The sequence below is a fragment of the Paenibacillus sp. FSL H7-0940 genome, assembly GCF_037979415.1.
Taxonomy (GTDB): domain Bacteria; phylum Bacillota; class Bacilli; order Paenibacillales; family Paenibacillaceae; genus Paenibacillus; species Paenibacillus amylolyticus.
Genome location: NZ_CP150280.1, coordinates 4959460 through 5017130, shown reverse-complemented (window position 1 = coordinate 5017130; position 57671 = coordinate 4959460). Strand labels below are relative to the sequence as shown.

Sequence of the window (57671 nt, the reverse complement as noted above, 5' to 3'; positions counted from 1 at the left end):
GCAGTAGGGAATCTTCCGCAATGGGCGAAAGCCTGACGGAGCAATGCCGCGTGAGTGATGAAGGTTTTCGGATCGTAAAGCTCTGTTGCCAGGGAAGAACGCTTGGGAGAGTAACTGCTCTCAAGGTGACGGTACCTGAGAAGAAAGCCCCGGCTAACTACGTGCCAGCAGCCGCGGTAATACGTAGGGGGCAAGCGTTGTCCGGAATTATTGGGCGTAAAGCGCGCGCAGGCGGTCATTTAAGTCTGGTGTTTAATCCCGGGGCTCAACCCCGGATCGCACTGGAAACTGGGTGACTTGAGTGCAGAAGAGGAGAGTGGAATTCCACGTGTAGCGGTGAAATGCGTAGATATGTGGAGGAACACCAGTGGCGAAGGCGACTCTCTGGGCTGTAACTGACGCTGAGGCGCGAAAGCGTGGGGAGCAAACAGGATTAGATACCCTGGTAGTCCACGCCGTAAACGATGAGTGCTAGGTGTTAGGGGTTTCGATACCCTTGGTGCCGAAGTTAACACATTAAGCACTCCGCCTGGGGAGTACGGTCGCAAGACTGAAACTCAAAGGAATTGACGGGGACCCGCACAAGCAGTGGAGTATGTGGTTTAATTCGAAGCAACGCGAAGAACCTTACCAGGTCTTGACATCCCTCTGATCGATGCAGAGATGTATCTTTCCTTCGGGACAGAGGAGACAGGTGGTGCATGGTTGTCGTCAGGCTCGTGTCGTGAGATGTTGGGTTAAGTCCCGCAACGAGCGCAACCCTTATATTTAGTTGCCAGCACTTCGGGTGGGCACTCTAGATAGACTGCCGGTGACAAACCGGAGGAAGGTGGGGATGACGTCAAATCATCATGCCCCTTATGACCTGGGCTACACACGTACTACAATGGCCGGTACAACGGGCTGCGAAATCGCGAGATGGAGCCAATCCCAACAAAGCCGGTCTCAGTTCGGATTGCAGGCTGCAACTCGCCTGCATGAAGTCGGAATTGCTAGTAATCGCGGATCAGCATGCCGCGGTGAATACGTTCCCGGGTCTTGTACACACCGCCCGTCACACCACGAGAGTTTATAACACCCGAAGTCGGTGGGGTAACCGCAAGGAGCCAGCCGCCGAAGGTGGGATAGATGATTGGGGTGAAGTCGTAACAAGGTAGCCGTATCGGAAGGTGCGGCTGGATCACCTCCTTTCTATGGAGAATCGTTTCCTGCAACGGAAACATTCAAATAAGCAGGTTCTTAGAACCTGCGACAGCGATTCATTTCGGTCCATCACTTCGGTGTGGATGAAATGAAAAGCACAAACTACTCACTCGTTGTTCGGTTTTGAGAGCCTCAAACTCTCAAGCAGCTTGCTTTTGCATGGAGCTTGTTCTTTGAAAACTAGATATCGAAACGAAACAAACGCGAATTAGAACATTCCTTTTTAGCTGAACTTGTGTTAAACAAGTTTCAATAAAAACGGTAGTCAAATTGCTTTTGTGAGGGTATCGGGTGAGAGCGACTTTTGGCTTTGCGCAAGCAAAACAAGGGAAGCGAGCGACCGAAACCGGAACAAAATGGTTAAGCTACTAAGAGCACACGGAGGATGCCTAGGCGCTAGGAGCCGATGAAGGACGTGGCGAACAACGAAACTGCCTCGGGGAGCCTGTAAGCAAGCTTTGATCCGGGGGTGTCCGAATGGGGAAACCCAGCTGGGGTAATTTCCAGTTACTCATAACTGAATACATAGGTTATGCAGAGGCATACCAGGGGAACTGAAACATCTAAGTACCCTGAGGAAGAGAAAACAATAGTGATTCCGTCAGTAGCGGCGAGCGAACGCGGAGAAGCCCAAACCAAAGAGCTTGCTCTTTGGGGTTGTGGGACGTCTCACATGGAGTTACAAAGGAACCGGTTAAGCGAAGAGGTCTGGAAAGGCCCGCCAAAGAAGGTAAAAGCCCTGTAGTTGAAAGTTGGTTCCCTCCGAGACGGATCCCGAGTAGTGCGGGGCACGTGAAACCCCGTATGAATCCGGCAGGACCATCTGCCAAGGCTAAATACTTCCTAGCGACCGATAGTGAAGCAGTACCGTGAGGGAAAGGTGAAAAGCACCCCGGAAGGGGAGTGAAATAGAACCTGAAACCGTGTGCTTACAAAAAGTCAGAGCCCGTTTTAGGGGTGATGGCGTGCCTTTTGTAGAATGAACCGGCGAGTTACGTTCCCGTGCAAGGTTAAGGTGAAGAGCCGGAGCCGCAGCGAAAGCGAGTCTGAATAGGGCGACTTAGTACGTGGACGTAGACCCGAAACCGGGTGATCTACCCCTGTCCAGGGTGAAGGTGCGGTAACACGCACTGGAGGCCCGAACCCACGCATGTTGAAAAATGCGGGGATGAGGTGGGGGTAGCGGAGAAATTCCAATCGAACTCGGAGATAGCTGGTTCTCCCCGAAATAGCTTTAGGGCTAGCCTCGGAAAACAGAGTCGTGGAGGTAGAGCACTGATTGGGTGCGGGGCCCGCAAGGGTTACCAAGCTCAGTCAAACTCCGAATGCCATAGACTTACTTCCGGGAGTCAGACAGTGAGTGCTAAGATCCATTGTCAAAAGGGAAACAGCCCAGACCATCAGCTAAGGTCCCCAAGTGTGTGTTAAGTGGGAAAGGATGTGGAGTTGCACAGACAACCAGGATGTTGGCTTAGAAGCAGCCACCATTGAAAGAGTGCGTAATAGCTCACTGGTCGAGTGACTCTGCGCCGAAAATGTAACGGGGCTAAACACACCACCGAAGCTATGGCTTGATGCTTTGCATCAGGGGTAGGGGAGCGTTGTATAAGGGTTGAAGGTGTACCGTAAGGAGCGCTGGACATTATACAAGTGAGAATGCCGGTATGAGTAACGAAAAGATCAGTGAGAATCTGATCCGCCGAAAGCCTAAGGGTTCCTGAGGAAGGCTCGTCCGCTCAGGGTAAGTCGGGACCTAAGGCGAGGCCGAAAGGCGTAGTCGAAGGACAACAGGTCGAAATTCCTGTACCACCGTAAGCCGTTATGAGCAATGGGGGGACGCAGTAGGGTAGTGACGCGGACTGATGGATGTCCGTCTAAGCAGTGAGGCTGATGTGTAGGCAAATCCGCACATTGTAAGGCTGAGCCTGTGATGGGGAGCGAAAATTATAGTAGCGAAGGTCATGATCTCACACTGCCAAGAAAAGCCTCTAGCCAGGTGATGGTGCCCGTACCGCAAACCGACACAGGTAGGCGAGAAGAGTATTCTAAGGCGCGCGGAAGAACTCTCGTTAAGGAACTCGGCAAAATGACCCCGTAACTTCGGGAGAAGGGGTGCCCCGGTAGTGTGAATAGCACGAGGGGGCCGCAGTGAAAAGGCCCAAGCGACTGTTTAGCAAAAACACAGGTCTGTGCGAAGCCGTAAGGCGAAGTATACGGGCTGACGCCTGCCCGGTGCTGGAAGGTTAAGGGGAGTGGTTAGGGAGCAATCCCGAAGCTGTGAACCGAAGCCCCAGTAAACGGCGGCCGTAACTATAACGGTCCTAAGGTAGCGAAATTCCTTGTCAGGTAAATTCTGACCCGCACGAATGGCGTAACGACTTGGGCGCTGTCTCAACGAGAGATCCGGTGAAATTTTAATACCTGTGAAGATGCAGGTTACCCGCGACAAGACGGAAAGACCCCATGGAGCTTTACTGCAGCTTGATATTGAATTTGGGTACGATCTGTACAGGATAGGTGGGAGCCTTTGAAGCGTGAGCGCCAGCTTGCGTGGAGGCAACGTTGGGATACCACCCTGATCGTATCTAGGTTCTAACCTGGTACCGTAATCCGGTGCGGGGACAGTGTCAGGTGGGCAGTTTGACTGGGGCGGTCGCCTCCTAAAGAGTAACGGAGGCGCCCAAAGGTTCCCTCAGAATGGTTGGAAATCATTCGAAGAGTGCAAAGGCATAAGGGAGCTTGACTGCGAGACCTACAAGTCGAGCAGGGACGAAAGTCGGGCTTAGTGATCCGGTGGTACCGCATGGAAGGGCCATCGCTCAACGGATAAAAGCTACCCTGGGGATAACAGGCTTATCTCCCCCAAGAGTCCACATCGACGGGGAGGTTTGGCACCTCGATGTCGGCTCATCGCATCCTGGGGCTGAAGTAGGTCCCAAGGGTTGGGCTGTTCGCCCATTAAAGCGGTACGCGAGCCTGGGTTCAGAACGTCGTGAGACAGTTCGGTCCCTATCTGTCGTGGGCGTAGGAAATTTGAGAGGAGCCTGTCCTTAGTACGAGAGGACCGGGATGGACGTACCGCTGGTGTACCAGTTGTTCCGCCAGGAGCACCGCTGGGTAGCTATGTACGGACGGGATAAACGCTGAAAGCATCTAAGCGTGAAGCCCCCTCAAGATGAGATTTCCCAGTATGTAAGACCCCTTGAAGACGACGAGGTAGATAGGCTGGGGGTGGAAGTGCAGCAATGCATGGAGCTGACCAGTACTAATCGGTCGAGGGCTTATCCAATAGCAAGTTGTCATTCGCATGTTTCGTTTCGAATCTAGTTTTCAGAGAATGATCTCTGAAATGTAAGCTAAGCGTTGCGTTTGGTGGCGATGGCGGAGGGGTTCCACACGTACCCATCCCGAACACGACCGTTAAGCCCTCTAGCGCCGATGGTACTTGGACCGCAGGGTCCTGGGAGAGTAGGACGCCGCCAAGCAATCTAAAGACACACTTGATGATATCGAGGCCACTGAAAAAGTCCAACATCTATAAACAGATATCCCTCCTCATTTTTTTGAGGAGGGATATCTGTTTTCCTGTATAATTAAATGATTAATTTCAGGTGGTGTCTCGGATGATTTCAAACCAACAATCTCTTAACCTTAGTGCATTTATGGACATATACGATATCGTCGTACCTAAAGATAATATGCTTCGTCAAATCAATGATCTCGTAGATTTTTCATTTGTTCAGGTAGAATTGCAGCATAGATACTGCCTCGACAATGGTCGCAATGCAGTGCCTCCCATTCGAATGTTCAAATACCTATTGTTGAAATCCATTTTCGATGTATCCGATGCGGATGTTGTGGAACGTTCTAAATATGACATGTCCTTTAAGTACTTTTTAGATATGGCGCCTGAAGATGAAGTCATTAATCCTAGTTCACTAACGAAGTTTCGCAAGCTTCGCTTGAAAGATGTGAACCTCCTCGACATACTAATTCAAAAGACCATGAAGATCGCGTTGGAGAAAGAAATTATCAAAAGCAGCGCAATTATTGTGGATGCCACCCATACGAAAGCGCGATTTAATCAGCTATCACCCAAAGAAATATTAATGCAAAAGTCTAAGTTGTTGAGAAAATCCGTTTACAAGATCGATGAAAAAATGAAGGATAAATTCCCACCGAAAACAACGACGAACGAATTATCTGATGAACTGGACTATTGCCAAAAAGTTGTAGATGCAGTAGAAAAAGAAGAATCCCTCCGTGAATACCCAAAGGTGAAAGAAAAGCTGAACTACTTAAAAGAAATCATAGCTGATCACCATGAGCACTTTCAACTCAGCAATGATCCAGATGCACGAATAGGTCACAAAACGGCAGACTCCTCGTTCTTCGGTTACAAAACACATTTTGCTATGAATGGAGAACGAATTATTACAGCTGCGGTAATTACGACTGGTGAGAAAAGTGATGGAAAACAACTCCAAACTCTCATTGAAAAAAGTCGTGACACAGGTATGAAGATCGATACCGTCATTGGAGATACTGCCTATTCTGAAAAAGATAATATTCAATATGCCAATCACAACAAACTACAATTAATATCAAAATTAAACCCTAATATCACACAAGGAACTCGTAAAAAAGAAGATGAATTTGAGTTTAATAAAGATGCATGTATGTACGTTTGTAAAGCTGGACATATGGCGATTCAAAGAGCGCGCACAGGTAAGAAAGGTATGAATAATAACCAAAAGAATACCTACATGTTTGACATTGAAAAATGCAAAGTATGCCCAATGAAAGACGGGTGCTATAAAGAAGTAGCGAAAAGTAAAACCTATTCTGTAACCATCAAATCGACCGAACATAAGGAACATGAGGCATTTCAAAGTAGCGATAGTTTCAAAGAAAAATCGAAAGAACGTTATAAAATTGAAGAGAAAAATAGCGAACTCAAGCACAGACACGGGTATGATGTTGCATCGTCCTCGGGTCTTGTTGGCATGCAAATGCAAGGTGCCATGGCCATATTTACTGTTAATCTCAAGCGAATCATTACACTCATGGAAGACTCAAAGTAAAAGGATAGAGAAAAAGGCTATATTCCGTTCCAATGTGAACGAAATATAGCCTTTTTGATTTAAAATGAATCTTAACAAATTAAAATCGTAAGTTTTTCAGTGGCCTCGATGATATCGAGTGTGTCTTTTTGTTTTACTATTTTACACTGGCAAACAACTAACTTACAGATGAGACGAAATTAAGATTCTTCACTTATATGAAGACTTCCAATATTATTGATCAGACTATTAATGCTGATATACATACTTCCCTCTGTTCGACTTCTGATTCTTAGCTCCTTCAGCAACCTTTCAGTTGAATTTAACGTACGTTTCAGTGGGATAGGGTATAGTGAAGCTAAGTAAAGAGGGGGGAAATCATAATGAATATATCTTCTACAGCCAGCTCCACTACATCATACATATCGACATCTTCGAGTTCGGACAATTCAAGCAGCTTGGAGAAACAAAAGACGAAGCTTGAGGCTCAGCTGGAGAAAGTGCAATCCAGCAAGGACGATGAACAGACTAAGGAGACAACGACCAAACAGCTTCAACAGCAGATCAAACAGATTGAGAACCAGATTGCACAGCAAAGCTCTCAAGGAGCCGGTACAACTGCTACGAAGGAGGCTCCACCTGCCCAACCACCATCCAATGGAATGGGAGTAGCTACCCCTAAGGAGATTGCGAACGCAACAACAGATAGTAATGGCCGATTTGATATACGTATCTAATTTATAACTAAATTTAGGATAAAACAAAAGCCCTGACCGATCTATATTGATCGTGCAGGGCTTTGTATATTAGTTTTTTAGATTATTTATGAGGTCTACCTACAGTTTATCTACGTTCCATTGATCTTCTATCTGTTGCTGTTATTATCTGTTAACATTACTCAGGACGCAACGCGTTTATTCGATCCGTAAGGGATCGTTTTCTATAATACAGGGCTATGGTTGCGAGAACCAGCATTTCGGACAGCGGTACGGCAAGCCACACACCCGTGACACCAAAGAATGAAGGCAGGACTGCAATCAACGCAATCATGATGATCATTTCACGCGCAGCTGTAATCCAGATGGCCATTTTGGCATTACCCACAGATTGGAAATAGGTGCTCATGACAAAGTTAACACCCATAAACACATAGGCAAATGTAAATATACGTAATCCGTAAACGGCATTATCCGTTACGCCACTACTGAAGTTTCCAAAGATTTGCACGAAATAAGGTGCACCGATCTGAACAACAACCAGTAACAACAGACCGCATGCGAGAGCTGTTTTAGTGGCTAAACGTATCGTTTGTTGTACCCGTTTAATCTGATTGGCACCGTGATAATAGCTGATCAGAGGTTGGGCAGCGGATGCCAGACCCAGGAAAGCCAACAATACAACACCATGAATATAGTTCAACACGGTAAAGGATGCTACACCATCCGTGCCCGCAATGCGGTCCATCGAGATGTTATGGGAGACAGAGAAGACCGACATGCCAAGTTCAGCCAGAAAGCTGGGGAAACCAATGAGTAGAAGGGAAGCCAGCAGTTTGTTGTTCCATTTGAACCGGGTGAACGTGAGATTATTTGTTTTTTTGAAAAAGTGAGTGAACAGGACAAGTAGGGCAAGAGACGCCGATACAATTGTACCGAGGGCCACACCGCGTACACCCCATTCGAGTACATACAATGTTATATAATTGATGATGATATTGGCTACAGCAAACGTAATCTGAGCGTACATGGACGTGTTGGGGTTCCCATCGTTTCGTACAAAGATAGAGAGTGCATTCTCAATGGTGAAAACAAACCCGAACAATAACATGATATTCATATAGTCTGAAGCAAACGGGAAGGTCTCGGCGTTCGCACCGAGGGAGTATACCAGTTTGTCTTTGAATGTAAATGCAACATATCCAATGGCTACCGTAACTAACATAATGAGCATAATGGATTTGGTGAAAATTTGTTTGGCTGAAGTGATATCTTTTCTACCCATAGCGTTGGAGTACAACGTTGCCCCGCCCATACCAATCCACAGCGACATGGCAACAAAGAGCGTGTAGACAGGTGAGGCAATGCCGATCCCGGCCATTGCGGTAGAACCCAGTTTGTGTCCAACCATAATGCCGTCGATAATAAAATTAAAAGCAACTACCAGCATCCCTAATACAGAAGGCACGAGGTAACTTATAAAAGCTTTACCTACAGATTGCCCTTCCAATGGATGCGTCCAATTCGTATTCATAATGACCTCCGTTAGTAAACTGAATGTTCATTCTGTATTTAATAATACTGAACGTTCGTTCTGTATGATAACACGCCATGAATTCTCTTGGCAACTTTTGCGTTTAAATATCGTTAATGTGATAGAGTAGGTGGATATTTATAAGGCGGGAGGAATCTCTTGATGAAACAAAATAAATACGATGAAGCTGAGTTTTTCGACAACTATAGTAAGATGGCTCGTTCCGTTCAAGGGCTTGATGCAGCCGGGGAGTGGCATGAGTTGCAGACTCTTTTGCCTGAGTTGAAGGACAAGCATGTGCTGGATCTGGGATGTGGTTTTGGTTGGCACTGCCGGTACGCGCGCGAGCAAAAAGCGAGTTCAGTTATTGGGGTAGATTTGTCTGAAAATATGCTCCAGCGTGCTCGTGAAATGACGGACGACCCACAGATCCAGTACAAACAGCTGGCGATTGAAGATATTGATTTTGCAGCTGGACAATTTGATGTTGTCATTAGTTCACTTGCCTTGCATTATATTGAACGGTTAGACACTGTGTACGCTAAGATCAGTGACTGTCTTGTCACTGGGGGCGTGTTTGTACTATCCTCCGAACATCCTATCTTCACCGCTCGCGCTGCGCAGGATTGGCATTACGGACCTGAAGGTGAGATCTTGCACTGGCCCGTGGATGATTACCACGATGAAGGGAAGCGTGTGGCGAACTTTCTGAATCAGGATGTGGATAAATATCATCGCACACTGGCAACACATCTCAATGAACTGATTAAGGCGGGGTTTGCTATTCAAAAGGTAGCTGAATCCAAACCATCACCGGAGATGATTGAACAGGTCCCAGGCATGAGAGACGAGAATCGAAGACCGATGTTTCTGATGATTGCTGCGGTGAAAGTATAACGATGAAAATGATACGTTAGACTAGAGGGCAGAAAGAAACTGTGGAAGTGGGGCGTTCGCTTAAAAGCTTTCTGATAGAGATTTCTAACTAAGCAAACTTGAAGGAATCAGCGTGTTCAGCGATGTTGAACATGCTGTTTTTTTATTTTGCTACAATAATAAGAAATAATGTCCAAACCAGGGAACTAAATCACATTAGACTCAGTCATATTAAGTGAGGTGAACAACAGTTGGATGATCAATTACTGGCACAGGCTCAGACCATAGACAATTACACACTTAGCAGCATAATGGATGACTACGGAAATGACGTGTGGAATTACGCTTATTTTCTGACCAAAAGTGCCGAACAGGCAGATGAATTGTCACAGGAGGTATTTATTCGGGCGTACTCGGGGATCGCTCATTATCGTGGAGATTGCTCATTGAAAACCTGGCTGTTGACGATTACTAGAAACACCACTTTTACATATCGAAAATCCAGATTTTTTCGCAGCAGTCTGTGGGGAGAGACGTTACCCATTGAGACGGAGCGTGGGGGTTCGAGCCAAAGAGTCATGATTGCAGAGCAGCCTGCACATCCTTCGGCCGAGATGGAAGTGATGCGTAAGGAGCATATCCATGAAATCTGGGATATTGTTCTGGCGTTGCCAAAGAAGTTTCGGGAGATTCTTTTGCTGAATCTGAAGTATGAGCTTACGACGAGTGAGATTGCTGAGATGTTGAAAATCAGCTTAGGCACAGTAAAATCCAGACTATCCCGAGGTAAGGATAAGGTACGGAAACAATGGGAGGAGCGAAGCAAATGAGACACAAGGATGAGCAATGGGAGAAAGAAATCCGGAAAGGACCGTTTGCTTCGTCTCCTTTTACAGAGGATCACAAGCGAAAGGTGCTTCAACAGGTGGAGTGGATGAAGAAGTCGGAAGAGGGAAGCAAGGGAGATAGATCAGAGGAGAGTTCCAGGTCATCCAGGCCGTTTAGACCGCAAGTAGGCAACGTGTCACACAAGCGTCGCCCTAGAAGAGGGCCTCTTGTTGCCGGCACGGGTGCGTTGGTTATTGCTGCTGGATTGTTCCTATGGATCTGGGATGATGGACAGCTGGTGAAACCCGTGATCGAGCAGGTCTATCCGACAGCAGCGTTACAGTTATCCGATGGTTTGAACACAAATCTGCTAACCGACAAAATGAAAAGAAATGTTGCGACTACGATGCGAGATGATCTGGGTAAACAGCTGAAGATTACGAAAGTGGAAGATTTGCCTGTGTCCGGCAGAATATATGTAGAGGCTGGAAATGAAAGCGAGAAGGAGTATGCGCAGATATGGCTCGATGCGACAACAGGAAATCTGCGTGAATTAGGAATGAGACGTGAGATGCAGCCAAGCGAGTTGGAGCACCGTTATCTGCGTCAAGTTCCATCGCTTTTGCAAAGTATAGGCAGCACTCCAACGCTTAAACCTGCATCAGTCCAACGTTTTGTGAGTATGAAGCAAGGGGAGTCGGAGCCAATATCGCATACGACATTAGCGTTAGAGAATGAGACTGGCGATGGTTATGGGGAGATTGTATGGCAGCAGGACAAGGCTGTCTCGATCACAGGTGACCTTAGACCTGATCAAGTATCCCAGGCAGCGCTGACGGATGCCAGAAACGCGATTGAGGCTCTGTCTGGTAAAGCCAATCTTGATCTGGTAAGAGCAAGCCGAAGCAAAGATGATGAACTCGGTAAAGATACAGTCTTTTTTTCCTTTAAAGATAACTACTTTGTACAGATGACCGAAGGAAAAGCGGGCATGGGTTATACGGTTGGGGATGCTAATCACTATGAGCAAGACTTTGCAGACTGGGAAGAAATAGAGGCTTATTATCAGGAACTATATAACATACAGGAGTCTCTTCTTAGAGGAGAAGTAGAACCTATAATTAAAAAAATATTTAAAATGGATCTTCAAGCGTATAAACTTCACCGTAATCCTGACCATCCAGGCATGGTCACATTTGAACTGGAGTCGAGCAAGGATGTTTTTCAGGTTGAATATGGGGAAGATGGACGGATCAAGATGATCACCAGAGGCGAGTTATAGAGCTTGATCTTATATGTTACAATTTACTTCATAGATGGAATGAGTATAAGGAGATAACGATGAAATATTTGGTGAGTTCATGTCTGGCAGGGGTAGCTTGCCGTTACAATGGAACAGCGAGTCTGGATGAGAAGATTCAGCAGCTGGTGGAGCAGGAGCAGGCTAAGATGGTATGTCCGGAGCTGCTTGGCGGATTTTCCACTCCACGGGAACCGGCTGAAATTATCGGTGGCACGGGCAAGGACGTACTGGCAGGCACAGCAAAAGTGATCGAGAAAAGTGGCAAGGACGTCACAGAGCTGTATATCAAGGGAGCCTATCAGACACTCGAATGGGCGCGAGAATTGAATGTATCGTGTGTGGTACTGAAGGAGTTTAGTCCGTCCTGTGGTACACAGATGATCTATGATGGGAATTTTGCCAATCACAAGGTAACTGGAGAAGGTGTCACCTCAGCATTGTTGAGACAAGAAGGATATACCGTCATTTCTGAAAATGAATGGATGCAGCAACTATAGGTCGCACAGATTATCGTTTCATATTCACAGAAAAGCCGCTGGATTATATCCTGGCGGCTTTTTTGTTGTCTCCCATTACTTTTCTCATCAAATGAATAAAGTCGATTTTCCTGAAATGCTAACAAACAATATGGATACATACGATATAGATATAAGATATATAAGGCTATCTACTATTTAAAGTGGGGGAATAATCATGTCAATTCAGTCTAAGCCAAAAAATAAGAAAGGAAATAAACTCAAAAATATGAAATTAACAACAACGATGGTCATCATGACTGTAATTAGTCTAATCGGCTTGTTTACTGTTTTTCTGATTGGGATTTTCGGAATGAACGAAGCAAAAACGGGACAAGGCATCCTCTATAATGACCGCTTCCAGCATCAAACCAATGTTCTTGAACTGAAAAGTAATTTCTATAATATGCGCGCCAATTATACAAAGGTTCTTGATAATGCAGAGTATACCGACAAACAGTACGATCAGGTTCAGAAAGGTAAGAAGAGTATCACGGATGGCTTGAATGAATTTTCAGCAAGAACATTGGATACCAAAGAAAAAGAGATATTTGCAGATTTGGTAGCAAAGATGGATACATATTATCAGGATATTGAGCAAATCATGGATACCAAAAAGATGTCGGGCACCTACGATAGTGAAGAGAGAGGAAGAATTAACAAAAGCAGTACAGCAATTGTGGAGACGATCACCCTGTTGAGTGCGCATAACGAAGAAGAGTCAGCCAAGCTCTATGCGGATACACAGGAAGTAATTCAGCAGCGAGCATTGGTGCTCGGTTCGGTTCTTTTGTTTTCACTTGCAGCACTCATTCTTATTTCATTTGTAGTGATTCGCAGTATACGTCAACGAATGAAAGCTATCACCCGTTATTGTGAAGAAATAACACAAGGCAACTTAACGGCATCCTTAGATCCGCATCTAACACAGGGAAATAATGAGATAAGTGTCATCGCACGAGCTATTCGTACAATGACCGATTCCACAACAAATGTCATTCGTGGTGTAGTTCAGGAATCTCATCATATCAACCAGGTTAGCGATCTTACCAACCAGAACATGGCTGGTCTGAATGAACGAATTCGTGAAGTATCAGCTACAGTTGAAGAGCTCTCTGCTGCAATGGAAGAGGCTTCAGCCCATACGGAAAATATGAATCATTCGGCTAATGAGATGCAACAGGGAGCTGAATATATATCGGAACAGACATCTAAACAAGCAGAGTCCGCCTATGTGACCAGCACGAAGGCTGAAAAGTTGAAGCAGGAAGCCCGCGAATCGAGCCGAGCAGCCATAGACATGTACGATCATACGAGTAAGAAGATGTCAGAAGCGCTGGAACGTGCAACTGCTGTAGATCAGATTGGTATATTATCTCAATCTATTTTGGATGTTACAGCGCAGACTAATCTGCTGGCACTCAATGCATCCATTGAAGCTGCAAGGGCTGGGGAAGCAGGCAGGGGTTTTGCGGTTGTTGCAAGCGAGATTAGAAAGTTGGCTGATGATTCCAGACAGGCTGCCGATCAAATTCAGCAGGTCACGGAGGAAGTTATGCAGTCTGTAACCAATCTGTCCTCGAATGCCAAAGAGTTGCTATCCTTTATGTTCAATCAGGTTGGCAAAGATTATAAATTATTGGAGGATACAGCTGAACAGTATTATGTCGATTCTCTTGATCATGCCAATGCAGTTAAAGATCTCAATGCAACCTCACAACAAGTGACTGCGAATATCAAAATACTAGTGGGCTCCATTCACGAGATTGCATCAGCAAGTGAACAATCAGCCGCATCCAGTCAGGAAATTGCAGGACATATGGTTGCCTCTGCTGCGCAATCTGTGGAAGTAGTTAAACAATCTGATCAAGTCAAGGATAGTGCATTAAATCTGAATAAGCTGGTTCAAGATTTCAAGATTTAAAAGAAAAGAGTCATAGATAATCTACTAGGGCCATGTATGTGCCCAGTGGATTATTGCTGTCTTTCATCCAATACTTACTTTTATAAACCAAGAAACAATAATGTGCGTACTTTTAATTTATACACATAGAGCCTAAAATAATACTTGAGATGAAACCACTTAAACATTATTGTTCAACATAAAAAAAGTTATAAAAAGGACGTGGAGCTCCATGGAAGTTACAGCAAAGTCAAAGACAAAGGAAGACATCTTAAAGGCGTATCATTTCCGGCATGCAACAAAGATATTTGATGATACCCGCAAAATCTCGGATGAGGATTTCCAATTTATATTGGAAACAGGCAGATTATCTCCAAGTTCCATTGGCCTTGAACCGTGGAAGTTTCTGATTGTACAAAATCCAAACCTGCGTAAGCGTCTGTCCGAAGTCTCTTCCGGCGCTCAAAAGCAATTGGCTACAGCAAGCCATTTTGTTGTTATCTTGGCCCGATCAGATGCCAGTTATAATTCTCCCTATGCGGAGTACATGTTGAAGGAAACAAAGGGAATGCCTAATAACGTATTTGAGCTAACAAGTGAGGCTTATGGAAAGTTTCAAAATAACCAGAAAATTCTGGATAATCCACGATCATTATTTGACTGGGCATCTAAACAGACTTATATTGCACTCGGCAACATGATGACGGCGGCAGCTCAGATCGAGATTGATTCTTGTCCAATCGAAGGTTTCAGCCGTGAGGGCGTCCACCGTGTTATGGAAGAAGAGGGCTTGCTTGAAAATGGCGCATGGGGCGTCTCCATGATGGCAGCCTTCGGTTATCGGGCAGAGGAGCCCCAGCGTGAGAAGTCCCGACAATCCGTTGAGAAAATCACGCAATGGATTAACTGAATTCAGCATGAATCCAAAAACGATTAGCTAAGATCTAACATTATAGATCAGGATCAAAGCAGAATCGAAACAGCCCAATATTTTCCACATGTTAGCAGAATGGAAAGGGCTGTTTTTCTTTTTTATATAAAACAACTTGAAATTACATAGATGTCTATGTATAATGAGGTCATGCCTAAATACAACGCAATTGCACTGATTGCAAGAATCAGAGACCATGTCAACAAACGGATTGTACACGAATTGGAACAGCATGAGGTAACAGGGATTGTTCCTTCTCATGGAGATGTATTGATGTTTTTGTACCGGGAAGAGACGCTGTCGATCAAGATGTTGGCTGAACGTGTTCAACGCACGCAACCAACGGTAACGGTACTGGTCAACAAGCTGGAGAAGCTTGGCTATGTTGAACGCAGCAAGAGTGCCAAAGATAGCCGAGTGACGATGATTCGCCTAACCGAACAGGGGAAGCGACTTGAACCGATCTTCCATCAGGTATCAGAGCAGATTAATGACATCATCTATAGTGGTTTGTCCAATGAACAGTCGGAGCAATTGGAGAGCTTGCTATCCATTATTGTCCGAAAGTTATAATGAATGAACTCTTCTGTCTGCAACCCTTCCAGATTTGACTGGGGTGGAGGCAGAGGAGCCCCAATATTTTTTACCCATATACATAGATATCTATGTATATGGGAGCGTATCAATGTAACCCCATTTTCGCAACCTAACTCAAACCAAACCTGGAGGGATTCACACTATGAAACATCTTATCGTATATGCTCACCCGCACACAGACAGCTTGAATAACGCAATCCTCAATACTGCTGTAGAAGCTCTCAAAGCTCAAGGCCATGAAGTGGTCGTTCGTGACTTGTACAAACTTGGATTCCAACCCGTACTGACTGAAGCTGACACAGCTTCCATGCGTGCAGGACAGACACCACAGGATATCGCAACAGAGCAACAGTTTGTTACGGATGCAGAAGTTATCACATTCATCTATCCGATCTGGTGGACAGGTCTTCCTGCCATTATGAAAGGATATGTTGACCGTGTATTCGCCTATGGTTTTGCATATGCAGCAGGTGAAGTGGGAATTGAGAAATTGCTGACAGGCAAAAAAGGACTCATCATCAACACACATGGTACACCAAGTGAAATTTATGATCAGATTGGCATGACTGCTGGACTGAAATTAACTTCAGACGTAGGTATCTTCGATTTTGTAGGCATTGAAGCCGTAGATCATCTGCTCTTTGGTAGTATCGGATACCTGGATGCACCCGCATATCAAGCCATGTTGGATCAGGTTAAACAGACGATTACAACCAATTTCTAATATGGATGTTGAATCCAGATACGGATTCCATATGATACCAGACCGACTCGATCATGAGTCGGTTTGTTCATGTGTTTGCAAAATGGATGAAAGGGGGTATAATCGTACCCATGGAACCTATACTTATATTCAAAGCTTTATCGAACGAGACACGTAGACAAATCTTGTTGTGGCTCAAAAACCCGGAGCAACACTTCCCACCGCTGGAACTATCTCAGCATCCTGATGGTGGCAAGAACGGAATCTGTGTTGGCACGATTCAAGTGAAGGCTGGACTGGCTCAGTCGGTTATCTCCAGTTATCTGCTGACTATGCTCAAGGCAGGGTTGCTGCTCTCCGAGCGAAGAGGACAATGGACGTATTATCGGCGCAACGAAGAGACGATCCGTCAGTTTGCCGAGTACGTGCAGAACGAGTTATAAGCCGGATGCCGGAACGGAAGCTAGGATGCATATGCAGGCAGGGATTCCGTCCGGATGTAAACGGCTAGTTTATGAACACATCACCATATCCAGTTGCGATTCAATTAATCTATATATCTGGATATACAAAAATATAATCATCGAGGAGATTAAACGATAATGACTACAGAAAATACGGCTTCATCCCATAAAGAACATATTAATGACGTTAAGCTTTCCATCCTGGATCTGGCTCCCGTCGTTGTGGGTGCAACACCTGCTGATGCTTTGCGCAACAGTCTCGATCTGGCACAGCATGCAGAGCGTTGGGGATATCACCGTTACTGGGTAGCTGAACATCACAACATGCCGGGTATTGCTTCTTCCGCAACTTCGGTTGTTATTGGATATCTGGCTGGTGGAACCAAAACGATTCGTCTGGGTTCAGGAGGCATCATGTTGCCTAACCATGCACCGCTTGTCATCGCTGAGCAGTTTGGTACTCTGGAATCCCTTTATCCTGGCAGAATTGACCTGGGATTGGGTCGCGCACCAGGTAGTGACCGCCGTACATCGCTTGCACTACGCAAAGATCTGAACAGTGGGGAAGATTTCCCTGAGCTTTTGGCAGAACTTAGAGCATACTTTGATGCTTCGGCGACATCTTATCATGCGCCTGTTCGCGCAGTTCCTGGAGAAGGATTGAATGTTCCAATTTACCTCTTGGGGTCCAGTGATTTCAGTGCACGTCTGGCAGGTCAGCTGGGATTGCCGTTTGCTTTTGCCAGCCACTTCTCGCCCGATTATACCCGGATCGCATTAGAGACGTATCGAAACAACTTCCAACCATCTGAAAGCTTGAAGGAGCCACATGTGATTGTTGGTGTTAACGCTGTTGTTGCAGATACAGACGAGGAAGCAGCATGGCTGGGTACAACGATGCAACAGCAGTTCCTGAACATTATTCGTGGCACAACGGGATTGGTACAGCCCCCGGCAGAGATGGAAGGCAAATGGACGGATCGTGAGAAAGCTGGTGTGGAGCAGACGCTGAAGGCAGCTGTTAATGGTTCACCAGAAACCGTACGTGGACAGTTGGAATCTTTCATTCGGCAGACACAGGCAGATGAGCTGATTATTACGTCGATGATCTATGATCATAAGGCACGTCTGCATTCCTATGAGTTAATCGCACAATTGGCGGGAAAAGCTTAATCTTTATTTTCAGCGTTAAAACTGGCTTAATGGTGGGGTATAGCTACAAGTTTACGGTTCGTCTCCCAGTGAGGCGAGCCGTTTTTGAATAGGGAGAATTTGCAAATGATTCGTGTGGGGCAGAAGACTCATTTTGGGGTAAAATGACTTTACCGGTTTAATTTGAAACGGTTAAACAGCACCATACGTATAAATCCAGAGTGTTATACATATGTTGGCTTGTACAAGGTATTTTTTTCGTGTGTGGGCATTTATTTAGCTTTATAGTTTAGTTTTGATTAAGGGTCATAAGAGAGGACGACACGCCTATGGAGCAACCTGAGCAACCCCGCGTTTGGCCGGAGCGGTTCAAGCGATTTTTTCTTAACAACAAATTTGTCCTATTTCTGCTGATTCTGCTGTTGGTGGGACTGAACGTGATGGTTCTGACCAAAGTATCCTTTGTTCTTCATCCGCTCGCAGTACTCATCAAAACCATTGTGCTACCTATTATTCTGTCAGGCATACTCTACTATCTGCTTAATCCGATTGTGGATGTGATGGAGCGGTGGAAAATTAAGCGGGGCTGGTCCATTCTGATCCTGTATCTTGCGATTGGAGGCATTCTGACCGTCGTAGTGCTGGCAGTCATTCCGGTCGTACGGAACCAGATTGTGGGGCTGATTGAAAATTTCCCAACGTACAGTGAGACGGTAAAACAGCAGTTTGAGGAACTCACGGGCAGTAAATTGTTCGGTCAGTTCCAGGAAACGGTGAATCTGAATTCGCAGGACTGGTGGGGAACAATCTCCCAAAAGGCTACTGAAATTCTGAACTCGACCTGGACCAAATTGGGCGGATTCCTGGGAGCTTTCACGGAGACCGTGCTGTCCATCGTAACGGTTCCGTTCATTCTGTTCTATCTGCTAAAAGACGGCAAGAAGCTGCCAGCGAAAATTCTGTCTTTCCTGCCGATCAAGAGCCGTACGGGCGCAATGCATGTGCTGGAAGATATCAATCACCAGATCAGTTCATTCATTCGTGGACAGATTATCGTCAGCTTCTGCATCGGTATTCTGCTCTACATCGGTTATATGGTCATTGGTCTGGATTATGCATTGATTCTTGCCATTATCGCATCGTTCACAAGTGTTGTTCCGTATCTGGGACCAGCAATTGCAATTACACCTGCGTTGATTGTGGCCCTGGTTACTTCGCCGGTGATGCTGCTGAAGATGGTTGCTGTATGGACAATCGTGCAGCTAATCGAAGGTAAATTCATCTCACCACAGATCATGGGCAAAACGCTGAAGATTCATCCTATCACGATTATCTTTGTCATTCTGACTTCGGGTAATCTGTTTGGAGTCGTGGGCATTCTGCTCGCTGTTCCAGGATACGCGGTGCTCAAAGTATGTGTATCACATATCTTCAACTGGTTTAAGGACAGATCGGGCCTGTACGACCCGAACAAGAACAATCTTTTATAACCGAAGTGGCAAGCTCCAAGAGATAGTTAATCAGAAGATTTAGTCACTTTGTATCCTGTATAAAACGGTACCCTTACCAAGAAGAACCCCCGTCCATCGGCATACAGCCGAGAGGCGGGGGTTCTTCTGCATGAACAAGCTTGGCTGCTGCCTAGCTGTGTTTAATATGTTGGAGCGTTTGCAGGAAAATCTGCTCAATATGAGCATCATCCAGAGAGTAGTACACGGTCTTGCCTTCCTTGCGCCGCTTGACAATCCGCATGTTGCGGAGTGAACGCAGCTGGTGTGAAATGGCCGACTGTCCCATGTCGAGCAGAACCGTCAGGTCATGAACACATAATTCCTTCTGTAACAGCGCATCAATAATACGTAGACGTGTGGGGTCGCTGAATGCCTTGAACCAATCTGCCATCTCGGAAGACGTCTCCCGATCTATGAGTGAAGTGCGAATCGTCTGCACGTCGGCTTCAGTACCTGAGCAGGCTGCATCACATTCGCTTGGTGCTTTAACCGGTTGTTCCATTTCCTATCACCGCCTATGTTAACTCAACATTTGCATAATTCGATTTAACCATTTGGTAAGTACAACAACTAGACGAATAAAACCATTTCGATCTAATTGTTGTTGATTGGAATTCACTGGTTCGGATTTATGCAAAAGTTTAACTATAGCTCTATTATATCCAAAACCCGCCTAAAGCGAAATGATTACTATTAGCATAATCTGTATGAAAAATCAACAACGATTGTTGACACTCATGTTTAGGCGTGCATATAATAGGGGTAACCAAACATATGAATGAGTGCTCATATATTGAATACAATTGAAATATAACATCGTTTTTGTACTGCAAAGGGGAGAATTCACATGGGAACCGGACAGGAACAGGTGAAAAGGGAACTGCTACTTGATGGATTGGATTGTGCGAACTGCGCATTAAAGATCGAGAATGGCGTCAAAAAAATTAAGGGCATTAACGAATGCTCTGTCAATTTTGTTACCAAAACATTATCGCTGCACACCACTTCCGATATGGATGAACAGGTAGTGGAAGAAGCAAAGCGCAAAGTGCTTCGGCTGGAGCCGCATATTCGCATCTCGGAAAAAGGAAAACACGTGAACGGACATGTGCACACCCATACAGGGAGTGCAGTTGGTGCGCATAACCACAGTCATGACCATGCCGGACATAATCATGGACATTCACATGGCAAACACTCGCATACTCATGATCAACATCAACATGGTCATACACATGAGCACGGGAGTCATGCTGGGCATGATCCCAGCCATACCCATGATGATGCCCATGCAGGCCACTCACATGAACATGGTGCAGGACAGACAAAAGTGTTGCTTGCTCGTCTTGCTGCAGGTTCTGTGTTGCTCGCAGCCGCAATCTGGTCGCCGCTGGAGGGCTGGGCACAGTTTACTCTATATGCGCTCGCTTATCTGATTGCCGGGGGAGATATCGTGCTCCAGGCGTCCAAAAACATCATCCGCGGTCAAGTGTTCGATGAATACTTCCTGATGTCCGTCGCTACCTTGGGTGCTTTTGCCATTGGAGAGTATCCGGAAGGGGTAGCGGTCATGCTATTTTATCAGCTCGGGGAGCTGTTTCAGGGCATGGCGGTTAATCGGTCACGCAAGTCGATTCAATCGCTCATGGACATTCGCCCGGACTACGCGAATATCCTGACGGGTTCGGGTGACGAGACCCTTCGTGTATCTCCGGAAGACGTACGAATTGGTGATCGTATTGTCGTGAAAGCAGGAGAGCGAGTACCGCTGGATGGTATCGTTAGAGCTGGGCGTTCCATGGTGGACACTTCTGCTCTGACAGGTGAATCCGTACCTCGTGAGCTGGAGTCCGGAAGTGATGTACTGAGTGGATTTGTGAACAAAAATGGTATGTTGACGATTGAAGTGACTAAAACGTTTGGTGAATCAACGGTATCCAAGATTCTGGACCTGGTGCAGAACGCGAGCAGCCGGAAAGCGAAAACAGAACATTTTATTAGTAAATTCGCTCGTTATTACACACCGGTTGTTGTTATCCTTGCAGGCTTGATTGCATTTGTTCCCCCATTGATACTTAGTGGTGCAACATTTGCTGACTGGATCTATCGTGCATTGGTCTTCCTGGTTATCTCATGCCCTTGTGCGCTCGTGGTCTCTATTCCACTTGGTTTCTTTGGTGGTATCGGAGCAGCTTCACGTAACGGGATTCTTGTCAAAGGCAGTAACTACCTTGAAGCGTTGAACGATGTGAAAGTTGTTGTTTTTGATAAAACGGGTACACTAACCAAAGGTGTATTCAAAGTAACAGCCATTCGTCCCGAAGGTGGACGTACGGAAGATGAACTGATGGAGCTGGCAGCCATCGCGGAAGCCAATTCCAATCATCCGATTGCCGAATCCATTCGCGCAGCTTGGGCCAAAGCCATTCCCACGCAAGGTGTTGAAGGTTATGACGAAGTTGCCGGACATGGGATTAAGGTGAGCGTCGATGGTCGGGAAGTGCTGGCAGGCAATGCCAAATTAATGGTGCAGGCAGGTATATCCTATACCACACCAGAAACAGCCGGAACGATAGTCCACGTGGCTGAAGCTGGCACATATGTTGGTCATCTAATTATTGCTGATGAAGTGAAGGACGATGCAGCCGCTGCTATTCAGGCACTGAAGAAACTCGGCATCCGCAAAACGGTCATGCTGACAGGTGATGCCAAAGCCGTAGGTGAAGCGGTAGGACGCGAGCTGGGTGTGGATGAGGTCTACGCTGAATTGTTGCCACAGGATAAAGTCGAACGACTGGAGCAACTGGAAGCTGCCAAATCTCCGAAGGAAAAAATGGTGTTTGTCGGTGACGGCATCAACGATACACCTGTGCTGGCACGCGCCGATGTGGGCGTGGCCATGGGTGGACTTGGTTCAGATGCCGCGATTGAAGCGGCTGATGTGGTCATCATGACAGATGAACCGTCGAAACTAGCGAGTGCAATCCGCATTGCTAAGCGTACACGAATGATTGTGTGGCAAAATATCGCGTTTGCTCTGGGAGTTAAAGCGATCTTCCTGTTACTAGGTGTGTTTGGCATAGCCACCATGTGGGAAGCTGTATTCTCGGATGTCGGTGTCACGGTGCTGGCTGTCCTGAACGCCATGCGTGTACTTCGTGTGAAGAATATTTAAGTTTACGAAACGATCCAGGCGGCTCTTCGTATATACGTAGAGCCGTTTTTATATTTTTATGTAGATAAGTCTAACTAGACATTTACACGAGAACGGAGAGGACAGAGATGACCTGAAGTAGCGAAGCTACCATCGCAGGTTATTCTGTCATCGGAGTGTCAGTGTGAGCAGGTCTATGGAAGACAACAGTGAAGGGGAGAACGTTTTGACAGGAGCAGTAGTAGGGATCATCATTGGAGTGTGTTATTTCATTCTGGGGTTGATGGTGTTCAAAAAACCACCGAAAATGATTAACGGAATATATGGTTATCGGACCCCGCGTGCAATGAGTAATCCCGAGTTATGGGACGAAGCGCAAAGTTATAGCGCCAATCTGATGATGCAATTTGGTGTGATTATCACGATATTCGGCATTATCGGTTTCTGGCTTACAGATGTACGAGCTTTGGTTCTGAGTCTGGTTGCTACAGGATTCTATACGTTCAGATTGTTTACCAGAGTTGAAGGCCGGTTGAAGCAAATGCAGCGTGCTCAACAGCAACAGAATGAGCAGAACGTTTAAGGTAAGATTAGTGAATAGGTTTAGAGAAGAGGACTCGCGTGTGAAGCGGGTCTTTTTTTGTTGAAATAGAAAACTGTAGAGGATGTTAAACTCGCTAAGACTTCATACACAAAATCTAACGTTGACGTTAACGTTAATATTATATATAATTATGTACATAACATTATAGACATATAAAAAGAAGTAGAGGTGAGGGAAATGAGTTTATATAAAATCGACGACGTAGCCAAGGAATGTGGTTTGACCAAGCGAACCATTCGGTATTATGAAGAGATTGGTGTCATGCCTTCACCTCAGCGGACAGATGGCGGGACGCGGTTGTACACTCGGGAGGATATCGATTATCTGAAAAAGGTGGTTCGCGCCAAAGAGGTACTTGGATTCTCCCTTCAGGAGTTACATACCTATGTGGCAACGGCAGATGCCTTGAACGAACAACGTTTTGACTACCAGCAGACAACCGAAGTAAGAGAACGGATCGAGAAGCTTACCGCGATGGAAACAACGCTGGGTGGTCAGTTGCAACTGATTGAGCAGAAACTTCAGAGCATACATGCCGTACAGACTGAACTGGAAGAGCTGCGTGAACGCGTTCGGAGTGGTATTCAGAAGTTACAGGCACATGATCCGCAGGGTGATGAAGACGGCTAACCGAAAGCATCTAATATTTAATAAACAAAACTGTATACACATAATCGCTACATGGAGTGAGCACCATAGTACCTGTGGCGATCCTGTACAAACACCGGATGTTTCGGTGTCATTTGTGCCGTTTTGTTACCTCTAATTCTGAAAATGTATAGAATGTTTTCATTATTTTCAAGGTCGTTTTCAAATATAAAGCTTAACCACATAAATTATTCACAGGAGGAATTACGTATGAAAAGAGAACCATCATTACCGGACGAATTGCCGTCATCACGTGGGGGCCTGTTATCCCAACCACGAGCGGTATGGGCGGTTGCCTTTGCATGTATCATATCCTTTATGGGTCTGGGTCTAGTTGACCCGATCCTGCCCGCGATTGCAGATCAGCTGCATGCTTCGAAAAGCCAGGTGTCACTGCTATTTACCAGTTATAACGCTGTAACCGGGGTAGCGATGCTGATTACAGGTGTTGTATCCAGCCGGATTGGTGTGAAGTGGACGCTGCTCAGCGGTATATTGTTGATTATTATCTTCTCGTTCCTCGGCGGTACCTCAGACACGGTAGGTGCACTGGTTGGTTACCGTGGCGGTTGGGGACTGGGTAATGCCTTGTTCATCGCAACGGCGTTATCTGCCATTGTGGGACTGTCCACGTCGGGGACAGCCAAAGCGATTATTTTGTACGAAGCAGCGCTTGGTCTCGGGATTGCGGTTGGACCGCTGCTTGGTGGTGAGCTAGGTTCCATCTCTTGGCGTGGCCCGTTCTATGGGGTGGCTGTCCTGATGGCGATTGCCTTTATCAGCATTACATTTATGTTGCCCAAGATGGCCAAACCGAAAACACGCAGTTCTTTGTCCGATCCGTTTAAAGCATTAAGTTATCCTTCACTGAAAACATTGGCGATTACCGCCTTCCTGTATAACTTTGGTTTCTTTACCTTGATGGCTTATTCACCATATGTCATGAATCTGGATGAGCACGGCCTGGGTTATGTATTCTTTGGCTGGGGACTGATGCTGGCGATTACGTCGGTATTCGTGGCACCAAGATTACAACGCCGATTCGGATCGGTTCCGTCCATGAGTGTCATGCTTACATTGTTCGCGATTGATCTGGTTGTTATGGCAGTAGGTACGGTGATGGGTTCACCAACTACCGTTATTGTGGCAGTCATTGTAGCGGGGATTTTCCTTGGAATTAACAACACATTGATTACAACGGCTGTTATGGAAGCTGCACCTGTAGAACGTTCTGTTGCTTCTGCTGCATACAGCTTCGTTCGTTTCCTGGGTGGTGCACTTGCTCCATGGCTTGCGGGTAAATTGTCCGAGTGGTTCCTGCCGGAAACGCCGTTTTATTTTGGTGCATTAATGGTTCTGGTTGGAGTCGTGGTACTGCTGGTGCGCCGTCATCATCTGCGGGATATCGATTCCGCCATTACATCTCATTAATTCACAGGAGGAATTGCAATGTTGAAACGTATATTGGTTGCTGTTGATGGTTCGGATCATGCTCATAAGGCTTTGGAACAAGCTCTGATCCTGGCTGAAGATATGAAACATCCCGCAAGTCTGTTGATCGTGCACGTGAATCCTGCCATTTCGATCAATGAACCTGCATTGGGTGTTGATCTGGAAGCTCGGATTGCCGAAGAAGGGCAACATATTATAGAACCTGTGACTAATCAGTTGTCAGGGCGTGACGTTGCATATGAAACGCTGTTGATTGCAGGTGATCCCGTTAATGAGATCTGCCGTGTGGCGCGTGAAAGAGATTGTGGAATGATTGTGATGGGTACCGGCGGGAAAGGCATGCTCGCAGAGATGATCGTGGGCAGTGTCAGTCATGGCGTGTTAAAACATGCAGAATGCCCCGTCCTGACGGTTAAATAGGTTGTGAAATCCTTTATAATGCAATAGCTCAAGATCGCCACAATGGCTCATCAGGCACGTTACAAGCTATGATTGCCGAACACCGTAGTGGGTTGATGGCACGGAAATAGTGTATAAATAGATTATATAAATTGAACTGAACTTTTACATGAGACTATGGTTGTTCTGTCATCGAAGTGGCAGTGTAATATTCTTAAGTTCAATAGGCTCTAAAAGGATGGAGGATGCAGCATATGAAAAAACAACATCTGTTTATCGGTGGCCAACCGACCGAATCTGTAGATTATAAAACACTTCAAGCACCATACTCCGGGGAAACGCTGGCAGAAGTCTCTTCGGCTTCAGCCGAGGAAGCGGAGGCTGCTGTTGCAGCTGCCGTTCAGGCTGGGAAGGCAATGCGCCAGATGCCTGCACATCAGCGTGCAGATATTCTGTACAAGTTGTCCTCCATGCTTGAAGAACGCAAGGAAGAAGCAGCGCGAATCATAGCGCTTGAAGCGGCGAAGCCAATTACGGCAGCACTGGCTGAGGTTGATCGTACGGTGGAAACGTATCGTTTTGCCGCTGAAGAAGCCAAGCGACTGACCGGAGAGACGGTTCCGATGGATGCAGCGAAAGGTGGAGAAGGACGTATCGGTTATACGATGCGGCAGCCTCTAGGCGTCATTGGTGCGATTACGCCGTTTAATTTTCCAATGAATCTGGTAGCCCACAAGGTAGGCCCAGCGCTGGCAGCGGGCAATACGATTGTTCTCAAACCTGCGGAGCAGACGCCTCTGTCTTCCTATTACATTGCTAATCTGCTTCAGGAAGCCGGACTGCCGGATGGTGCACTGAACGTGGTGAGTGGTGATGGCAAAACGATTGGTGATGTGCTTGTGGAGCACCCCCGTGTTGCTCATATTACGTTTACAGGCAGTCCAGCGGTAGGGACGAGCATTCGTAGCAAAGCAGGACTAAAACGCGTGACATTGGAGCTAGGGTCGAATGCAGCGGTGATTGTGGATAAGGACGCAGATCTGGACAAAGTGGTTCCTCGCTGTGTGACGGGAGCTTTCACGTATCAGGGACAGGTATGTATCTCGCTACAGCGGATTTACGTACATCGTGATATTTCGGATGAATTCATTCGGCGTTTCGCTGAAGCGGCTAAACAAGTGGTGGTCGGAGACCCACTGAGCCCGGATACGGTGGTTTCTGCGCTGATTACCTCCAAGGATGTACAGCGTACACTCGACTGGATAGAAGAAGCCAAACAGGCAGGGGCTGAAGTGGCAGCAGGCGGTCAAGCTGAAGGAGGCGTTCTGCGTCCAACGGTACTGATTAACGTTCCGCGTGATGCGAAGGTATCCTGTCAGGAAGTGTTTGCACCCATCGTTGTGATCAATACGGTAGATTCCGTTGAAGAGGGTATTGAACATGTTAACGATTCGATATACGGGCTTCAGGCAGGCGTATTTACAAACGATATCCATACCGCCCTCCATGCTGTCGATCAGATTGAAGCAGGCGGAGTTATGATTAATGATATTCCGACGTTCCGAGTGGATCACATGCCCTATGGTGGGGTGAAACAGAGTGGTATCGGACGTGAAGGTGTAAAATATGCTGTAGAGGAAATGACGGAATTGAAATTTGTTATGTTTAACAAAGGGTGATTATCTTCCATTATTTTACTCAATATGCCGTATGCCAATGAAAACATAACCACACACGCCTGTGCCAGAATAATGGCACAGGTTTTTTTATATGAAGATCATGGAAAAAGTTTTCAAAAATACATGCGGATTCTTCGCCGACTGCGGGTTCACATCTGATGAGACGGGTATAACATAGTTAACATACCGCAACATAATTGACTAAACGCCGCTCATATCACCGAAGCATGATGTACCCATCCAGAGCACGAGCGGAATGAAGCGGTACAGCATTGCCGAAAGTCTTATAATCTCTCATTATTCAAATACAATGCAGTATGAATTAAGCCTGAACTCTGGAGTTGCAGGACAGGCAGGAGGTGTATTCAAATGGCATATTCCATGGTTGACGTATCGGGAATGTCAGGCGTAAGTCTGAACGAACTGAGCCAGTATGCGGAGACAGGTCTTCTGAATCCGGCTTTTGGGGATATAGATGAGGACATCTATTATGAAAAGCAGGAATTGCTGAGACTCCAGCAAATCCTTTTCTGTAAGGAAGTAGGTATGAAGGAGAATGAGATTGCCCCGATGCTCCGGGATAATCCTCAGGATGTCATACGCATCATGAAGCAGCATCGCATTGATATTCTGGAGAAGGCACTCCGTCTGCATGGATTGATTCAGACACTGGACAAAACGATCTCTCATTTGCAAGGTGAACAGGAAATTGATGAACATGATCTTTATATCGGTTTTGTAAATAAGGGGCGTCACCAGTTGCTGAATGAATCGGGTTCTGAAGCTGTAGTCACTAATGATATGAACCATGTGCAGACAGACGGTGCTCAGAGGTCTGACATCCAATCTTCCAATTCATCCACATTACCTGAAAATCAGGAGATGAAGTCAAAAGAAGATTATCTGGATTCCCAAGCGAAAATTGATCAAGTTCATCTGGACTTGCAACAGGCCATTGAGGACGGATTGGAGCCCGGTAGTGCAAAAGTACAACAGATTATTGGCAGGCATCTTGAATGGATCAAAGGTTATTATACACCCACCGCTGAGATCTATCGGGATTTGGCCAATCTGTATGTAGAGCATAAAAATTTCCGTCAGATGTATGATGGTTACCACCCAAGGCTGGCTGAATTCCTGCGGGATGGGATGATGGTTAAAGCGGAACATGATTTATCCTAGATGCATAAAGTAACATGGGCGAGCAAGAACATGGGTGTGAATCATAATGGATAACAAAGAGCGCAGACCTCTGAGAGGACTGCGCTCTTTGTTATTACGGGTTCTTCATCATCGTGTGTGATGAGACTCCGATCACCTTATTCATCATTTCCTAAAGGGGTATGGTTGCTTCCAGCTGCTCTGTGAGCAGGCTTACGGCTTTCTCCAGGAAGACGCGGTCTTCGTCGTCAAAACGGTTTTTGATCGGGCTGTCGATATCCAGCACCCCGTACAGTTCGCCGTTTCTGATAATAGGTACGACAATCTCACTGTTCGATGCTGCATCACAGGCAATGTGGCCTGGGAAGGCATGAACATCATCAACGACCAGGGTACGTTTTTCCGCAGCAGATGTGCCGCATACACCACGTCCCAATGGAATTCGGATACAGGCAGGCAGTCCTTGGAATGGCCCGAGGACCAATTCTTTTCCATCATACAGATAGAAGCCGACCCAATTGGTGTCGGTCATAAATACATTGAGCAGCGCAGCAGCGTTCGCCAGATTGGCAATCGCACTAGGTTCATCGCGGATCAGAGCACTTAACTGTCCCAGGACGGCGGTGTGCTGCTCACTTCGTGTTCCTTCATAGGAAACAGCTTGAAACATGGTAAATCACCCTCCCGAGCAAAATGGTACTTATTTTCAAGATAGTGCAGAGGATGCGGTTAGTCAAGCGGAGGATTTCGGAAAGGGAAGGGAATACCTGAAGAATCCTCCTGTTTCTCAGCTTCTTACGTGGGGTAATTACTTAGCAACCACGGAGGGCTATAACCCGGGAAGGAGCTTGGCTTATGCATGCAGAGGTACAGAATCTTTTTGTACGGATTCATCTACTATATTTCGCGCAAAATCAGGATTTGAACGTTAGCGAGGCACTGCCCCTATTGGAAGAACGGGGATATCGCGTTGGAGAGCGGGAGATCAAGCAGGAGCTTGAACACCTGACACAGGAGAACTTCCTGACCGCCCACGGGGACCAATGGAGCTTGACCGGGACTGGCATCGAAGAATTCAAGGAAATCACGGCTGTGTTTGGCCGGGTTAGCGATGAATTACTGGGAAAGGGCAAGAAAACGTCCAAAGCTTAAAATTCATTAGGACAAGCCATGATTCCGTAATTCACTCAAACTTGAATTGTTCCATACGTACAACAAGACCGGGAGCGAAATTGGCCCGGTTTTTTGACGTGTGTGCATGACTGAACAGTTGCCATTCGGCGCAGGTTATGATTAGATGACTAGTGAATATTATGGTCTGCGGAGATAGATCGGATCGGAGTGTCTTTATATGTATAAATGCAAAGGAAGAATTCCCGAAATGGAGACTGCGCGGCTTCGTCTGCGTAAAATGCGTCGGCGGGATGCGGCCCAGATGTTCGCATGCTGGTCAGATCGCGAGGTGACCCGTTACATGAATCTTGCACCCATGATTGGGACAAGCGAAGCGGCGGACATGATTGGACTGCTCAACCAAATGGCAGGGGAAGAGGATGCGATCCGGTGGGGGATCGAACTCAAAGAAACAGGCAAGCTCATCGGCAGCTGTGGATTCAATACATGGCAGCTTGAAGGCGCATTCCGGGGTGAGATCGGTTATGAGCTGGGACGTGATTATTGGCGCCATGGTTATATGACGGAGGCTTTCTCGGCGTTGCTGCCCTTTGGGTATGAGACCATGGGTCTTAATCGAATTGAAGCGCTGGTTGATCCGCGTAATCTGGCGTCTGGCGAGTTCCTGACGAACCGCGGCTTCACGCGTGAAGGATTGCTGCGACAGGTGCAGCATACATCCACCGGATATAAGGATATGGTGATGTATTCCATGCTGTATGATGAATTTCTTCGCAAGCGAGGTAAATAAAAGAGAGAAACGAAGAGAGAAGGGTTTGTGTGAATGCAACTGGAGGTTTGAAGCGCAGTTTCATCTTGACGGGGCTGTTGCTCGCGACATTTCTGTCAGCAATTGAAGGCACCGTAATTGGTCCGGCAGGGCCGACCATTGTCAGTGAGCTGGGGAGTGTACAGCTGCTGAGCTGGATTTTCACGGCATACCTGTTGACGATGGCTGTGAGTACGCCCATTTTCGGTAAAATCAGTGACCTGTATGGACGAAAGCCTGTATTTCTGATTGGCTGTGCCTTATTTTTACTGGGTTCACTCTTGTGCTGTCTGTCGCAGAACATGGAGCAATTAATTATTTTCCGTGCTATACAGGGAATTGGTGCGGGTGCGGTAGTTCCTGTTACATTTACGATTATTGGGGACATCTACGCCATTGAAGAACGTGGCAAAATCCAGGGCTGGATTAGCTCCGTGTGGGGTATTTCCTCTCTGGCTGGACCGCTGCTTGGTGGTTATTTTGTAGATAATCTCGGCTGGCAGTGGATCTTTGGTTTTAATGTGCCATTTGGTCTGCTTGCAATGTGGTTTGTATTTCGTTATCTGAAGGAAGATATCTCGCCGCGTACAGCCAAAATTGACTATGTTGGTGCGCTGACCTTTACGGTGGGCATTACCGCATTGCTATTTGTCCTGTCGGCGGGTGGGCAATATTATGCCTGGAGTTCTCCGTTGATTGTTGTGCTGAGTGTGGTCGCCGCTCTGTTTATTATTTTATTTTTCGTGGTGGAAAAAAGAGCTCAGGCCCCTATGGTTCCACTACATTTGTTCCGAATTCGGGACATCCGTGTGGCGAATATAGCCGGACTGCTGACCAGTACTTTGATGATCGGCCTGACCAGTTATTTGCCGCTCTGGGTGCAGGGGGTTCGGGGAGGTAATGCGACGGAATCCGGGCTGCTGCTCGCACCGATGTCGGTGGGTTGGCTCATTGGTAGTGTGATGGCAGGCCGTCTGTTAATGAAAATTGGATCACGTATGACCGCATTGATTGGGTTAACCGGTATTGCGATTGGATCGGGTGGACTCTTTCTGGTTGGCGGGACATCCCCGCAGGCTGTGCTATTTGTATTGACCTTTATTTATGGTCTCGGTTTCGGATTTGCGTTTACGATCTTCACCATTATTGCGCAGTCTTCTGTAGGGTATAAGGAGCGTGGCTCCTCTACGGCACTGCACACGTTCATGCGTACGTTGGGACAGACGATTGGTGCAGCGGCTTTTGGCACGTGGTTGAACTATCGGATCTCTACGTTATCTAGTGAACAGAATCTGGCGGAGGCGGGAATTTCCGAGAGTGATCTGAACGAACTGCTCGCTCCACATACGGATGCTGCCCTATCGGATGACAAATGGGCGCTGCTGCGTAACGTTTTGGAAGGAAGCTTGCATTCCCTATTTGTGATTATGTTTGTCATTGCATTGGTGTCGTGGGTAACGACGCTGGCTTTACGCAAACGTTTAATTGTACCCGAAGATGCAGATGCTCCAACGCAGCCACAAGGCTCAAAGTAAAAAGAAGATATGTATACGAAAAACCGGATTCGCCGATGTCAGGCAAATCCGGTTATTTTTGTTGATGGCACACGTGCAGTGGACTAGATTACATCTTCAAACTCAGGCAAGTGATATGTTGGGGGTGTCTGGGCCAAAAGCATTTTGAAGTACAGGCTGGCTGATCCTGGTGAATTGTCCAGACGAATTTCTAAGGAACGGAGGACGTCTTATTTGACCTTCTGCTCCTCTTTTTAAATTGTAAGGAACATGAGACACGTTATTTCCCGAAATCACCTGAAAAACACGTTGTAAACGGCTGTTTATTCAAAGATAGCGTGTGTCAGATTCCTTAAAATGCTGCAAGCGCTTCAAACCCCTGAATAAGACGTCACAGGTTCGTTAGCGTTCCCGCTCCGGCTTTCGACAGGTTTGAAGATACGCTCTAGCTGCTCGCTGATAAACGGTCTGCGGAATGTGCAAGCCTTCCCAAGAGTTCGGACAGCAATTCCTTGTCTTCCTCACTTAGTCCACTTACCGCCCGATCAATCTTCAACGCATAGCCTGGATAGATGTCATCCATGGTGCGCTGTCCTTCTTCGGTCAGTTCCACAAAGATGATACGTCTGTCTTGCGGACAATGTTTGCGGTGTAACAATCCTTTTTGCTCCAGCTTATCGATCACATAGGTCACATTACCACTTTGCAGCAGAAGTTGTGCGCCAACCTGTTGAATCGGCTGAGCTCCTTTCATATATAACACTTCGAGCACCCCGTATGCGGTGGGGTTGAAGCCATGCACTTTGCTTCCGGATACAGCGTGTTCATTCACGCTCTTGAATGTCTGGGCCAAGGTGCGGTACAGATGAAGTGAACGTTCGGTTCCGATTTCTTGTAATTCCAGCATGCTGATCCCGCCTTTTCAGATTAGTTTTATAAGTTGAAATGATGAAGAGGGGTCCTCTCCGTTATGCTGTTCATGTAAAAGAGTATTTCAACTTATATGAGTTGATTATTTATGTTTGACGATTCAGGTTGTCGCCATGGTTTAATTGTAAACTTCTATCTCTACGAAAAACATGCGATATGTCACAAGATTTGCATTTTTAGCATTTAAAATTTGATCATTCATCATGCTGAAAAAATCATCCTTCAGATGTCGCTTTTTCTCCGCCTCTGGCAGGAGGTCGAGTCAAGGGCTGCTCTATATAATGAGTTCATACTATGAATTGGAATATAATGGAGGATAAGAAGGATGACAAGTGATTTAACGTTTGAAGGACAACGACCGCTGAAGAATAACCGATCTTTTGTAACATTGATGGTGGCACAGGGCATTTCCAATCTTGGTGATTGGCTGCATCTGCTCGCAATTCTGACCCTCGTGGGTATCCGCTGGAATGCAACGCCATGGGAGATTACATTTGTCACACTTTCCGCAGCACTACCCATTCTGTTGACAGGGCCATTCGCAGGCACACTTGCAGATCGCCTGAACCGAAAATGGCTGATGATTGTAGCCGATGGTGCACGGATTATCATCGTGGGTGCGTTAATTTTTGCTGACCAGATCTGGCACGTCTACATACTGCTTGTCCTCAAATCCCTGTTTGATGTAATCTTCTCTCCGGCCAAAAACGGAAAGCTGAAGGAAATTGTACCCCGCGAACAACTTGCGCAAGCTGTATCCATCAGCTCGGTGATCGAACAGATGTCCAAAATTATTGGTCCAGCGCTTGGTGGACTGCTGGTAGCCGCTTTTGGCATTACCTGGTGTTTTGTTCTCGATTCAGCGTCTTTTCTGATCTCCGGCATCATTTTATTGTGGATTCCTGGAACTCGGGTGATCCAAACCGCAATTCATAACGTAACAGAAGTAGAGGAAGAGCCAGCTGGGGATGTTCGCAACCTCCCAAAAGACTCTTTTTGGAAAGAAACACTTGAGGGTATCCGCATGCTCGCATCTCTCCCTCATGTAGGAACGTCTCTGATCTTGCTTGCTTCAGCCATACTTTTTCTGCAATTTGCCGATTCACAGACTGTGGTGTTATTCAGACAACTTCCCGGAATTTCAACTGATCTGCTGGGATGGTGCGTGGCAGCAAGTGGCGCAGGTACATTAATTGCAGCGATGAGTGTACGGAAGTGGAAGCATGCAGGGCATGTTTTGAAAATGGGTCTGGGTACCACACTCATGGGTCTGGTTATCGGCGGAGCCGGAGTTATTGTTGGGATTTGGCCACACGCCGGGCTAGGTGCCAATCTGTTGTTAGTATCCCTCTTTGCCCTGGCAGGTGTCGGAATTGGGTTTGCAATTGTCCCCTTTCAGATCCTGTTGCAGGAACAGACACCTGAGGCGATGACAGGCAGGGTATTTGGAACGGTAGGCAGCGTGATGACAGCCAGTAATATTATGGGCCCGGTGGTAGGCGGATTTATGGTCACCTCATTTGGTGTAGTGCCGGCTTTTGTCTGTTCAGGCATTTTGCTGACCCTGCTTGGGTTGATTTATTTGATGAAACGTAGCGGGGAAAAAGCCGATCTGAATGGCTCCATTGCAGCCAAGACCATGATTGCAGGTGACTGAAAACAGGCCGGATCTGCTCAGGTTAGAACAGTTAAAATGAAGATTTGAATTTACTTCAAATTTTAAGTTTATGATCGGAAAGCGTTTGAGTAAACGCCTTCACGTTTAATGAGGAACAGGCAGAAATCCCTGTATTCTAATTATTCCTAGGGGAAAACTCATATGCCTTGTCCCACCAACGCATTAGCGGAAAGGGGGTGAAGCAACTTGAATGTAAAGTTACCAAAATCGATTGTGCGTCTTGGAAGCATACCACTGGCAATACTTGCCGGGACTTTGATGCTGGGGTTTGGATCGTCACATGTATACGCAGACGAGGCTCAGGTATCTTCTGAAAAACCTTCCAGCGGATTGTCGCTCAGTTTGTTTTCACGTGATTCGGATGGCGGGTTGAACCTGACTCCGTCAGTATCGGTATCCACACCACTGCTGGATGTTGAAGTTCCGTCGATCAAAGCGAATGAATCGACAGGTAAGCTGAGTGTATCTGAGCTGAAAGTAGATACACCGCTTGGATCGGCCGGAACATCAGAGATTGGGATTGATGCGAAGAAGGGAACCGTCGAACTGCCGTCTGTACAGGCGGATACACCGGTGATCAAAGCCGATGTATCAAGCAGTCAGGTGAACCTGAACGATGGTACAGCTTCCTTGCCTGGCGTTACTGCAGAGGTACCGGAGGTTATCAAAGCAGAGACGTCTGCTGTGAAAACAGACCTTCGGCAGGGTAAGGTTGAATTGCCTTCCGTGAAGGTGGATGTACCTGAAGTTACTTCCGTCAATATCTCCTCATCCCGTGTGGATCTGAGTAAGGGAAATGTCCAGCTGCCATCTGTGAAAGCAGAAGTTCCAGTTGTAGACGTATCCGCTGAACTCAATCCTGATCAGGAAAAGGTGGAGATTCCAAGTGTGAAGCCGGAACGGACTGTAGTCACTCGGGAACAACCGGCGGTCGTCAAAACACCGAATGGTGAAACTTCCAATACGAGTGCACTCGCAGATCCTGTTTCAACTCAAAACAACGAGGAAGGACAGGACGCAGTACAGGTTACGGGGAAAGTGATTGAAGTCACCCCGGAATCAGAAGTACGTCCAGAACAACCTGTTGTCCCGCAACCATTGCCTATGGAAGGAACCGATCTGACGCAGGATTCCGATGTTAATGCAGGTTTGCCTGATAACGAGTTATTCCTCGTAGATCAGATAACTGCTAAACCAGCTGTCACTGAACAAGTGCAGAGTAACAAGGAAGCCGATCTGAAACAAGATAATGCTGATTCAACATCTCCATTGCAACCTCGCACAGAACGACCAACAAGTTGGTCTGTTGCAGCAACTTCTCCCGGAGCAGCTAATGCTTCCGCAGGGACAAACTCCGGTTCGTCCGGTGTAACTGGAGGTGGAGCAACCGCTCCAGCCGCTGCACTTCCGGGAGCAGCAACAGGTCTGGTTACGCCAGATTACGATTTTGCCTTCCGAATGGAACGGCTCGATGGGTTCAGTCAATGGTCACAGGCACCACCTGGGCGGCCGCCGCAATATACCTCTTTCTCATAGGCAACAATGGCGTTAATTCAACCAAAATTGAGAAGGAGTGTATATAATCATGAAAAAAGTGAATCGTTGGGTAAAATTGTCGGTATTGTCGGGTACGTTGGTAGCTGGATTGCTGGGAGCTTCGCAGGCAACTTATGCCGATAGCTATAGCAATAACAGCAGTGGTAATCTGGATCTAAATGCAGGTTTGCGCCTGGAACTTGGATCTCTTCTGTCAGGACACCGTGACACAGGTTACGGTAACCATGGTGGCTACGGAGGTTCATCCAGTGCAACTGGAGCATTGAATCTGGATCTTGGCCTTAACGCCGGCTTATCTTCCGAGAGTATGAACCGTTACAATGATCGTTCTTCCGACCACACAGTTGAGCGTAGCAGTTCTGGCAAGCTGGGCCTTGGCCTGAATGCCAATGTGTCGGGAGAAGGTACAACGATGAGCGACTATTCAAGAGGCGGCGATGATCGGAAAGTAAACAGCAGCTATGCGAGTGAAAGCCGTGGAGCGCTAAATCTCGGTCTGAACGTGAATGCGGAAGGCGAGAGTGCAACAATGGCTCAATCCGAACGCAATAACAGCGTGAAAGACGGCGAGCGTAACACGAACAGTAGCTATGCGAGTGAAAGCCGTGGCGCACTGGATCTCGGTCTGAATGCAAAAGTCGAAGGAGAGAGTGCAACGATGACTCAATCCGAACGCAATAACAGCGTGAAAGACGGCGAGCGTAATGTGAACAGTAGCTATGCGAGCGAAAGCCGTGGAGCGCTGGATCTGGGTCTGAACGCAAAAGCTGAAGGAGAGAGTGCAACAATGGCTCAATCCGAACGCAACAGCAGCGTGAAAGACAGCGAGCGTAACACTAACAGCAGCTATGCGAGCGAAAGTCGTGGAGCGCTGGGTCTCGGTCTGAACGTGAATGCCGAAGGAGAGAGTGCAACGATGGCTCAATCCGAACGCAACAGTTACGTGAATGACCGTGAGCGTAACGTAAACAGTAGCACTGCGAGTGAAAGCCGTGGAGCACTGGATCTAGGTCTTAACGCAAAAGCAGAAGGAGAGAGTGCAACGATGGCTCAATCTGAACGCACTAACAGCGTGAAAGACGGCGAGCGTAACACGAACAGTAGCTATGCGAGCGAAAGCCGTGGAGCACTGGATCTAGGTCTCAACGCAAAAGCAGGAGGAGAGAGTGCAACGATGGCTCAATCTGAACGCACTAACAGCGTGAAAGACGGCGAGCGTAACACGAACAGTAGCTATGCGAGTGAAAGCCGTGGAGCACTAGATCTGGGTCTGAACGCGAAAGCAGAAGGAGAGGGTGCAACGATGACTCAATCCGAACGCAACAATAGCGTGAATGACCGTGAGCGTAACGTAAACAGTAGCACTGCGAGCGAAAGCCGTGGAGCGCTGGATCTGGGTCTGAACGCGAATGCAGAAGGAGAGAGTGCGACTTGGACTCAATCTGAACGCAACAACAGCGTGAAAGACAGCGAGCGTAACGTGAACAGCAGCTATGCGAGCGAAAGCCGCGGAGCACTGGATCTGAACGTGGATGCGGATGCAGAGAGTGCAACTACATCTATGGTGGAGACAAATCGGTAATATGAGATTTTCACTGTAATATGAAGAAGTAGGGGCTCCGGAACCCCTGCTTCTTTTTTTGCATTTCAAAATTCGAAATAATATACAAATTGATAAAAGTTCCACTATAATTGTTATAACAATTAAATAGTATTACTAGAGGTAGTAATGAATGAATAGGGTGAGTAAGATGGAACGAAAAGTAACGAAATTCGGTAATAGTCTTGGATTAACAATGCCAGATGCCTTCAAACAAATTGGTCTGGAGCAAGGCGATATGGTTCAAATCGAGGTAAATCAGTCTAACGGGGAGATTATTATTAAAAAGGCTACAAAAGTTAATTTGCCTAACGGAATCAGTAGTGATTTTATGGATACATTGGCTGATGTGATGGGTGAATATGATCAAACCTTGAAAGGTCTCAAGGATAGATGAGCATGATCCGGTATTTGAGTATTCAAGAGGTTATTGCGATCAACGTCGCTATGATTTAGCGTTACAGTCCTGGAGAGCAGATTGGAGTTAAAGATTCTGGTCTGCTTGAATCTGCTGCGATCTTTCAATCTTTGGGTCAAAACCATCCTTTTCATAATGCTAATAAAAGAACGGCTTTTACCGCATTGGTAATCTTTCTACGTTATAACAATGTGTATCTTAAGATGGATCAAACTTTTGCTGAGGACTTTACTGTTGATATGGTGAACCACAAGTTCACATTTGAACAACTAGTCTCAATTATTCGTACACACTGTGTTACTGAAAATGAAATATAATAGTAAGCAATAAGTCATTCATTACTATGATTTATTGCTTTATTTTTTTAAGAAAAGAACAACGTTCAAATAATCAAACACGCATCCCGAAATATATATTTACACGATAACGTAGAGGACAGAAAGAACCTGAAGAAGCGAAGCGTTCGCCTTTATCCCCCGATTTTAACATTTGTGATATTGATTCAAAAAATCGGGGGATAACAGTGATCGGAAGGTTGTTCTGTCATCGGAGTGGCAAGTGTAAATAGTCTTTAGTTCAAGCCCGAATCAGAACAGGAGTGTTCGATATGAAGATAGAGCATGAAGGTACAACTATACAGGAGTCCATATTGGACGTACATATTACAGAGGCAGGATACGAGCCGGGACAATCGACCATACGCAATATTCGAATGAATGTGGCGCGAGGAGAGCTGGTAGGGATTATCGGACCAAATGGTGCGGGCAAAAGTACCACAATCAAAACGCTTCTTGGTCTGCTGGAACATGCGAACTATGAAGTGACGATTGGGGGAGATGGTCGTTATGCCTATATCCCGGAGCAACCGGTTTTTTATGAATATATGACCCTATGGGAACATCTTGATCTGGCCGCAGCGGCGTATGAAATGGAGGAAGAAGCTTTTGTTGCCCGAGCGGAGGAACTGTTGGTTCGTTTCGGTATGGACCACGTTCGGAATGATCTTCCAGCCAGTTTCTCAAAGGGCATGCGGCAGAAAATGATGTTGATGATCGGATTTCTGTCTTCGCCGGATATTTATATTGTGGACGAGCCGTTCATCGGACTGGACCCTCGTGCAACCAAGGATTTTCTAAAATTACTTGATGATGAACGTCGCCGCGGCGCGGGTGTGCTTATGTCTACGCATGTACTGGATACCGCTGAACGAATCTGCGACCGGTTTATTCTGATTGCTTCGGGCAGATCTGCTGCCGAGGGAACATTGGATGAGATCCGTGAAGTGGCAGGATTGCCGGAAGCCTCTTTGTTTGACTGTTTTGATGTACTGACGTCTTAGATAGAGAGAGGGTGAGAGAGAATGGAAACTTCCCAGTGTTATACCCCACTTCGTTTATACAGACGAAGACGCAAAGAGCATTTCAAGGAACAGATGAAAAATCTCAGACTCGTCGTGGATTGGACAGTGTGGGTATACCTGCTTGTTCCGGGTCTGCTCTATCTGATTGGATGGTACACGAGTCTGTGGACCAAACCGCTGCCTGCATGGGCGACAGGATTACCGCTCCCCGTACTGACTGGGCTGATCGACGTGGTTATGCTTACCGGTGGTGTGTTGATATTTGTGGAGGAAGCGGATGTATTGTTTTTGAAATCAAGACCGTTGTGGATGCGAACACTAATGAGGCAAGGGCTCTACCGGTCCTGTCTGCAACATCTGGGCAAAATGATCCTGATTACAGCGCTGACCGCACCCCTGTGGTCCCGTGTCTATGAGATGTCGAATCTCCAGATTGCACTTATGGCTGTCTGGTTTGGTGCGGTAGCTTCATTCCAAGCCATAACACTACATATGACGAAGGTTCGACATACTGGATGGCGACGCTGGATTCAGATGATCCCTCTCGTCATTGGCATAGGTTACATGACCATTCATGCGACATCATGGATGCATGGACAGACGTGGAAAATCAGTTTTGGAATCGTAATTATCATGCTTCTTCTAATTACAGTTGGACAGATGAGGCTATTGATGAAGGGAACGTTTGAAGGGGATGTGCGGGAGGATCTGCGGAGCAGGCTGCAGCTTACAGCTCTAATGTTAAGCCGGGCGGTGAGCAAGCCGAAAGCCCCACGAACACGGTCCATCATCTTCCGTAAACCGCGTAAACTGTTACGTAATCGTTCCATCGCGAATCGGACAGCGGAGATTGCATTCAAGGCATTTTTCCGAAACTCGGCCACGATGAAATTGTATCTGCAGCTTGGCGGACTATCCATCGCAGCAGTTGCATTACCACCTTTTCCGGTCAATGTCATTGTGTGTGCGTTATTAATCATCATGTTGACGGTGATGTTTTATCGTTCCTGGGATGTTTTTGCCACGTCCGACTATGTTCAGCTTATAACGTATGACACGGAGGCGCTGCATCTTGCAGGTTCAATGATGGTTCGGATGTTGTTCATCCCGATTGGTATTCTTATGGGATTCACGCTGGGATTGGCCTGGCTCGGCTGGGTCGTCGGTATTCTGACAGCTGTAGGTGCGGTGGCTTTTGGACTCTGTGTCTTATCTATTGCCGGCTGGGTCCGGCTGACCCGGGCCTAAAGGAATTCCTTTCTAATTCGGAGCATATCGTGCGCTATATCTGCCCATGCTATAGAAGAAGAATCTCATCTATGGATGATGAGAGATTAGCTGTAGCAAGGAGGAAGAGACGATGATGGATAATAGCGAACTACAGGTGCACTTTTCAGACGATTCAGCGTTGAATGCCGCCAGGGCAACCTTGGAGGAATTGGGATATAAGCCGTATCAGTCCGGCCCGCTGGAACTGTACATCCCCACAGATCGCCAAGATCCTCAGTCTGCCGTAGAGATTGTACAATCTCATGGAGGAAGTGCCGTATTTGCCTCACAAACGGAAGAGCTGGATCAGTTTCAGAATATATCGATTCCGGCTCATCTCGTGAATGAAGACTGGCATGAGGGTTATGCGAGCCAAAACCAAGGAAGCCAGACGGAGCAAGGCAGACATAACTATAGCGATGACCCAACATACGATGATTCGGCTGATGGATTTTCAGGCAGTGTGAAAGCATAGAAGCATCACAAGCTAAGAGCAGTTGGAGCCAATTTTTCTAACATGGAACAATGCCCAAAAACCCCGATCGTCCACAATAGTGGATATCGGGGTTTTTGGCATCTGAGCTAATTCATTATCGGGTTAAAAGGTGTAATACCTAGTAGTGAGAGTTCAAAAGGTTCGGTTTTCAGTACCGAGAAGATGGAATGAAGATAGAAATGGAGTAGCGGAGCGTAGGAAAACTACGTGAGCAACGGACATTTCGGCTGAATTTCATATTCGATGCTGATGATGCCATTAGGCATGATTCGTAATCAAAAGCGGACTTTTTGAACAACCTCTATTATGATGTAACGTGTTTATATTCAGCCGCATGCATGCCAGCCGTGTATCCTGTGGAGAATGCAGCGGTGATATTATACCCTCCGGTGTAGCCGTGAATATCCAAAACTTCACCGCAAAAGAATAGTCCAGGCAGCAGCTTGGATTCCATTGTTTTTGGGTATATCTCCTTTAAGTGGATTCCCCCCCCAGTAACAAAGGCTTCTTTAAGCGATCTCGTTCCGTCTGCACGGAAGGTAAAAGCTTTCATTAGCCCACACAAGTTGCTTAACATACCTTTGGGGAAATGGTGGAACGTGAGGTCATCGCTGATCTCTGCCCGTTTCATCATTAAGGGAATCATACGTTCAGGAACCCATGTTTTTAAAATGTTTTTGACAGCCTTGCGGGACTCTTGTTCCAATACCTGTTGCACCTGTGCTTCCAAGGCACCTGGGGACAGCTCCGGGAACAGATCAATGCTCATAATGACCTGTGGGTTTCCAGACTTCATCTGAACCTTGCGGATAAATTGGCTGCAGCGCAGTGCAACCGGTCCTGACACGCCAAAATGCGTGAAGATCATATCTCCGCGATGGGAGATGACCGTTTTTCCTTTGGCATCCACTACGGATAGGGCGATATCCCTCAAAGACAAACCTTGCAGTTCTTTGGACTGAATCCAACTCTCTCCAGACACAATGGGCACTTCGGTCGGATATAACTCCGTTATCGTGTGGCCCGCAGCCTCAGCCCAGGGATAACCGTCTCCGGTTGATCCGGTTTGGGGTACGGATTTGCCGCCGGTAGCGATGATGACAGAGCGCCCAAGAATGGTTTTACCGGATATCAATTTAACACCCTGTATCTGCTGACTGTTCTGAATAATTTCTTTGACCGGTTCTTTGGTGCGAATCTCAACGCCGAGGGCGACAATTTTGCCTACCAGCGCATCCACAACTGTTTTCGCTTTATCGGTTACAGGGAACATTCTGCCGTTGTCTTCTTCTTTCAGGGCAATTCCGAGATTCTCGAAGAAACGCATGATTCCCTGGTTGTCCAAATTTTGAAACGAACTATATAAAAAGCGTCCATTACCCGGAATATGCCGGATGAGTTCATCCGTTTCCTTGGCATTGGTTACATTGCATCGACCTCCGCCAGAGATACCGAGTTTACGACCCAGTTGATCTCCCTTATCCAGCAGAAGCACGGAGGCTCCATGCTCGGCAGCAGCAACGCAAGCCATCAGGCCCGCAGATCCACCACCAATTACAATGACATCATACATATGTTATTACCCTCTTTTTTCATTGATTTTGTCTGTTTTACGTAAAATGTGTCTACTCCTGGCTTTTTCTGAAATATAATGGAGTTATGAGCAGTTCTATTGTGCAGTCTTAAGGGATATATTGTAATATACTGTCGCCTATGTTTTAATCAGAAATACATGAGGGAATGTGCAGGCAGAGGAGGAGATGGCATTGTGGTTGCGTTAAAGGACATGCTTTTACAAGTACTGCTGGCAGGGTCGGCGGTATTTCTGATTCCCTTATTCCGTCTGGTACTCTCCAAGCGGGCTATTGCCAGAATGGAACATGCCGGAACCGTTCATACCAGTTTTGCTGTGACAAGTGTCGCGAGCATGTTATTGTGTCTGCTGTTCGCGCTCTATGCAAGCCCGGTGGCCGTACCCATATCATTAAGCATCGTACCTGTGATACTTGTTATTTTGTATTGTAAGTCCGCTATAGGCGTAACGCTGTCCATTCTACATATTCTCTTCTATTTTCTTTTTGCGCATCCCTATGATCTGTACGGATTTCTCCTTCATACGGGCATTCTTCTCTATCCTATTGTATGGTTGTCTGCCAAACGATTCAAGCATAATACACCTTCACGCAAAATGGCGATCCTCATCATCCTGATTACAATGGAACTGGTTGTAACGAGTCTGTTATGGATCGCATCCCTCCAGAATGAATCCATTTACTCTGCGACCTACATGATACTTACAGCACTTGGGTATACGGCTGGAGCCATTGTTGCGGGCAGTCTGAGTCTGCTATGGCTGGAACGGATGAAGCACTATCGCGGGCTGGAGCAGCATCTCTCGGAAGTCCACCACCGATACATAGCCGAAACGGAGAAACTTCATCAGATTCTGAACGCAGTGCCTCTTTCCATTGCCACCGTAGATAAACAAGGCACAGTGATGTTTGTCAATGAGATGATGGAGCAAACGGCAAGGGAGCAGCTACCTTGTACCTCCACGCCTGATCTCATTGGACAGCCTGCCAGTCAATTTGTTGAACAAGGTCAGGCGGACAAGATGGATAAAAGCATTCGCAGAGCCGTCGTTCATGGTGAGATTAGTGGGTTGACCGTTCGTTACGGTGCACATGTATTTCAGTCCCGAACCGTACCGATTTATGCCTTTTCAACAGAGTCTGCGAGAGAAGTTACAGGAGCCATGCTGATCATTCAGGATATCACGGAGCTTGAGATGTTGCGAAGTGAACTGGATAATGTGGATCGTCTCAGTCTGGTGGGGCAGATGGCTGCAAGCATTACGCATGAGGTGCGTAATCCAATGGCGGTTGTACGTGGCTTTCTTCAACTTATGCAGGAAAAGAGTCCTGACTCCCTCGATCACTATTACCGGATCGTTCTGGAAGAGCTGGACCGTGCCAACAGTATCATTAATGATTTCTTGTCTTTGGCTCAGAATCGTATTGCCGAGAAAGAAGAATCCCAGCTGCACGATATCATACATGAACTCAGTCCGTTGTTATGGGCGGATGCGAACCTACGTGGTCAGAGTATTGAACTCATGTTGGCCCATAATGTGCCAAAGCTGCATCTCAATTCTAAGGAAATCAAACAGGTGGTGTTGAACCTGGCCCGTAACGGGATGGAAGCCATGAATGAGAAGGGCGTGCTTACGCTGGAGACACGGATTGTGGATGATAAGGTGGAACTGTGTGTACGTGACACAGGACCTGGTCTACCCAGAGTGAAGAAGGAAAAGCTGTTTGAACCTTTCTATACGACAAAAGCCAAGGGAACCGGACTTGGATTGTCCATGTGCCTGAGTATTGTGGAACGACATAACGGAACCATTACTGTGGAATCGGAGGAAGGCCAGGGCACGACCTTCAAAGTGGCATTTGAACGTTAGTCATTCAGCATATATTGCCAGACATTGAGGCATAATATTATGGAAGAAGCCTCTCCGCAGGCGGTTTCTGAATCTTGCTTTCATTGCTTATGGATGTATAATAGGAATAGCACATCATTACATCCATAATGTTCGATATGAATGTAACGTTGTTTTGGAGAGTTTATTGGCCTTTAATTTTATCGAGATCATAGAACAACCATTTATAAGGAGTGAAACCGAATGTCGATGTCATTTGATCAATACATGAAAGATATGGTTCAACCGATGCGGGATGATTTAACTCGTCTAGGAATCCAGGAGTTGCGTACTCCTGAAGAAGTGGAAGCAAGTCTTCCGGATGCAAAAGGAACAGCGCTGGTTGTCATTAACTCTGTCTGCGGATGTGCCGCTGGTCAATGTCGCCCAGGTGTGTCCCAAGCACTTCAGCACGATATTACACCGGATCACCTGTACACTGTATTTGCTGGTCAGGACAAAGAAGCAACTGCAAAAGCACGTGAATTCTTTGCACCGTATCCTCCATCTTCACCGTCCATCGCTCTGATGAAAGACGGAGAACTCGTTCACTTTATCGAGCGCCATCAAGTGGAAGACCGTTCTGCAGAGGATATTGCGGCTGATCTCAAAAGTGCATTTGACCGTTACTGCCGTTAATTCGCTCCAATAGAACGCCCCGCCCTTCGGATCACCGATGCCGGGGCGTTTCATTTTGGATAGATAAGGTTATTGAACCATTCGGACCTTTCAAGCTGGACATCAAATTTCATTCATTTAGAAACGGGGTGTGTGAACGATGAGTTTGCAACAACAGATCATCGCTGAATTGAAGGTTAAACCAAGCATTAATGAAGAAGAGGAAGTACGCAAGCGTGTTGATTTTCTGAAGACGTATGTGAAAAATGCGGGTGCCAAGGGTTTGCTGATTGCAATCAGCGGCGGTATTGACAGTGCAGTGGCTACGGCGCTTTGCAAAAAAGCGACGGACGAGCTTACGCAAGAGAACAACCAAGAGTACAAAACGCTTGGTGTGTTCCAACCTTATGGTGAACAATCCGATATCGATCACAGCTATGCTGTAGCCAAAGCATACGATCTGAAGCATGTCGTGGAAACCAATATCGAAGATGCAGTGAACGAGATTGCACTCGAAGTGGAGCAAGGTTTCAAATCCTTGGGCAGCCCACGCCATATGACTCATCAAGGCAAAGGTAATGTCAAAGCGAGAACTCGTATGGTTATGCAATATGCGCTTTCGTTTGAAGAGAACCTGCTCGTTGTAGGTACGGATCATGCATCCGAAGCCATCACGGGCTTCTATACCAAATGGGGCGATGGCGCTGTGGATATCACACCACTGAGCACCCTGAACAAACGTCAGGTACGCCAGTTGGCAGCATATCTGAACGTTCCACAGGCTGTTTTGGACAAAGCACCATCGGCAGGGTTGTGGGAAGGTCAGACGGACGAAGATGAGCTGGGAATTTCGTATGAAGCGAACAGCGACTATCTCGAAGGCAAACAGATCGATCCGGCTGCACAAGAGCGCCTCGAAGCGTTCTATACGCGCACACATCACAAACGCAATGCCATTCCAGGTATCTAATACGGGTGGATGAGCATGAACGTTATAAGCTGTTAACACCAACATTGAAATGCTTTCCCTCTTAGGGGATACAAAAAAAGAGTCACTGCTCACGCAGTGACTCTTTTTTTGTATGGATTGAGGAAAAACAAAAATCCAGATGACTACTATATTAAAGATGAGTTACTTACTCCAGTCTTGGATCTGTTGCAGGGTTTGGGTGATGGCTTGCTCCAGTTGCGGAGTGGTTTCTTTAAATGGATGTACCGTATTAAAGGTGTGATTCCCTTCAGGTACCTGGTGCCATGGGATATCAGGGCGTGCTTGCACAAGTGCGGCAGAACCGTCCCGCAGACGCGGGGGATCTTCTGTTCCCTGAATGAGTGCGACTCGCACAGGTGAAGAAGCCAAGCGGTCAATGATAGCGTAACGTTCGCTATGCTTGTCCAGGTCTTCCAGAATAGCCACGTCCAGTGGCATCTGCTGGCCTGTTCGTCCGTTAACGACATGGCTGCGGCCATGCGTACGCATTTCTTCTTTTTGCTCCGCCGTGAAGAGATCCAGATTGGTTACGCCATTCCAGGAGATGACACCTGCCACCTGCTCGGGATGATCCAGTGCATAGACGAGACTTACGCCCGCACCGCGGCTATGACCAACCAGGTATACAGGAAGTCCTGTGAGTTCAGGTTGTGTAGCCACATGTTTCAGTACCAGGGCCAGATCGGCAAGCTCCCGGCTGTAGGTATTCACTGCGAACTTTTCAAGTTCAGAGAATTGCTCCAGATATTCGCCGATACCGTTGTGAGAGAAATTAAAGGTCAGCACATGATGCGTCTGGCTTAGCTGTGAAGCTGCATAGGGGAACATGCCCCAGTCTTTGAAGCCTTTGTATCCGTGAGCCAGAATGATGACACCTTGAGCGGGTTGCTGTGCAGGGAAAAAGTCTCCGCGAATGATCGCATCTACGTCAGTGGGCAATTCAAAAGTTATGGGCATTATTCAGACCTCCTAAGAATTTCAGACGATTCCTGATTCATATTTTAGCATATATGGTAATGCGGATAGGTACTCGCTTCTGATCGTCCCTCCTGCTACAATAGAATACGTGTTCGGAGAGTTACGGATCATGTGATTGAATGGAGATCTTTTACAGTATAAAAGATTAAGCGGGTGAAGCGTTGATGATATATGGCATAGGCAATGATGTGCTGGAGATTGGACGTATGCGGAAGCTACTGTCCGGTCGCCATGCGGAAGCTTTCATAAAACGAATTTTAACGCCAGCAGAGCGGGAGATCGCAGTTCGTCGAGGGAAGCGGATGACGGAGTTTGTATCCGGTCGATTTGCAGCGAAAGAAGCGGTGTCTAAGGCATTTGGCTGCGGTATTGGTGGTGTCATGGGCTTCACTGACATTGAGGTGCTGCCTGATGGGACAGGACGTCCCGTGGCCTCGCTGTCCAGTCAAGCCTGGGAACGTCTGCAGCTGCCATATGATAAGCAATATGACATTCATTTGAGTATTACGCATCAGACGGAATTGGCAGCGGCCTTTGCGATCGTGGAGCAGATGGAAAAGTAGTTAGCTTGGCAATAGGAGAGGACGGAAATATGGGTTTACAGGAACAGAAACAACATTTCAGCGTGAATTTGCTGGACTGGTATATGGTCAACCGACGGGATTTGCCGTGGCGTCGCCACAACAATCCGTATTTCACATGGGTATCGGAGATTATGCTTCAGCAGACGCGGGTCGATACGGTAATTCCGTATTTCAATCGTTTTATCGGGAATTTCCCGACCGTACAGGCGTTAGCGGAGGCACCTGAAGAGGATGTCTTGAAAAATTGGGAGGGACTCGGTTATTACTCCCGTGCACGTAATCTTCAGGCAGCCGCCAGACAAGTCATGGAGCTGCACGGAGGCGAGATGCCGCAGGACAAGCCTGCTGTCATTGCATTAAAAGGGGTGGGCCCGTATACTGCCGGGGCCATTCTCAGCATTGCCTTCAATCAGCCGCAACCTGCGGTAGATGGCAATGTCATGCGGGTACTGTCCCGATACTTCCTCATCGATGAGGACATTATGAAGGGCAGCACCCGGGTGTTGATGGAAGAGCTCGCAGGAGAGCTCATTCCGGAAGGGCGGGCGCGTGATTTCAATCAGGCGCTGATGGAGCTTGGCGCGCTGGTGTGTACACCCAAAGCGCCGCACTGCCTGACTTGCCCGGTCATGGAGCAATGTTCCGGCCGTATCGCCGGAAGAGAGCTTACACTGCCGGTCAAGACCAAGGCGAAGCCGCCGCGCCCTGAGCAGCGGCTGGTCGCGATTGTGGAGGGCCGCGGTGCTCATCGCGGCCAAGTGCTTGTGCGCCAGCGCCCAGACACGGGCCTATTGGCCCGCATGTGGGAGCTGCCGCATGTGCTCGCGGCGCCCGCCGCAGCGAGCAAGAAGGCGGCGCCGCTGGCGGATGAGCCGGCCATGGCATTGCTGGCCGGCAGTCTGTGGGCGGAAGGCTTCGCTGCCCGCCCGGAAGGGCTGGCTACCCATGCGGAGCATGTGTTCAGCCACATTGTCTGGAGCCTGCAGGTGTACAAGTGTACCGAGCAGGACCAGAGCAGTGAGCTTCCGCTGATCGCAGCGGAAGCCAGAGCCGCCTACGATGCACAGGCGGCAACAAGGGAGGGCACAGCCTCATCATCAGCTGTGTCACCTGAGTCAGACACAATGCATCCATCGGAGCCAGACACGCCTAATGCGCAGAACATCTCAACATCACTTAACGATGGAGAGATGTTGATGTCATCATCTGACGTTAGTGACCTAGCACTGAGTACTACGACACTGACAGGTAAAGGCGATGGCTTGACCTACCGCTGGATCGGTCCGGAAGATATGGATAAGATGGCATTCCCGAATATCTTCCTGAAGCTGATCAGCAGTTATTTTGCTGGTGCGTATGATCAAGTGAATGATTAAATGGGGGAGCTAACGAACTCCAGAGGTCTTATCATGTGGATATACCACAATTATGAATTCTAACGAACCTGAGTGACGTTATCATAGACAAATCAACCCAAAAGTGCGCATCAAAACCCATATTTGGGGAAAGAGCTACTCTGAGATTCGTTAGGTTAGCGATACGATGAAATATGGAGCAATAACGTGTCCTGGGTTCGTTAGAAATAAAACACCCATTAACTATAACTATAGTGGTAGCAAAAAGAGAGCCTGATCACGGTCACGATGACCGAATCAGGCTCTCTTTTATGTTAACTATTGCATGCTAACAGTCTTATTTTGCAGAAGCGTAACGTTTGTTCACTTCATCCCAGTTGATTACATTCCAGAAAGCGGCGATGTAGTCAGGACGTTTGTTTTGGTAGTTCAGGTAGTAAGCGTGCTCCCATACATCCAGACCCAGAACCGGAGTCAGACCTTCGAAGAGAGGGCTGTCTTGGTTAGGTGTGCTAGTGATGGACAACTTACCATCTTTACCAACTACGAGCCAAGCCCAGCCGGAACCGAAGCGAGTTGTAGCTGCTTTAGCGAAATCTTCTTTGAATTTATCAAAGCCACCCAGTTCGCTATCGATAGCTGCTGCGATATCGCCTGTAGGAGCGCCGCCGCCGTTAGGTCCGATGATTTCCCAGAACAGGCTGTGGTTAGCATGTCCACCACCATTGTTGCGAACCGCTGTGCGGATGCCTTCAGGTACGCTGTCAAGGTTAGCAATCAGATCTTCCAAGCTTTTTTCTTGCAGTTCAGGAGCGCTTTCCAGAGCTGCGTTCAAGTTAGTTACATAAGTATTGTGATGGCGATCGTGGTGGATTTCCATCGTTTTTGCATCGATATGTGGTTCCAGTGCGTCGTTAGCGTAAGGAAGTGCTGGTAATTGAAAAGTCATAATGAAATACCTCCTGAGATTTTAGGTTTTTTTGAAAACAGGTACATATGTAATAATACCCTTGCCACTAATATTAAACCGCATTCGAGCTAATTAAGCAACATTTTTGTTTATTAAGTCCCCCGAGGCGTTGATCTAATGATGGGCCAGAGATAACAAACATATTTTACCCTTTATGCAACTATTTATGTGTTTTAAGGCGTTTAAATAGATAAAAAGTTTAATATTCGTATGTAAACGGTTACAATTAAGCGCTTTCAAAAGAAAATGCGTGTTTTATGGAGAAAAGTATGGTTTAATTGACGAAGAAGCGGTATTTTCTCGTTTTTTGTCATTATATGAACATTGGGTTTTTGGTAAAAAGGGATTCCCTTTTTGTAAAAAACCTCATCTAAGCTAACGAAAAGGGAGATTTAAGACATGCACGTTCGTTCCTTTCAGTTGAGTGATGCAAGCCAGATGACGGAGCTTCTCCAGGTTGCACTATCGGAAGAGTGTTATGAGAACACGATGGGCCCGTTTGCCCGTCAATTGTCATGGGATTCTGACCTGATCATGGTTGCGGAAGAAGAGGGAGACCTCGTAGGCGCTTTGATCGGTACGATTGATCACAACCAGGGTTGTATCTACCGTATTGCGGTACATCCAGACTATCGTCGCCGTGGAGTCGGCAAAACACTTGTCGAGGCTATGGAACAGCGGTTCCAGCAGCGTAAAGTCAGCCAAGTATGGGTGGCAGGTGATGAGCACAACAAAGTAGCCATGCCTCTATATGAAGCAATGGGTTACGGTGCCAATCAGATTATGAGCGCTTTCCAGACTCTTAGTATTTTGTCCAAAGCTTAGTTTGCATGTTTAAAAAGAAATAAAAAAAAGATTTTCATTTCATATTAGGCATATCTCTTTAACGTGTAAGAACGTGAGGGATGTGCCTTTCTATTTATATGAGTGTTCTTCACGTCATATTCCTCTGGTTTCCTCATTTTCTGAACATGCTTCGGAGTCCCTGAATTCTATTTAAATCACCCTGACTATCCTGGCTGTATTCACGATAACCAAGGTATTGGTGCTCATAACCAATTGTTTCACTCTCCCAAATGGAGTAGACTGAAAGGGAGTATGGTTACCATGTTACAAGTTTAATTCAACTATTTAATAAATGAGGTGTCCCTTTGAATTCCAATAATCATTCAATGGAACATGTGACTTCCGAGCAACGAAATGAACCGTCAAAGCCTGAACAACCGGGGAAATCCTGGGTTGTCGAGCTGTGGGACTGGGTCAAAACGATTGTTGTTGCTTTTGTAATTATGATGCTGCTGAACCTGTTTGTGTTTAATCTGTCAATGGTCAAGGGACAGTCCATGCAGCCGACACTGGTTGAGCGAGATCGCCTTTTCGTCAACAAAATCGTATACCATCTGGGTAATCCTTCCCGATCAGATGTGATCGTACTTCGTGATCCAAGCGAAGGTGTGGAGAAGAAGGATTTTCTGGTGAAACGGATCGTTGGACTTCCGGGAGATACAATTGAAGTTAGGGATCACCATCTATATGTGAACGGCGAGCAACAAGCGGAAACTTACACCGATATTGAGGTGCAGGACCCAGATTTTGGCCCAATCACCTTGGAGCCGGATCATTTCTTCGTGATGGGGGATAATCGTCATGAAGGCAAAAGTAAGGATAGCCGAGTGTTTGGCAGTATTACATCCGACCAGATTGTAGGCAAGGCTGAATTTATTTTCTGGCCGTTTTCTGAATTGAAGAAATTGTAAAATGCTTACAGGACAACAACTTCAGACTGCATTTTGCGTTAAACCATATAGAGTTCGTTCCGTTTGAATTCAAGTATGCAAGGCATATATAGAAATTAACGCCTGTCCTCTTACCGTGAGGCGGGCGTTCACTATTTACGGAATAAGTGTCGGAAGAAGAGAGGGAAGAGAAATGACGAGCGTACAGACCGAGGCAGCACAGGATGCCTCCGTATGGGAAAAGTTAAAACAGGAGATCAAGGCAGCTGGCCCCGGACTGGGCATTGATGATATCGGTTTTGCTTCGGCTGATCCCTTTGTTTCCCTGAAGTCGCTACTGGAGCAGTCGCGGGATAAAGGGTATGCTTCAGGTTTTGAAGAGCCGGATATTGAAAAAAGGGTGCACCCCGCCTTAAAAGATGGCGAGCCCGCTTCACTTATTGCAATAGCCGTGGCATACCCATCCAAAATGGTGAATCCGCCGAAATCGGAGCCTGGTGCGTATCGAGGCATTTTTGCCCGTTCGGCTTGGGGTCAGGATTATCATCAGGTCCTGCGTGCAGCGATGGACAAGTTGGTCAATTTTATAAAGGAACGCGTACCTGAAGCCATGATCGAAAGCATGGTAGACACCGGAGCATTGGTGGATCGTGCGGTGTCCCAGCGTGCGGGGATTGGTTTTAGTGCCAAAAACTGTGCCATTATATCACCCAAATTTGGTTCATGGATTTTTCTCGGAGAACTGGTAACGAATATTCCTTTTCAACCAGACACACCTGTGACCGAAGACTGCGGTGAATGTACAAAATGTATTGATGCCTGTCCTACAGGAGCATTGGTGGGGCCGGGGCAGTTGAATGCACAGCGTTGTATTTCTTTTGTAACCCAGACGAAAGGGTTCGTGGATGAAGAATTTATGCTGAAAATAGGCAACCGTCTATACGGTTGTGATACGTGTCAGATTGTCTGTCCGAAGAACCGGGGCAAGAACTGGGATCACCATCCCGAGTTTCACCCCGATCCGGAGATTGTGAAGCCACTCCTACTGCCGCTGCTGGACATCGGTAACCGGGAATTCAAGGAACGTTTCGGTCAGAGTTCCGCCGCTTGGCGGGGCAAAAAGCCGATTCAACGCAACGCCGTTATTGCCCTGGGTAATTTCAAAGACAAAAGTGCTGTACCCAAACTTACAGAAGTATTAAAACGTGATCCGCGCCCCGAGTTGCGGGGAACCGCAGCCTGGGCGTTAAGCAGAATTGGAGGAGAAGACGCCATGAGAGCAATTGGGGAAGCTGCCGCTAACGAACAAGATGGGAACGTACTAAGCATGCTGCAGAAGGCCGAGGAGCGACTGAGTTCGTCCGAGACCTTACCCAAACAGCCACAGGCTGGACAAGTGAGTGAGAAGCAGTCAGAGGAACAGAACAACGAGAACAATTCCTTACGTGCGTTACAACAGGATTTGAAAATGGAAGCTGGGATTGAACCGGGTAGTGAGCAGTCTGCACAGCCTGCCAAACCGGAAGCCGCAGCGTGGAAACCTTCAGCCGTTACAGGTCTTCATGGCAAGCCCGTATACTACGATGAGGTACTGACACCGATTGGTACTCTTACGTTATGCGCGACGGATGAAGGGCTGTGTCACATAGATTTTGGCGCCTTTCACGTACGCGAAGCTCATCTGCAACAATGGGCCCGCATCTGGATTGGCGAGTATCGATATGAGAAGAATGAAGAGAAGCTCAGCGAAGCTGCAAAGCAGTTAAAGGAGTATTTTGCAGGGGAGAGAAAAACGTTCGACTTGCAGCTTGATCGGCTTGGAACACCATTCCAGCTACAAGTATGGCAAGTTCTGTCCGATATATCTTATGGAGAGGCCTCATCACACCAACAGGTTGCGGAAATCATCGGCAGACCCAAGGCTGTTCGTGCAGTTCTGGACGCCATTAGCAAGAATCCGATTCCGATTATTATTCCCTGTCACCGTATCAGTGGTAAAGACGGTACCCTGGTGGGTTATGTAGGCGGTCTGCAAACCAAGGAGCAATTGCTCGCATTGGAGCAGCTATCGTAAGAGCGGGGGACGTTCATGAAGTATGTAAACGTGGAGAGCGTGGAAGCGGGGGAGCTTCTGGGCAAGACGGTATATTCCAGTAACGGCACCGTACTGCTGTCTGCCGGAGTCCAGCTCACCGTATACATGGTCAATACGCTGAAGCGTATTGGCGTGACCATGTTATACATCCAGGATGAAGCGTATAAAGATGTGGATGCAGAAGACATTCTGGATGAAACCACGAAACGGGCAATAATTAACGAAATGAGTGTCACACTCGAATCCATTCGATCCGGGAAAGACTGGAGTCCGAGAAAAGTTGCCCTCAGTATAGAGAAGTTGCTGAATGATGTACTAAACGGGCGTGAAATGCTTGTGCAGCTCACCGATATTCGTACCAAAGACAATGCACAGTATGTTCATGCGATGAATGTATGTTTGTTGTCTTCGGTCATCGGACTGAATATGGGACTCAATTATAATCAACTGAAGGACCTTGCTGTGGGGGCATTATTGCATGATATTGGCAAAGTGGGGGAACCTCCTGGCAGTGGCTCTGCTGCAAATTCTTCGCTGCATCATACATGGCGTGGATTCGAAGTGATTAAGAACAAACGGGAGTTCAGTCTGTTGGTCGCCCATACAGCCCTGCAACATCATGAGCATGTAGATGGTACAGGCATGCCGAGAGGGATCAAGGGAAGTGACATTCATCTGTTTGCGAGAATCGTTAGTGTGGCTAATATCTATGATAATCTCATTAATGGTTTATCCAAGGACAGTTTGATGCCACATGAGGCCTGTGAAGAGATGATGGCGTTGTCTGGTACAAAGCTGGATCGGGACATTCTGATTGAGTTCAACAAGAGTGTATCCGTGTATCCCAATGGTACAGCGGTACGACTGTCCACCAAAGAGACTGGAGTCATTGTGCGTCAACATCGGGGATTGCCCGGCAGACCTGTGATCAGGGTGGCACGCGGAAGTACGCGTTATTCTCTGGATGTGGTTGAAATCGATCTGGCTCAGCATACAACCGTTTTCATTGAAGCTGTCATGACGTAGCTTGTGTGCGGTTCAACTGGAAAATCCGTTTGCTCAAGGCGTGCGGAAATGCTATGATACTTTCAGGAAATCCGCTCTGTGTCAGGTTTGCAACATGTGTGTTGAACATCATGAAGTGACACGGATTATCAGGCTTTTTAGAATGCATACAGAGGTGTCTAAGAGATGGATATTGTTATACCGATTATTACATTGATTGTTGGTCTGGTCGGGGGATTTTTCATCGGGGTGTTCTACTTGCGTAAACAACTTGAGAAAATGCAAAGCAATCCGGACATGCTTCAGAAAATGGCGAAGCAAATGGGCTACAACCTGAATGGTAAGCAAATGCAGCGTGCCCAGCAGATGATGAAGAATCAGCAGCCAGGAGCGAAAATGCCTCAGCCGCAACAGCATCCTGCGCGTAAAAGTTCGGGCCGCCGAAAATAATAGCAGTGAAGTGAATAACTGCTTAAAGTGCGTGTTCAAAAAGTTGGGTTTTCAGTACCGAGAAGATGGGACGAAGCTAGAAATGGAGTAGCGGAGCGTAGTAAACTACGTGAGCAACGGACATTTCGGCTGAATTTCATATTCGACGTTGATGATGCCTTTAGGCATCCATCGTAATCAAAAGCGTACTTTTTGAACAACCTCTTAAAGTATTGTGGTTCGAAAGGAGGCGTTTGGCAGTGGCTGGCGTTAAAGATTATTTGAATTCAAAAGTATCCGACAATCGGGAGAAGATCGAGTATCATGTAGAGCAGATCCTGAAATTGATCGGAGAAGATAGTACACGTGAAGGGCTGCTTGAAACGCCTGCACGTGTGACCCGAATGTATGAAGAAATTTTTGGCGGATATGAAGTAGACCCGCGCGATGTGCTCGGTGTCACGTTTGACGAGAATCATGAAGAACTGGTTATCGTCAAGGATATTGTCTACTACAGTCAGTGTGAGCACCACATGGCGCCGTTCTTCGGCAAGGTGCACATTGGGTATGTACCAAGCGGCAAGATCGTTGGTCTGAGCAAAATGGCTCGTCTGGTCGAAGCAGTAACACGTCGCCTGCAAGTTCAGGAACGTATTACTTCACAGATCGCTGACATTCTGACAGAGGCCGTTGAACCTCATGGAGTTATGGTCGTTGTGGAAGGCGAGCACTTGTGCATGTGTTCCCGCGGCGTGAAGAAACCGGGAAGCAAGACGGTAACGTCTGCTGTACGTGGTTCTTTCCGTGAGAATCCGGCACAACGTGCGGAGTTCTTGTCTTTGGTAAAAGATTAAGATCAGGTATGTCCACTCGCTGGACAAGCCGGATGAGTAAGTTCCTTTGGTTTTGGAAGCAGCAGTTTCTAGCCATAGGATGTGATATAAATAAGCCGTGTTCCCTGGGAACCGGCTTATTTATATATGCGTTGTCATTCCTATATACTGGATACATATGAATTCGTTAAGCCGGAGGTAATGGAACGATGAGTGTACCTTCCCATTCAGATCAACCGGTTCAGCCGGAAAAGGGACTACAGGCAGATCAGCAGGCTTCAATGCGTCTGCAAATCTGGGAGACACCACTCATGCGACAAGGTAGCAGTGTACTCGAAGCTTTTGCTTGGGAAGAAGTTATGTGCAGGCGGGTTGGGGCAGGGCATCTACCAGTTGCACATATATGGAGACACCCAGATGCCTTTGTAGCGGGTCTGCGTGACCGCAGGTTGCCACAGGCTGTAGAAGCGATGGAACAGATTAGAAGCCAAGGGACAGCGGTCTGTGTTCGGCCTTCCGGTGGAGCGGCAGTACCCTTGAACCCAGGGGTAGTTAATGTGTCGCTGATTCTGCCTAATCCCGGACATGCCATCAATATTCATGATGATTTCCGGGAAATGGCTTCGATTATTGCCGAGTCGCTAACGCCGTGGTCGAATCAGGCGCAAACTGGCGAGGTTCAAGGTGCTTTTTGCCCGGGAGATTATGATGTCAGTGTAGGTGGATTGAAATTCTGTGGTATTGCCCAGCGCAGGCAGGCAAAGGCGTATATCATTACGGCTTTTATCATCGTGGACGGTCAGGGTGATCAATTGGCAGCAGATGTGCGACAATTCTATCAGCATGCAGCAGGCGGGGCGAGTGAAGGATATCCCGATGTTCAGCCTGGCACGATGGCAAGTCTGAAAGAATTGGCAGGTGTACCTTCAGCTGCGGCATATACTGCGGCTTTGGTTCGAACATTGCGAGATCGCTATCCACAGACGGAGACCAGCAGGGTGCTTAGCGTTGGCTCTGAAGAAGTACGCCTGACAGCTGAGCAGATGAAGCTGCGCTACGATTAACACTTTTTACTAGGGCTTGGAATTGGTTAATAGAGATGATATGATGTGATTTCGGAAGGAGAGTGTTAGGATGGACACATTGAGATATACGTATTTATATGAGGTTGTATCAACAGGCGAAAAATCCGAGTTCAGCCAAATGGCAACAAGCAAGGAAGAGGCTGCTGCACTGATCGTTGCACGTATAGCCGATCTGGAGTTTACAGATGAGTCTGATATCAAGCTGGGCGATCTGATCTCCATTAGCAAACAGGTTGGCGACAACTATGTGGCGTGCGAGGGCTGTGCTTCTTAAGTGAACATTTAGAAATAGGAAGTCTCTCAAAATACAAGCAAGTCTCTTTTTACAAGAGGCTTCTTTTTTGTCTACAC

50 protein-coding genes, 3 rRNA genes and 1 pseudogene (1 of these 54 running past the window's edge) are annotated in these 57671 nt (G+C 47.0%); 47 read left to right on the top strand and 7 right to left on the bottom strand.

What is annotated here, in order from left to right:
* The 5 genes from MHB71_RS22050 to MHB71_RS22030 all read left to right on the top strand — a co-directional run.
* A 16S ribosomal RNA gene (locus MHB71_RS22050) occupies positions 1-1191 on the top strand (it extends 363 nt beyond the left edge of the window).
* 370 nt (positions 1192-1561) lie between these two features.
* Positions 1562-4492, top strand: a 23S ribosomal RNA gene (locus tag MHB71_RS22045).
* Between the two features lie 79 nt (positions 4493-4571).
* Positions 4572-4688: ribosomal RNA gene (gene rrf / locus MHB71_RS22040) — 5S ribosomal RNA — on the top strand.
* The 16S, 23S and 5S rRNA genes sit together here, the layout of an rRNA operon.
* Before the next feature lie 138 nt (positions 4689-4826).
* Positions 4827-6287: an IS1182 family transposase gene (locus MHB71_RS22035; protein WP_340027711.1), complete on the top strand. Its 1461-nt coding sequence runs from the start codon at positions 4827-4829 to the stop codon at positions 6285-6287.
* Between the two features lie 362 nt (positions 6288-6649).
* Complete coding sequence (locus MHB71_RS22030; protein WP_076329976.1) at positions 6650-7003, top strand: FlxA-like family protein; 354 nt, start codon at positions 6650-6652, stop codon at positions 7001-7003.
* 157 nt (positions 7004-7160) lie between these two features.
* Here MHB71_RS22030 and MHB71_RS22025 read toward each other — a convergent pair whose 3' ends face one another.
* Entirely contained in the window at positions 7161-8516 is a 1356-nt protein-coding gene (locus MHB71_RS22025; RefSeq protein ID WP_340027710.1) for an MATE family efflux transporter, read from the bottom strand.
* Positions 8517-8678: 162 nt separating this feature from the next.
* Between MHB71_RS22025 and MHB71_RS22020 the strand changes: the two genes are divergently transcribed.
* From MHB71_RS22020 to MHB71_RS21970, 11 genes are all read left to right on the top strand, one after another.
* Positions 8679-9413, top strand: a complete 735-nt coding sequence (locus tag MHB71_RS22020) for a class I SAM-dependent methyltransferase (protein WP_340027709.1) — start codon at positions 8679-8681, stop codon at positions 9411-9413.
* A 230-nt stretch (positions 9414-9643) separates the two neighbouring features.
* The gene (locus MHB71_RS22015) at positions 9644-10222 is read left to right on the top strand and encodes an RNA polymerase sigma factor (protein ID WP_340027708.1); all 579 of its coding nucleotides are present in this window, start codon (positions 9644-9646) and stop codon (positions 10220-10222) included.
* Entirely contained in the window at positions 10219-11502 is a 1284-nt protein-coding gene (locus MHB71_RS22010; RefSeq protein WP_340027707.1) for a hypothetical protein, read from the top strand. The genes MHB71_RS22015 and MHB71_RS22010 overlap by 4 nt, the downstream gene beginning before the upstream one ends.
* Positions 11503-11561: 59 nt before the next feature.
* A complete protein-coding gene (locus MHB71_RS22005; protein ID WP_340027706.1) occupies positions 11562-12020 on the top strand; it encodes a DUF523 domain-containing protein in 459 nt (152 codons plus the stop codon).
* Positions 12021-12216: 196 nt separating this feature from the next.
* Positions 12217-13962, top strand: coding sequence for a methyl-accepting chemotaxis protein (locus MHB71_RS22000; protein WP_036668258.1), 1746 nt, complete (start codon positions 12217-12219; stop codon positions 13960-13962).
* Positions 13963-14173: 211 nt separating this feature from the next.
* The gene (locus MHB71_RS21995) at positions 14174-14851 is read left to right on the top strand and encodes an NAD(P)H-dependent oxidoreductase (RefSeq protein ID WP_340027705.1); all 678 of its coding nucleotides are present in this window, start codon (positions 14174-14176) and stop codon (positions 14849-14851) included.
* Between the two features lie 171 nt (positions 14852-15022).
* Entirely contained in the window at positions 15023-15445 is a 423-nt protein-coding gene (locus tag MHB71_RS21990) for a MarR family transcriptional regulator (RefSeq protein ID WP_340027703.1), read from the top strand.
* Positions 15446-15611: 166 nt separating this feature from the next.
* Positions 15612-16193 (top strand): NAD(P)H-dependent oxidoreductase, encoded by a 582-nt coding sequence (locus MHB71_RS21985; RefSeq protein WP_340027701.1) that lies wholly within the window; start codon positions 15612-15614, stop codon positions 16191-16193.
* A gap of 110 nt (positions 16194-16303) precedes the next feature.
* Positions 16304-16615: a metalloregulator ArsR/SmtB family transcription factor gene (locus MHB71_RS21980; protein ID WP_036668255.1), complete on the top strand. Its 312-nt coding sequence runs from the start codon at positions 16304-16306 to the stop codon at positions 16613-16615.
* A gap of 159 nt (positions 16616-16774) precedes the next feature.
* Complete coding sequence (locus MHB71_RS21975; protein WP_340027699.1) at positions 16775-17809, top strand: LLM class flavin-dependent oxidoreductase; 1035 nt, start codon at positions 16775-16777, stop codon at positions 17807-17809.
* 308 nt (positions 17810-18117) lie between these two features.
* Positions 18118-19278 carry an AI-2E family transporter gene (locus MHB71_RS21970; RefSeq protein ID WP_036614215.1) on the top strand — a complete coding sequence of 387 codons (1161 nt, stop codon included), beginning with the start codon at positions 18118-18120 and terminating at the stop codon, positions 19276-19278.
* A 151-nt stretch (positions 19279-19429) separates the two neighbouring features.
* On the opposite strand, the gene MHB71_RS21965 is transcribed toward MHB71_RS21970, so the two are convergent.
* Positions 19430-19801 (bottom strand): metalloregulator ArsR/SmtB family transcription factor, encoded by a 372-nt coding sequence (locus tag MHB71_RS21965; RefSeq protein WP_036614212.1) that lies wholly within the window; start codon positions 19799-19801, stop codon positions 19430-19432.
* 345 nt (positions 19802-20146) lie between these two features.
* Here MHB71_RS21965 and MHB71_RS21960 point away from each other — a divergent pair, with 345 nt between their 5' ends.
* The 7 genes from MHB71_RS21960 to MHB71_RS21930 all read left to right on the top strand — a co-directional run bounded on the left by MHB71_RS21960 (position 20147) and on the right by MHB71_RS21930 (position 28417).
* On the top strand, positions 20147-22474 hold the full coding sequence (locus MHB71_RS21960) for a heavy metal translocating P-type ATPase (RefSeq protein ID WP_340027698.1): 2328 nt from the start codon (positions 20147-20149) through the stop codon (positions 22472-22474).
* 205 nt (positions 22475-22679) lie between these two features.
* Positions 22680-23036: an SdpI family protein gene (locus MHB71_RS21955; RefSeq protein WP_076254810.1), complete on the top strand. Its 357-nt coding sequence runs from the start codon at positions 22680-22682 to the stop codon at positions 23034-23036.
* Positions 23037-23234: 198 nt separating this feature from the next.
* Entirely contained in the window at positions 23235-23687 is a 453-nt protein-coding gene (locus MHB71_RS21950) for a MerR family transcriptional regulator (RefSeq protein ID WP_340027696.1), read from the top strand.
* Between the two features lie 228 nt (positions 23688-23915).
* A complete protein-coding gene (locus MHB71_RS21945) occupies positions 23916-25136 on the top strand; it encodes an MFS transporter (protein ID WP_036614180.1) in 1221 nt (406 codons plus the stop codon).
* 18 nt (positions 25137-25154) lie between these two features.
* On the top strand, positions 25155-25577 hold the full coding sequence (locus MHB71_RS21940) for a universal stress protein (RefSeq protein ID WP_282319500.1): 423 nt from the start codon (positions 25155-25157) through the stop codon (positions 25575-25577).
* Positions 25578-25810: 233 nt separating this feature from the next.
* Positions 25811-27235, top strand: a complete 1425-nt coding sequence (locus tag MHB71_RS21935) for an aldehyde dehydrogenase family protein (protein ID WP_047841391.1) — start codon at positions 25811-25813, stop codon at positions 27233-27235.
* Positions 27236-27604: 369 nt separating this feature from the next.
* Positions 27605-28417: a TipAS antibiotic-recognition domain-containing protein gene (locus MHB71_RS21930; protein ID WP_340027692.1), complete on the top strand. Its 813-nt coding sequence runs from the start codon at positions 27605-27607 to the stop codon at positions 28415-28417.
* Between the two features lie 151 nt (positions 28418-28568).
* Here the strand turns inward: MHB71_RS21930 and MHB71_RS21925 are convergent, their stop codons facing one another.
* Positions 28569-29066, bottom strand: a complete 498-nt coding sequence (locus MHB71_RS21925) for a GAF domain-containing protein (RefSeq protein ID WP_340027690.1) — start codon at positions 29064-29066, stop codon at positions 28569-28571.
* A gap of 185 nt (positions 29067-29251) precedes the next feature.
* On the opposite strand from MHB71_RS21925, the gene MHB71_RS21920 reads away from it, so the two are divergent.
* From MHB71_RS21920 to MHB71_RS21910, 3 genes are all read left to right on the top strand, one after another.
* Positions 29252-29548 carry a hypothetical protein gene (locus MHB71_RS21920; protein ID WP_036614170.1) on the top strand — a complete coding sequence of 99 codons (297 nt, stop codon included), beginning with the start codon at positions 29252-29254 and terminating at the stop codon, positions 29546-29548.
* Positions 29549-29747: 199 nt separating this feature from the next.
* Positions 29748-30320 (top strand): GNAT family protein, encoded by a 573-nt coding sequence (locus MHB71_RS21915; protein WP_036614167.1) that lies wholly within the window; start codon positions 29748-29750, stop codon positions 30318-30320.
* Between the two features lie 47 nt (positions 30321-30367).
* The gene (locus MHB71_RS21910) at positions 30368-31873 is read left to right on the top strand and encodes an MDR family MFS transporter (RefSeq protein WP_253509372.1); all 1506 of its coding nucleotides are present in this window, start codon (positions 30368-30370) and stop codon (positions 31871-31873) included.
* Between the two features lie 424 nt (positions 31874-32297).
* On the opposite strand, the gene MHB71_RS21905 is transcribed toward MHB71_RS21910, so the two are convergent.
* Positions 32298-32759 (bottom strand): MarR family transcriptional regulator, encoded by a 462-nt coding sequence (locus tag MHB71_RS21905; RefSeq protein ID WP_017690799.1) that lies wholly within the window; start codon positions 32757-32759, stop codon positions 32298-32300.
* A gap of 348 nt (positions 32760-33107) precedes the next feature.
* Between MHB71_RS21905 and MHB71_RS21900 the strand changes: the two genes are divergently transcribed.
* The 8 genes and pseudogenes from MHB71_RS21900 (at position 33108) to MHB71_RS21865 (ending at position 41139) form a co-directional block, all read left to right on the top strand.
* Complete coding sequence (locus MHB71_RS21900) at positions 33108-34439, top strand: MFS transporter (protein ID WP_340027688.1); 1332 nt, start codon at positions 33108-33110, stop codon at positions 34437-34439.
* Positions 34440-34646: 207 nt separating this feature from the next.
* The gene (locus MHB71_RS21895; protein WP_340027687.1) at positions 34647-35996 is read left to right on the top strand and encodes a hypothetical protein; all 1350 of its coding nucleotides are present in this window, start codon (positions 34647-34649) and stop codon (positions 35994-35996) included.
* Positions 35997-36045: 49 nt separating this feature from the next.
* Entirely contained in the window at positions 36046-37599 is a 1554-nt protein-coding gene (locus tag MHB71_RS21890) for a hypothetical protein (RefSeq protein WP_340027686.1), read from the top strand.
* Positions 37600-37750: 151 nt separating this feature from the next.
* Positions 37751-38014, top strand: a complete 264-nt coding sequence (locus tag MHB71_RS21885) for an AbrB family transcriptional regulator (protein WP_339189944.1) — start codon at positions 37751-37753, stop codon at positions 38012-38014.
* Positions 38011-38352 (top strand): annotated as a pseudogene (locus MHB71_RS21880) (type II toxin-antitoxin system death-on-curing family toxin). The gene MHB71_RS21885 and the pseudogene MHB71_RS21880 overlap by 4 nt, the downstream one beginning before the upstream one ends.
* A 290-nt stretch (positions 38353-38642) precedes the next feature.
* Entirely contained in the window at positions 38643-39374 is a 732-nt protein-coding gene (locus MHB71_RS21875) for an ABC transporter ATP-binding protein (RefSeq protein WP_036614152.1), read from the top strand.
* Positions 39375-39395: 21 nt separating this feature from the next.
* Entirely contained in the window at positions 39396-40643 is a 1248-nt protein-coding gene (locus MHB71_RS21870; RefSeq protein ID WP_340027685.1) for an ABC transporter permease, read from the top strand.
* Between the two features lie 112 nt (positions 40644-40755).
* Positions 40756-41139, top strand: coding sequence for a hypothetical protein (locus MHB71_RS21865; protein ID WP_053061432.1), 384 nt, complete (start codon positions 40756-40758; stop codon positions 41137-41139).
* A gap of 325 nt (positions 41140-41464) precedes the next feature.
* Here the strand turns inward: MHB71_RS21865 and MHB71_RS21860 are convergent, their stop codons facing one another.
* Positions 41465-42733 carry an NAD(P)/FAD-dependent oxidoreductase gene (locus MHB71_RS21860; protein WP_340027684.1) on the bottom strand — a complete coding sequence of 423 codons (1269 nt, stop codon included), beginning with the start codon at positions 42731-42733 and terminating at the stop codon, positions 41465-41467.
* 195 nt (positions 42734-42928) lie between these two features.
* On the opposite strand from MHB71_RS21860, the gene MHB71_RS21855 reads away from it, so the two are divergent.
* From MHB71_RS21855 to nadE, 3 genes are all read left to right on the top strand, one after another.
* Positions 42929-44623 carry an ATP-binding protein gene (locus MHB71_RS21855; protein ID WP_340027683.1) on the top strand — a complete coding sequence of 565 codons (1695 nt, stop codon included), beginning with the start codon at positions 42929-42931 and terminating at the stop codon, positions 44621-44623.
* 222 nt (positions 44624-44845) lie between these two features.
* Entirely contained in the window at positions 44846-45280 is a 435-nt protein-coding gene (locus MHB71_RS21850) for a BrxA/BrxB family bacilliredoxin (RefSeq protein ID WP_017690788.1), read from the top strand.
* Between the two features lie 139 nt (positions 45281-45419).
* Positions 45420-46229 (top strand): ammonia-dependent NAD(+) synthetase, encoded by an 810-nt coding sequence (gene nadE, locus MHB71_RS21845; protein ID WP_017690787.1) that lies wholly within the window; start codon positions 45420-45422, stop codon positions 46227-46229.
* Between the two features lie 162 nt (positions 46230-46391).
* On the opposite strand, the gene MHB71_RS21840 is transcribed toward nadE, so the two are convergent.
* Positions 46392-47207 carry an alpha/beta fold hydrolase gene (locus MHB71_RS21840; protein ID WP_340027682.1) on the bottom strand — a complete coding sequence of 272 codons (816 nt, stop codon included), beginning with the start codon at positions 47205-47207 and terminating at the stop codon, positions 46392-46394.
* Between the two features lie 185 nt (positions 47208-47392).
* Here MHB71_RS21840 and acpS point away from each other — a divergent pair, with 185 nt between their 5' ends.
* On the top strand, positions 47393-47791 hold the full coding sequence (gene acpS, locus MHB71_RS21835) for a holo-ACP synthase (protein WP_036614140.1): 399 nt from the start codon (positions 47393-47395) through the stop codon (positions 47789-47791).
* A gap of 29 nt (positions 47792-47820) precedes the next feature.
* A complete protein-coding gene (mutY, locus tag MHB71_RS21830) occupies positions 47821-49188 on the top strand; it encodes an A/G-specific adenine glycosylase (RefSeq protein WP_340027681.1) in 1368 nt (455 codons plus the stop codon).
* 316 nt (positions 49189-49504) lie between these two features.
* On the opposite strand, the gene MHB71_RS21825 is transcribed toward mutY, so the two are convergent.
* Positions 49505-50116 carry a superoxide dismutase gene (locus MHB71_RS21825; protein WP_036614138.1) on the bottom strand — a complete coding sequence of 204 codons (612 nt, stop codon included), beginning with the start codon at positions 50114-50116 and terminating at the stop codon, positions 49505-49507.
* Between the two features lie 420 nt (positions 50117-50536).
* On the opposite strand from MHB71_RS21825, the gene MHB71_RS21820 reads away from it, so the two are divergent.
* The 8 genes from MHB71_RS21820 (at position 50537) to MHB71_RS21785 (ending at position 57594) form a co-directional block, all read left to right on the top strand.
* Positions 50537-50962: a GNAT family N-acetyltransferase gene (locus tag MHB71_RS21820; protein ID WP_017690782.1), complete on the top strand. Its 426-nt coding sequence runs from the start codon at positions 50537-50539 to the stop codon at positions 50960-50962.
* A gap of 326 nt (positions 50963-51288) precedes the next feature.
* Complete coding sequence (gene lepB / locus MHB71_RS21815) at positions 51289-51894, top strand: signal peptidase I (protein ID WP_235200821.1); 606 nt, start codon at positions 51289-51291, stop codon at positions 51892-51894.
* Between the two features lie 172 nt (positions 51895-52066).
* Positions 52067-53947 (top strand): tRNA epoxyqueuosine(34) reductase QueG, encoded by a 1881-nt coding sequence (gene queG / locus MHB71_RS21810; protein ID WP_340027679.1) that lies wholly within the window; start codon positions 52067-52069, stop codon positions 53945-53947.
* 15 nt (positions 53948-53962) lie between these two features.
* Positions 53963-54994, top strand: a complete 1032-nt coding sequence (locus MHB71_RS21805) for an HD domain-containing phosphohydrolase (RefSeq protein WP_017690779.1) — start codon at positions 53963-53965, stop codon at positions 54992-54994.
* Between the two features lie 165 nt (positions 54995-55159).
* Positions 55160-55423: a YneF family protein gene (locus MHB71_RS21800; RefSeq protein WP_017690778.1), complete on the top strand. Its 264-nt coding sequence runs from the start codon at positions 55160-55162 to the stop codon at positions 55421-55423.
* Positions 55424-55662: 239 nt separating this feature from the next.
* On the top strand, positions 55663-56256 hold the full coding sequence (gene folE / locus MHB71_RS21795) for a GTP cyclohydrolase I FolE (protein WP_036668229.1): 594 nt from the start codon (positions 55663-55665) through the stop codon (positions 56254-56256).
* A 188-nt stretch (positions 56257-56444) separates the two neighbouring features.
* Positions 56445-57299, top strand: coding sequence for a lipoate--protein ligase family protein (locus MHB71_RS21790; RefSeq protein ID WP_340027676.1), 855 nt, complete (start codon positions 56445-56447; stop codon positions 57297-57299).
* A gap of 70 nt (positions 57300-57369) precedes the next feature.
* On the top strand, positions 57370-57594 hold the full coding sequence (locus MHB71_RS21785; RefSeq protein ID WP_036614132.1) for a hypothetical protein: 225 nt from the start codon (positions 57370-57372) through the stop codon (positions 57592-57594).
* Positions 57595-57671: the final 77 nt, after the last annotated feature.

Coding starts and splice junctions, on each gene's coding strand:
- MHB71_RS22000 (WP_036668258.1), top strand. CDS start 12,217: ATGTCAATTCAGTCTAAGCCAAAAAATAAGAAAGGAAATAAACTCAAA.
- acpS (WP_036614140.1), top strand. CDS start 47,393: ATGATATATGGCATAGGCAATGATGTGCTGGAGATTGGACGTATGCGG.
- MHB71_RS21800 (WP_017690778.1), top strand. CDS start 55,160: ATGGATATTGTTATACCGATTATTACATTGATTGTTGGTCTGGTCGGG.
- MHB71_RS21805 (WP_017690779.1), top strand. CDS start 53,963: ATGAAGTATGTAAACGTGGAGAGCGTGGAAGCGGGGGAGCTTCTGGGC.
- MHB71_RS21925 (WP_340027690.1), bottom strand. CDS start 29,066: ATGTTTCAAGCTGTTTCCTATGAAGGAACACGAAGTGAGCAGCACACC.
- MHB71_RS21905 (WP_017690799.1), bottom strand. CDS start 32,759: ATGCTGGAATTACAAGAAATCGGAACCGAACGTTCACTTCATCTGTAC.
- MHB71_RS21975 (WP_340027699.1), top strand. CDS start 16,775: ATGACTACAGAAAATACGGCTTCATCCCATAAAGAACATATTAATGAC.
- MHB71_RS21825 (WP_036614138.1), bottom strand. CDS start 50,116: ATGACTTTTCAATTACCAGCACTTCCTTACGCTAACGACGCACTGGAA.
- MHB71_RS22030 (WP_076329976.1), top strand. CDS start 6,650: ATGAATATATCTTCTACAGCCAGCTCCACTACATCATACATATCGACA.
- queG (WP_340027679.1), top strand. CDS start 52,067: ATGACGAGCGTACAGACCGAGGCAGCACAGGATGCCTCCGTATGGGAA.
- MHB71_RS21850 (WP_017690788.1), top strand. CDS start 44,846: ATGTCGATGTCATTTGATCAATACATGAAAGATATGGTTCAACCGATG.
- MHB71_RS21865 (WP_053061432.1), top strand. CDS start 40,756: ATGATGGATAATAGCGAACTACAGGTGCACTTTTCAGACGATTCAGCG.
- MHB71_RS22005 (WP_340027706.1), top strand. CDS start 11,562: ATGAAATATTTGGTGAGTTCATGTCTGGCAGGGGTAGCTTGCCGTTAC.
- nadE (WP_017690787.1), top strand. CDS start 45,420: ATGAGTTTGCAACAACAGATCATCGCTGAATTGAAGGTTAAACCAAGC.
- MHB71_RS21995 (WP_340027705.1), top strand. CDS start 14,174: ATGGAAGTTACAGCAAAGTCAAAGACAAAGGAAGACATCTTAAAGGCG.
- MHB71_RS21960 (WP_340027698.1), top strand. CDS start 20,147: ATGGGAACCGGACAGGAACAGGTGAAAAGGGAACTGCTACTTGATGGA.
- MHB71_RS22035 (WP_340027711.1), top strand. CDS start 4,827: ATGATTTCAAACCAACAATCTCTTAACCTTAGTGCATTTATGGACATA.
- MHB71_RS21875 (WP_036614152.1), top strand. CDS start 38,643: ATGAAGATAGAGCATGAAGGTACAACTATACAGGAGTCCATATTGGAC.
- MHB71_RS21980 (WP_036668255.1), top strand. CDS start 16,304: ATGGAACCTATACTTATATTCAAAGCTTTATCGAACGAGACACGTAGA.
- MHB71_RS21840 (WP_340027682.1), bottom strand. CDS start 47,207: ATGCCCATAACTTTTGAATTGCCCACTGACGTAGATGCGATCATTCGC.
- MHB71_RS21920 (WP_036614170.1), top strand. CDS start 29,252: ATGCATGCAGAGGTACAGAATCTTTTTGTACGGATTCATCTACTATAT.
- MHB71_RS21945 (WP_036614180.1), top strand. CDS start 23,916: ATGAAAAGAGAACCATCATTACCGGACGAATTGCCGTCATCACGTGGG.
- MHB71_RS21860 (WP_340027684.1), bottom strand. CDS start 42,733: ATGTATGATGTCATTGTAATTGGTGGTGGATCTGCGGGCCTGATGGCT.
- MHB71_RS21890 (WP_340027686.1), top strand. CDS start 36,046: ATGAAAAAAGTGAATCGTTGGGTAAAATTGTCGGTATTGTCGGGTACG.
- MHB71_RS21970 (WP_036614215.1), top strand. CDS start 18,118: ATGGAGCAACCTGAGCAACCCCGCGTTTGGCCGGAGCGGTTCAAGCGA.
- MHB71_RS21900 (WP_340027688.1), top strand. CDS start 33,108: ATGACAAGTGATTTAACGTTTGAAGGACAACGACCGCTGAAGAATAAC.
- mutY (WP_340027681.1), top strand. CDS start 47,821: ATGGGTTTACAGGAACAGAAACAACATTTCAGCGTGAATTTGCTGGAC.
- MHB71_RS21935 (WP_047841391.1), top strand. CDS start 25,811: ATGAAAAAACAACATCTGTTTATCGGTGGCCAACCGACCGAATCTGTA.
- MHB71_RS21885 (WP_339189944.1), top strand. CDS start 37,751: ATGAATAGGGTGAGTAAGATGGAACGAAAAGTAACGAAATTCGGTAAT.
- MHB71_RS21820 (WP_017690782.1), top strand. CDS start 50,537: ATGCACGTTCGTTCCTTTCAGTTGAGTGATGCAAGCCAGATGACGGAG.
- MHB71_RS21965 (WP_036614212.1), bottom strand. CDS start 19,801: ATGGAACAACCGGTTAAAGCACCAAGCGAATGTGATGCAGCCTGCTCA.
- MHB71_RS21785 (WP_036614132.1), top strand. CDS start 57,370: ATGGACACATTGAGATATACGTATTTATATGAGGTTGTATCAACAGGC.
- MHB71_RS21950 (WP_340027696.1), top strand. CDS start 23,235: ATGAGTTTATATAAAATCGACGACGTAGCCAAGGAATGTGGTTTGACC.
- MHB71_RS21790 (WP_340027676.1), top strand. CDS start 56,445: ATGAGTGTACCTTCCCATTCAGATCAACCGGTTCAGCCGGAAAAGGGA.
- MHB71_RS21915 (WP_036614167.1), top strand. CDS start 29,748: ATGTATAAATGCAAAGGAAGAATTCCCGAAATGGAGACTGCGCGGCTT.
- MHB71_RS21940 (WP_282319500.1), top strand. CDS start 25,155: ATGTTGAAACGTATATTGGTTGCTGTTGATGGTTCGGATCATGCTCAT.
- MHB71_RS22025 (WP_340027710.1), bottom strand. CDS start 8,516: ATGAATACGAATTGGACGCATCCATTGGAAGGGCAATCTGTAGGTAAA.
- MHB71_RS21990 (WP_340027703.1), top strand. CDS start 15,023: ATGCCTAAATACAACGCAATTGCACTGATTGCAAGAATCAGAGACCAT.
- MHB71_RS22010 (WP_340027707.1), top strand. CDS start 10,219: ATGAGACACAAGGATGAGCAATGGGAGAAAGAAATCCGGAAAGGACCG.
- MHB71_RS21985 (WP_340027701.1), top strand. CDS start 15,612: ATGAAACATCTTATCGTATATGCTCACCCGCACACAGACAGCTTGAAT.
- MHB71_RS21930 (WP_340027692.1), top strand. CDS start 27,605: ATGGCATATTCCATGGTTGACGTATCGGGAATGTCAGGCGTAAGTCTG.
- MHB71_RS21870 (WP_340027685.1), top strand. CDS start 39,396: ATGGAAACTTCCCAGTGTTATACCCCACTTCGTTTATACAGACGAAGA.
- MHB71_RS22020 (WP_340027709.1), top strand. CDS start 8,679: ATGAAACAAAATAAATACGATGAAGCTGAGTTTTTCGACAACTATAGT.